Source organism: Kitasatospora sp. NPDC001225, assembly GCF_053597855.1.
The window spans coordinates 1-57,671 of sequence record NZ_JBSFJC010000001.1; the positions used below are offsets into that span (position 1 = coordinate 1).

General features: G+C 72.3%; 47 protein-coding genes and 2 pseudogenes (1 of these 49 running past the window's edge). 24 read left to right on the top strand and 25 right to left on the bottom strand.

The features are described from left to right. Positions 1–261, top strand: a pseudogene (locus ACWDCZ_RS00005) (hypothetical protein); the annotation flags it as partial. A 308-nt stretch (positions 262–569) separates the two neighbouring features. Here ACWDCZ_RS00005 and gyrA read toward each other — a convergent pair. The 7 genes from gyrA to dnaA form a co-directional block, all read right to left on the bottom strand. Continuing rightward, complete coding sequence (gene gyrA / locus ACWDCZ_RS00010; protein WP_049654618.1) at positions 570–3,179, bottom strand: DNA gyrase subunit A; 2,610 nt, start codon at positions 3,177–3,179, stop codon at positions 570–572. A 56-nt stretch (positions 3,180–3,235) separates the two neighbouring features. After that, positions 3,236–5,260 carry a DNA topoisomerase (ATP-hydrolyzing) subunit B gene (gene gyrB, locus ACWDCZ_RS00015; RefSeq protein ID WP_369808323.1) on the bottom strand — a complete coding sequence of 675 codons (2,025 nt, stop codon included), beginning with the start codon at positions 5,258–5,260 and terminating at the stop codon, positions 3,236–3,238. 259 nt (positions 5,261–5,519) lie between these two features. Then, positions 5,520–6,059 carry a DUF721 domain-containing protein gene (locus ACWDCZ_RS00020; RefSeq protein WP_049654619.1) on the bottom strand — a complete coding sequence of 180 codons (540 nt, stop codon included), beginning with the start codon at positions 6,057–6,059 and terminating at the stop codon, positions 5,520–5,522. A gap of 193 nt (positions 6,060–6,252) precedes the next feature. Continuing rightward, a complete protein-coding gene (recF, locus tag ACWDCZ_RS00025; RefSeq protein WP_049654621.1) occupies positions 6,253–7,386 on the bottom strand; it encodes a DNA replication/repair protein RecF in 1,134 nt (377 codons plus the stop codon). A gap of 41 nt (positions 7,387–7,427) precedes the next feature. Next, on the bottom strand, positions 7,428–8,303 hold the full coding sequence (gnd, locus tag ACWDCZ_RS00030) for a phosphogluconate dehydrogenase (NAD(+)-dependent, decarboxylating) (RefSeq protein ID WP_049654622.1): 876 nt from the start codon (positions 8,301–8,303) through the stop codon (positions 7,428–7,430). Between the two features lie 170 nt (positions 8,304–8,473). After that, positions 8,474–9,604, bottom strand: coding sequence for a DNA polymerase III subunit beta (gene dnaN, locus ACWDCZ_RS00035; protein ID WP_074001900.1), 1,131 nt, complete (start codon positions 9,602–9,604; stop codon positions 8,474–8,476). 954 nt (positions 9,605–10,558) lie between these two features. Next, positions 10,559–12,415 carry a chromosomal replication initiator protein DnaA gene (gene dnaA / locus ACWDCZ_RS00040; protein WP_074001899.1) on the bottom strand — a complete coding sequence of 619 codons (1,857 nt, stop codon included), beginning with the start codon at positions 12,413–12,415 and terminating at the stop codon, positions 10,559–10,561. 353 nt (positions 12,416–12,768) lie between these two features. Here dnaA and rpmH point away from each other — a divergent pair, with 353 nt between their 5' ends. The 9 genes from rpmH to ACWDCZ_RS00085 all read left to right on the top strand — a co-directional run bounded on the left by rpmH (position 12,769) and on the right by ACWDCZ_RS00085 (position 19,484). Beyond that, positions 12,769–12,906, top strand: coding sequence for a 50S ribosomal protein L34 (gene rpmH, locus ACWDCZ_RS00045; protein WP_030305394.1), 138 nt, complete (start codon positions 12,769–12,771; stop codon positions 12,904–12,906). Between the two features lie 18 nt (positions 12,907–12,924). Continuing rightward, positions 12,925–13,353 carry a ribonuclease P protein component gene (rnpA, locus tag ACWDCZ_RS00050; RefSeq protein WP_049655849.1) on the top strand — a complete coding sequence of 143 codons (429 nt, stop codon included), beginning with the start codon at positions 12,925–12,927 and terminating at the stop codon, positions 13,351–13,353. Then, positions 13,350–13,721, top strand: a complete 372-nt coding sequence (yidD, locus tag ACWDCZ_RS00055; protein WP_049655851.1) for a membrane protein insertion efficiency factor YidD — start codon at positions 13,350–13,352, stop codon at positions 13,719–13,721. Before rnpA ends, yidD begins: the two co-directional genes overlap by 4 nt. Continuing rightward, positions 13,718–14,890: a membrane protein insertase YidC gene (yidC, locus tag ACWDCZ_RS00060; protein WP_449814796.1), complete on the top strand. Its 1,173-nt coding sequence runs from the start codon at positions 13,718–13,720 to the stop codon at positions 14,888–14,890. The genes yidD and yidC overlap by 4 nt, the downstream gene beginning before the upstream one ends. Before the next feature lie 82 nt (positions 14,891–14,972). Beyond that, positions 14,973–15,503, top strand: a complete 531-nt coding sequence (locus ACWDCZ_RS00065; protein WP_049655854.1) for a Jag family protein — start codon at positions 14,973–14,975, stop codon at positions 15,501–15,503. Positions 15,504–15,662: 159 nt separating this feature from the next. Further along, positions 15,663–16,481, top strand: a complete 819-nt coding sequence (gene rsmG, locus ACWDCZ_RS00070) for a 16S rRNA (guanine(527)-N(7))-methyltransferase RsmG (protein WP_449814797.1) — start codon at positions 15,663–15,665, stop codon at positions 16,479–16,481. A 247-nt stretch (positions 16,482–16,728) separates the two neighbouring features. Beyond that, on the top strand, positions 16,729–17,700 hold the full coding sequence (locus ACWDCZ_RS00075; protein WP_234348544.1) for a ParA family protein: 972 nt from the start codon (positions 16,729–16,731) through the stop codon (positions 17,698–17,700). Further along, on the top strand, positions 17,697–18,737 hold the full coding sequence (locus ACWDCZ_RS00080; RefSeq protein WP_117488745.1) for a ParB/RepB/Spo0J family partition protein: 1,041 nt from the start codon (positions 17,697–17,699) through the stop codon (positions 18,735–18,737). Before ACWDCZ_RS00075 ends, ACWDCZ_RS00080 begins: the two co-directional genes overlap by 4 nt. 132 nt (positions 18,738–18,869) lie before the next feature. Then, a complete protein-coding gene (locus ACWDCZ_RS00085) occupies positions 18,870–19,484 on the top strand; it encodes a GNAT family N-acetyltransferase (protein WP_049655856.1) in 615 nt (204 codons plus the stop codon). Between the two features lie 114 nt (positions 19,485–19,598). Here the strand turns inward: ACWDCZ_RS00085 and trxA are convergent, their stop codons facing one another. The 7 genes from trxA to ACWDCZ_RS00120 form a co-directional block, all read right to left on the bottom strand. After that, positions 19,599–19,925: a thioredoxin gene (gene trxA / locus ACWDCZ_RS00090; RefSeq protein ID WP_049655857.1), complete on the bottom strand. Its 327-nt coding sequence runs from the start codon at positions 19,923–19,925 to the stop codon at positions 19,599–19,601. A 128-nt stretch (positions 19,926–20,053) separates the two neighbouring features. Next, positions 20,054–21,019, bottom strand: coding sequence for a thioredoxin-disulfide reductase (gene trxB / locus ACWDCZ_RS00095; RefSeq protein WP_449814798.1), 966 nt, complete (start codon positions 21,017–21,019; stop codon positions 20,054–20,056). A gap of 173 nt (positions 21,020–21,192) precedes the next feature. Beyond that, positions 21,193–22,182, bottom strand: a complete 990-nt coding sequence (locus tag ACWDCZ_RS00100; protein WP_449814799.1) for a hypothetical protein — start codon at positions 22,180–22,182, stop codon at positions 21,193–21,195. Next, complete coding sequence (gene sigM / locus ACWDCZ_RS00105; RefSeq protein WP_449814800.1) at positions 22,179–22,907, bottom strand: RNA polymerase sigma factor SigM; 729 nt, start codon at positions 22,905–22,907, stop codon at positions 22,179–22,181. The genes ACWDCZ_RS00100 and sigM overlap by 4 nt, the downstream gene beginning before the upstream one ends. Before the next feature lie 50 nt (positions 22,908–22,957). Continuing rightward, positions 22,958–24,979 carry a protein kinase family protein gene (locus ACWDCZ_RS00110; protein WP_117488738.1) on the bottom strand — a complete coding sequence of 674 codons (2,022 nt, stop codon included), beginning with the start codon at positions 24,977–24,979 and terminating at the stop codon, positions 22,958–22,960. Between the two features lie 303 nt (positions 24,980–25,282). Then, positions 25,283–27,745, bottom strand: coding sequence for a murein biosynthesis integral membrane protein MurJ (gene murJ, locus ACWDCZ_RS00115; protein WP_449814801.1), 2,463 nt, complete (start codon positions 27,743–27,745; stop codon positions 25,283–25,285). A gap of 58 nt (positions 27,746–27,803) precedes the next feature. Next, positions 27,804–30,335: a DUF6049 family protein gene (locus tag ACWDCZ_RS00120; RefSeq protein WP_449814802.1), complete on the bottom strand. Its 2,532-nt coding sequence runs from the start codon at positions 30,333–30,335 to the stop codon at positions 27,804–27,806. A 367-nt stretch (positions 30,336–30,702) separates the two neighbouring features. Between ACWDCZ_RS00120 and ACWDCZ_RS00125 the strand changes: the two genes are divergently transcribed. Beyond that, on the top strand, positions 30,703–32,127 hold the full coding sequence (locus ACWDCZ_RS00125; protein WP_449814843.1) for a CCA tRNA nucleotidyltransferase: 1,425 nt from the start codon (positions 30,703–30,705) through the stop codon (positions 32,125–32,127). A gap of 99 nt (positions 32,128–32,226) precedes the next feature. Here ACWDCZ_RS00125 and ACWDCZ_RS00130 read toward each other — a convergent pair whose 3' ends face one another. The 5 genes from ACWDCZ_RS00130 to ACWDCZ_RS00150 form a co-directional block, all read right to left on the bottom strand. Continuing rightward, a complete protein-coding gene (locus ACWDCZ_RS00130; RefSeq protein ID WP_143204515.1) occupies positions 32,227–33,243 on the bottom strand; it encodes an LppU/SCO3897 family protein in 1,017 nt (338 codons plus the stop codon). A 32-nt stretch (positions 33,244–33,275) separates the two neighbouring features. Next, positions 33,276–33,962 carry an LppU/SCO3897 family protein gene (locus ACWDCZ_RS00135; protein ID WP_449814803.1) on the bottom strand — a complete coding sequence of 229 codons (687 nt, stop codon included), beginning with the start codon at positions 33,960–33,962 and terminating at the stop codon, positions 33,276–33,278. Positions 33,963–34,070: 108 nt separating this feature from the next. Next, a complete protein-coding gene (locus tag ACWDCZ_RS00140; protein WP_049651121.1) occupies positions 34,071–35,330 on the bottom strand; it encodes an MFS transporter in 1,260 nt (419 codons plus the stop codon). Between the two features lie 252 nt (positions 35,331–35,582). Beyond that, positions 35,583–36,665, bottom strand: coding sequence for an inositol-3-phosphate synthase (locus tag ACWDCZ_RS00145; RefSeq protein ID WP_049651119.1), 1,083 nt, complete (start codon positions 36,663–36,665; stop codon positions 35,583–35,585). A 126-nt stretch (positions 36,666–36,791) separates the two neighbouring features. Then, the gene (locus tag ACWDCZ_RS00150) at positions 36,792–37,490 is read right to left on the bottom strand and encodes a PadR family transcriptional regulator (protein ID WP_449814804.1); all 699 of its coding nucleotides are present in this window, start codon (positions 37,488–37,490) and stop codon (positions 36,792–36,794) included. Positions 37,491–38,008: 518 nt separating this feature from the next. On the opposite strand from ACWDCZ_RS00150, the gene ACWDCZ_RS00155 reads away from it, so the two are divergent. Together ACWDCZ_RS00155 and ACWDCZ_RS00160 are read left to right on the top strand one after the other, a co-directional pair. Further along, positions 38,009–40,495, top strand: a complete 2,487-nt coding sequence (locus ACWDCZ_RS00155; RefSeq protein WP_449814805.1) for a transglycosylase domain-containing protein — start codon at positions 38,009–38,011, stop codon at positions 40,493–40,495. 169 nt (positions 40,496–40,664) lie between these two features. Then, positions 40,665–42,242: a glycosyltransferase family 87 protein gene (locus tag ACWDCZ_RS00160; protein WP_049651115.1), complete on the top strand. Its 1,578-nt coding sequence runs from the start codon at positions 40,665–40,667 to the stop codon at positions 42,240–42,242. 40 nt (positions 42,243–42,282) lie between these two features. Here ACWDCZ_RS00160 and ACWDCZ_RS00165 read toward each other — a convergent pair whose 3' ends face one another. From ACWDCZ_RS00165 to ACWDCZ_RS00175, 3 genes are all read right to left on the bottom strand, one after another. Further along, on the bottom strand, positions 42,283–43,317 hold the full coding sequence (locus ACWDCZ_RS00165) for an alanine racemase (protein ID WP_049651114.1): 1,035 nt from the start codon (positions 43,315–43,317) through the stop codon (positions 42,283–42,285). 13 nt (positions 43,318–43,330) lie between these two features. Next, a complete protein-coding gene (locus ACWDCZ_RS00170; protein WP_074001890.1) occupies positions 43,331–44,449 on the bottom strand; it encodes a lipid II:glycine glycyltransferase FemX in 1,119 nt (372 codons plus the stop codon). Positions 44,450–44,673: 224 nt separating this feature from the next. Continuing rightward, complete coding sequence (locus tag ACWDCZ_RS00175) at positions 44,674–44,973, bottom strand: hypothetical protein (RefSeq protein ID WP_074001889.1); 300 nt, start codon at positions 44,971–44,973, stop codon at positions 44,674–44,676. Positions 44,974–45,294: 321 nt separating this feature from the next. Between ACWDCZ_RS00175 and rpsF the strand changes: the two genes are divergently transcribed. From rpsF to rplI, 4 genes are all read left to right on the top strand, one after another. Continuing rightward, complete coding sequence (rpsF, locus tag ACWDCZ_RS00180; RefSeq protein WP_049651111.1) at positions 45,295–45,585, top strand: 30S ribosomal protein S6; 291 nt, start codon at positions 45,295–45,297, stop codon at positions 45,583–45,585. Positions 45,586–45,681: 96 nt separating this feature from the next. Then, a complete protein-coding gene (locus ACWDCZ_RS00185) occupies positions 45,682–46,299 on the top strand; it encodes a single-stranded DNA-binding protein (protein WP_049651110.1) in 618 nt (205 codons plus the stop codon). Positions 46,300–46,378: 79 nt separating this feature from the next. Next, positions 46,379–46,615 carry a 30S ribosomal protein S18 gene (gene rpsR, locus ACWDCZ_RS00190; protein ID WP_030059640.1) on the top strand — a complete coding sequence of 79 codons (237 nt, stop codon included), beginning with the start codon at positions 46,379–46,381 and terminating at the stop codon, positions 46,613–46,615. A gap of 17 nt (positions 46,616–46,632) precedes the next feature. Continuing rightward, positions 46,633–47,079, top strand: a complete 447-nt coding sequence (gene rplI, locus ACWDCZ_RS00195; RefSeq protein ID WP_049651109.1) for a 50S ribosomal protein L9 — start codon at positions 46,633–46,635, stop codon at positions 47,077–47,079. Positions 47,080–47,162: 83 nt separating this feature from the next. Here the strand turns inward: rplI and ACWDCZ_RS00200 are convergent, their stop codons facing one another. Then, positions 47,163–48,509: an MATE family efflux transporter gene (locus ACWDCZ_RS00200; RefSeq protein WP_449814806.1), complete on the bottom strand. Its 1,347-nt coding sequence runs from the start codon at positions 48,507–48,509 to the stop codon at positions 47,163–47,165. Between the two features lie 451 nt (positions 48,510–48,960). Between ACWDCZ_RS00200 and dnaB the strand changes: the two genes are divergently transcribed. After that, positions 48,961–50,565, top strand: a complete 1,605-nt coding sequence (gene dnaB / locus ACWDCZ_RS00205; protein ID WP_079271991.1) for a replicative DNA helicase — start codon at positions 48,961–48,963, stop codon at positions 50,563–50,565. Between the two features lie 22 nt (positions 50,566–50,587). On the opposite strand, the gene manA is transcribed toward dnaB, so the two are convergent. Then, entirely contained in the window at positions 50,588–51,766 is a 1,179-nt protein-coding gene (manA, locus tag ACWDCZ_RS00210; protein ID WP_449814807.1) for a mannose-6-phosphate isomerase, class I, read from the bottom strand. 336 nt (positions 51,767–52,102) lie between these two features. Here manA and ACWDCZ_RS00215 point away from each other — a divergent pair, with 336 nt between their 5' ends. After that, a complete protein-coding gene (locus tag ACWDCZ_RS00215) occupies positions 52,103–52,870 on the top strand; it encodes a polyprenol monophosphomannose synthase (RefSeq protein WP_074001887.1) in 768 nt (255 codons plus the stop codon). A 96-nt stretch (positions 52,871–52,966) separates the two neighbouring features. On the opposite strand, the gene ACWDCZ_RS00220 is transcribed toward ACWDCZ_RS00215, so the two are convergent. Continuing rightward, positions 52,967–53,374, bottom strand: coding sequence for a winged helix-turn-helix transcriptional regulator (locus ACWDCZ_RS00220; protein ID WP_449814808.1), 408 nt, complete (start codon positions 53,372–53,374; stop codon positions 52,967–52,969). Positions 53,375–53,481: 107 nt separating this feature from the next. On the opposite strand from ACWDCZ_RS00220, the gene ACWDCZ_RS00225 reads away from it, so the two are divergent. The 5 genes and pseudogenes from ACWDCZ_RS00225 to ACWDCZ_RS00245 all read left to right on the top strand — a co-directional run. Then, positions 53,482–54,129 (top strand): FMN-dependent NADH-azoreductase, encoded by a 648-nt coding sequence (locus tag ACWDCZ_RS00225; RefSeq protein ID WP_049651105.1) that lies wholly within the window; start codon positions 53,482–53,484, stop codon positions 54,127–54,129. Between the two features lie 109 nt (positions 54,130–54,238). Beyond that, on the top strand, positions 54,239–55,198 hold the full coding sequence (locus tag ACWDCZ_RS00230) for an MBL fold metallo-hydrolase (protein WP_049651104.1): 960 nt from the start codon (positions 54,239–54,241) through the stop codon (positions 55,196–55,198). Positions 55,199–55,214: 16 nt separating this feature from the next. Next, a pseudogene (locus ACWDCZ_RS00235) lies at positions 55,215–56,156 on the top strand (NTP transferase domain-containing protein). Positions 56,157–56,176: 20 nt separating this feature from the next. After that, entirely contained in the window at positions 56,177–57,361 is a 1,185-nt protein-coding gene (locus ACWDCZ_RS00240) for a molybdopterin molybdotransferase MoeA (RefSeq protein ID WP_449814809.1), read from the top strand. Between the two features lie 55 nt (positions 57,362–57,416). Beyond that, on the top strand, positions 57,417–57,671 hold the start of the coding sequence (locus tag ACWDCZ_RS00245) for a potassium channel family protein (RefSeq protein WP_449814810.1). 807 nt of this gene lie beyond the right edge of the window; 255 of the gene's 1,062 nt are visible here — the first part of the coding sequence; the start codon lies at positions 57,417–57,419; its stop codon lies beyond the right edge, outside the window.

The following is a 57,671-nucleotide window of genomic DNA, read 5'->3' on the forward strand; positions in this document are numbered from 1 at the left end:
CTAGTCGCGACGGGCGGCCGCCACGTCCGCCACGGCGGTGGCCATCGGCACCTGGATGCCCAGGACGTTCCGCGTGGTGTGGGCGGCGCCGCCCCGGTGGGGGTGCCGCCGGCCGGGGTCGCCCCGACCGGGGTCCCGCCCGCCGGGGTGTGGCCCGGGCTCCGGGTGCCCCGGGCCGGGGTCGGCTGCCCCTTGGCGTACGTGGTCGGCTGCGAGAAGCCGGCCTGGCCGCTCGGCGGCGCGGGCGTCTGCCCCCCGTAGGTCGCACCGCTCTGGCCCGCTCCACCGGCCGGCGGCATCAGCGAGGTGGACGCGGCCGAGTGCTCGGTCGGCGGCTGCGGAACGCCGTACGCACCCCCGCCCTGCGCGCCCGGACGGCCGCCGGAGGTTCCTCCCGCAGCACCCGTGGCTCCACTCACCTGGTCCTCCCGCACTTCCCACCAGGACGGCGGCGCCGCCCTGCTTCGTCACTCGTCATCCAGCGCCCGGCGGGATTGCCCGGAACTGGTCGGCGTCCGGTGCCGCCGCATCCATACTCTGGACGCGGCGGCACCGGTCTGCGGTTCGGTTCAGGCCTCGACGTCTCCGTCGACCGCCGTCTCCGCTCCCTCGGCCGTCTCGGTGGACTCGGTACCCGCCACCTCGTCCTCCGCCGTCTCCTCGTCCTCGGCCTCCGCGTTGCGGGCCATGCCCACGACCGCGTCGCGCTTTCCGAGGTTGATCAGTTGGACGCCCATGGTGTCACGTCCGGTTTCACGAACCTCGGAAACCCTCGTGCGGATCACCCCACCCGAGAGGGTGATCGCCATGATCTCGTCGGATTCGTCGACCACGAGCGCGCCGACCAGCGAGCCCCGGCCCTCGACGATCTTCGCCGCCTTGGTGCCGTAGCCGCCGCGCCCCTGGACACGGTACTCGTCCACCCCGGTGCGCTTGGCGTAGCCGCCGTCCGTGGCGGTGAAGACGTAGGTGCCCGGACGGACGACGTTCATCGAGAGCAGTTCGTCGTCCTCGCGGAAGGCCATGCCCTTGACGCCGGAGGTGGCGCGGCCGGTCGGGCGCAGGGCGTCGTCGGTCGCGGTGAAGCGGATCGACTGGGCCTTCTTGGAGACCAGCAGCAGGTCGTCCTCGGCGGAGACCAGCTCGGCGCCGATCAGCTCGTCGTCCTGGCCCTCCTCGTCCTGGCGCAGGTTGATCGCGATCAGGCCGCCGGAGCGCGGCGAGTCGTAGTCCTTGAGCGCGGACTTCTTCACCAGGCCGGCCCGGGTGGCGAGGACCAGGTACGGCTTGTCCTCGTACGTCCGCACAGCCATCACCTGGGCGATGTGCTCGTCCGGCTGGAAGGCCAGCAGGTTGGCGACGTGCTGGCCGCGGGCGTCGCGCCCGGCGTCCGGCAGCTCGTAGCCCTTGGCGCGGTAGACCCGGCCCTTGTTGGTGAAGAACAGGATCCAGTTGTGGGTCGTCGTCACGAAGAAGTGGTCGACGATGTCGTCCTGCTTCAGCTGGGCACCGCGCACGCCCTTGCCGCCGCGCTTCTGCGAGCGGTAGAGGTCGGAGCGGGTCCGCTTGACGTAGCCGCCACGGGTGATCGTGACGACGATGTCCTCCTCGGCGATGAGGTCCTCGATGGAGAGGTCGCCGTCGGAGGGGATGAGGGTGGAGCGCCGCTCGTCGCCGTACTTGTCGACGATCGCGGTGAGCTCCTCGGAGATGATCTCCCGCTGGCGGACCGGCGAGGCCAGGATCGCGTTGTACTCGTCGATCTTGCGCTGGAGCTCGTCGTGCTCGTCCATGATCCGCTGGCGCTCGAGGGCGGCCAGTCGGCGCAGCTGCATCTCCAGGATCGCGTTGGCCTGGAGCTCGTCGATGTCGAGCAGGCCCATCAGGCCGGTGCGGGCGGCGTCGGCGCTGGCCGAGGCCCGGATCAGCGCGATGACCTCGTCGATCAGGTCCAGGGCCTTCAGCAGGGCGCGCAGGATGTGCGCGCGCTCCTCGGCCTTGCGCAGCCGGAAGGTGGTGCGCCGGACGATGACCTCGACCTGGTGGTTGACCCAGTGCCGGATGAAGGCGTCGAGCGACAGCGTGCGCGGCACGCCGTCGACCAGGGCCAGCATGTTGGCGCCGAAGTTGGTCTGCAGCTCGGTGTGCTTGTACAGGTTGTTCAGCACGACCTTGGCGACCGCGTCGCGCTTGAGCACGACCACCAGGCGGGTGCCGGTGCGGGACGAGGACTCGTCCCGGACGTCGGCGATGCCGGCGATCTTGCCGTCCTTGACCAGGTCGGCGATCTTCAGCGCGAGGTTGTCCGGGTTGACCTGGTACGGCAGCTCGGTGATCACCAGGCACTGGCGGCCCTGGATCTCCTCGACCTCGACGACGGCCCGCATGGTGACCGAGCCGCGGCCGGTGCGGTAGTAGTCGTCGATGCCGCGGCGGCCGACGATCAGCGCGCCGGTCGGGAAGTCGGGGCCCTTGATCCGCTCGACCAGGGCGTCCAGCAGCTCCTCGGCGGAGGCCTCCGGGTTCTCCAGGTACCAGAGCGCGCCGGAGGCGACCTCGCGGAGGTTGTGCGGCGGGATGTTGGTGGCCATGCCGACCGCGATGCCGGTGGCACCGTTGACCAGCAGGTTGGGGATGCGCGCGGGCAGGACGGTCGGCTCCTGCGAGCGGCCGTCGTAGTTGGGCGCGAAGTCGACGGTCTCCTCGTCGATGTCGCGCATCATCTCCATGGCCAGCGGCATCAGCTTGCACTCGGTGTAGCGCATGGCCGCCGCCGGGTCGTTGCCCGGGGAGCCGAAGTTGCCGTTGCCGTCCACCAGCGGCATCCGCAGCGACCACGGCTGGGCCAGGCGGACCACGGTGTCGTAGATCGAGGTGTCACCGTGCGGGTGGTAGTTGCCCATGACGTCGCCGACGACGCGGGCGCACTTGTAGTAGCCCTTCTCGGGCCGGTACCCGCCGTCGTACATCGCGTAGAGCACGCGGCGGTGCACCGGCTTGAGGCCGTCGCGGACCTCGGGGAGCGCCCGGCTGACGATCACGCTCATCGCGTAGTCGAGGTAGGAGCGCTGCATCTCGGTCTCGAGCTCGACCGGCTCGATCCGCATGGTCACCTGGGCGGTGCCCTCGGCTGCGGGGGTCTCGGGCTGTTCGCCTTCGGGACGGTTGTCGTCGACCACTGGTGGTCAGTTTCCTTTCACGCGGACTGGAACGTGCGGGGCCTGCGGTGCAGGCGTCACACGTCCAGGAAGCGAACGTCCTTGGCGTTGCGCTGGATGAAGGAGCGGCGCGCCTCGACGTCCTCGCCCATCAGCACGGAGAACAGCTCGTCGGCACGGGCGGCGTCCTCCAGGGTGACCTGGAGCAGCAGGCGGTGCTCGGCGTCCATGGTGGTGACCCGGAGCTCCTCGGCGTTCATCTCGCCGAGACCCTTGAAGCGCTGGATCGCGTCGTCCTTGGGCAGCCGGCGCCCGGCCTCCACCCCGGCCGCGATCAGCGCGTCGCGCTCGCGGTCGGAGTAGGCGTACTCGAAGTCGTCCTTGCCCCACTTGATCTTGTACAGCGGCGGCATGGCGAGGTAGACGTACCCGGACTCGACCAGCGGCCGCATGAAGCGGAACAGCAGGGTGAGCAGCAGGGTGCGGATGTGCTGTCCGTCGACGTCGGCGTCGGCCATCAGGACGATCTTGTGGTACCGCAGCTTGGACTCGTCGTAGTCCTCCTGGATGCCGCAGCCGAAGGCCGAGATGAGCGCCTGGACCTCGGTGTTCTGGAGGACCTTGTCGATCCGGGCCTTCTCGACGTTCAGGATCTTGCCGCGGATCGGCAGGATGGCCTGGGTGCGCGGGTCGCGGCCCTGCTTGGCCGAGCCGCCGGCGGAGTCACCCTCGACGATGAAGATCTCGCACTCGGACGGGTCCTTGGACTGGCAGTCCGAGAGCTTGCCCGGCAGCGAGGCGGACTCCAGCAGGCCCTTGCGGCGGGTCAGGTCGCGGGCCTTGCGGGCGGCGACGCGCGCGGTGGCGGCCTGGATGGACTTGCGGATGATGTCCGCGGCCTCGTTGGGGTTGCGGTCCAGCCAGTCGTTGAGGTGCTCGTGGACGACCTTCTGGACGAAGGTCTTGGCCTCGGTGTTGCCGAGCTTGTCCTTGGTCTGGCCCTCGAACTGGGGCTCGCCGAGCTTGACCGAGATGATCGCGGTCAGACCCTCGCGGATGTCCTCGCCGGAGAGGTTGTCGTCCTTCTCGCGGAGCAGCTTCTTGTCCCGCGCGTAGCGGTTGACCAGGCCGGTCAGCGCGGCGCGGAAGCCCTCCTCGTGGGTGCCGCCGCCGTGGGTGTGGATGGTGTTGGCGAAGCTGTAGACCCCCTCGGTGTAGGAGGAGTTCCACTGCATCGCGATCTCCACCGAGATCGCCTTGTCCTTGTCCTCCGCCTCGAAGTCGATCACCGAGGGGTGGACGACCTCGCCCTTGCGGGAGTTGAGGTGGGCGACGAAGTCGGCGATGCCGCCGTCGTACTTGTACGTGACGGTGAGCGGCTTGCCCTCCTCGTCCGCGTGCTCGGGGCGCTCGTCGGTCAGCGAGATCGACAGGCCCTTGTTGAGGAAGGCCATCTCCTGGAAGCGCCGGGAGAGCGTCTCGAAGGAGTAGACGGTGGTCTCGAAGATGTCGCCGTCGGCCCAGAAGGTCACCGTGGTGCCGGTGCGGTCGGTCTCCGCGCCCTTGACCAGGGGGGCGGTCGGCGCGCCCATCTTGTAGTCCTGGGTCCAGATGTGGCCGTCCCGGTGGATCTCCACCGAGAGCCGGGTGGACAGCGCGTTCACCACGGAGACGCCCACGCCGTGCAGACCGCCGGAGACGGCGTAGCCGCCGCCGCCGAACTTGCCGCCGGCGTGCAGGACGGTGAGCACGACCTCGACGGCGGGCTTGTCCTGGCCGGGGACGATGTCCACCGGGATGCCGCGGCCGTTGTCGACGCAGCGGATGGCGCCGTCGGCCATGATCGTGACGTCGATGGTGTCGGCGTGCCCGGCCATCGCCTCGTCGACGGAGTTGTCCACGACCTCCTGCACCAGGTGGTGCAGGCCGCGCTCGCCCGTCGAACCGATGTACATGCCGGGGCGCTTGCGGACGGCGTCGAGGCCTTCCAGCACCTGGATGTTGCTACCGGTGTAGGAAGCCTGCTCGGACTGGTCTGGGGTCTGGCTGGGGTTGCCGGAATCGGCCACGAAGCGCCCTCTCTGGCACAGCACGGGTCGCATGCCCACCCCGTACGGGCGGGCGTGCGACCACAGCGTTTCGACTCGGTTGCCACTAGCAACAGTGTTTGGCTTTCAGTCTACCGGTACGACTGACAGAGATGGGCGTTTGGCAGCCCTTGAGGGCAGATATGCCGCCCTGAATCCCCTCGGGACATGTCCCGATACTCGCCCGGGGGGCCCAGGGCGCCTGGAAGGGCTGTCAGGGGTTCCGGAAGATCGCCATCCGATCCGCGCCCCCGCCGGCCGTCCGAGGTCCCGGTCAGCCCCAGGTGTCGCCCGGCCCCTTGCTCCCGGGCGCGCGCAGCCGGCCGTAGCCGCGGGCGGGCGCCGCGGGGCCGAGCACCTTGATGGTCCGGACCGTCCCGTGGCCCAGTTCGTGGTTCAGACGGGCCACCAACTGCCGTGCCAGCCAGCGTAGTTGGGTGGCCCAGGCGGTGGAGTCGCACTGCACGGTGAGCACCGCGGCGGCCTCGTCGTAGGAGGAGGGGTGGCAGTGCGCGGCGATGTCCGGGCCGACGATCTGCGGCCAGCGGCCCATCACCCCGCCGACGGCGGCCGAGGACTCCCAGCCGCGCTCGGTCAGCAGCCGGTTGAGCGCCGCGCCCAGCGGGACCGGGTCGCGGCCGTCCGAGCGGGCGCCGCTGCGCAGGCCGTGCCGCTTCGCCTCGCGCTTCTCCCGGACCTGCTCGCCGCGCTGACGGGCCTGGGCCCGGGCCGCGCGCAGCGCGGAGCGGGCGAGGTCGGCACCGGTCGGCGCCGGGGCACCGGGCTCGGGGGAGTGCTCCGCCGGCTCGCTCACGGCGATCTCCTTTCCCCAGCCTGTGGACAACGGTCGCGGTCGCGCGCCCGCCGAGCCGTCCAGCCTACGGGAGCCGCCGGGCCCCTCGGGCCGGGGCGGGGGCGCGCGGTGCGCGGAAGCGGTCGCGGTCCGGTGACGGCGGTGTGGTGGTGCGGGTGGAGGGGTGTGCAGCGGTGCGGACGCGGGGGCGCGGTCAGGCGTCGACCCGGCGCACCGCGCCGTCGGAGACCGCGAACCGGGCGCCGGCCAGCGCCTTCGGCACGTCCTCGGCGACCGCCGCGGTCACCAGCACCTGCTCGCCGCCGGCCACCAGCTCGGCCAGCCGGTCCCGGCGGGCGGCGTCCAGCTCGGCGAACACGTCGTCCAGGATCAGCACCGGCTCGCCGCCGTCGGCGCGCAGCAGCTCGTACGAGGCCAGCCGCAGCGCCAGCGCGAACGACCAGGACTCGCCGTGGCTGGCGTAGCCCTTGGCGGGCAGCGGGCCAAGCTTGAGCCCCAGCTCGTCGCGGTGCGGGCCGACCAGGGTGACACCCCGCTCGACCTCCTGCTTGCGGACCGCCTGCAGCGCGTTCAGCAGCTGCTCCTCGGCCTGCTCGCGACTGGTCGGCAGCTCGCCCTCGAAGGAGCTGCGGTACTCCAGGGCGGTCTCGCCGCCGCCGGGGGCCAGCTGCCCGTACGCGGCCGCCACCAGGGGCTGCAGGGCGGCCACCAGCTGGATCCGGAAGGCCGTCAACTCGGCGCCCGCGCGGGCCAGATGGCCGTCCCAGACCTCCAGGGTGGACAGGTCCGCGCCCTTGCCGCCGCCGGCCCGGCGGGCCATCGCGGCGGTCTTCAGCAGGGCGTTGCGCTGCTTGAGCACCCGCTCGTAGTCCTGCCGCACCCCGGCCAGCCGGGGTGCCCGGGCGGTCAGCAGCTCGTCCAGGAAGCGCCGCCGCTCACCCGGGTCGCCCTTGACCAGGCTGAGGTCCTCGGGGGCGAACAGCACGGTGCGCAGCAGGCCCAGGACGTCCCGCGGGCGGACGTTGTCGGAGCGGTTGATCCGGGCCCGGTTGGCCTTGCCCGGGGTGAGCTCCAGCTCGATCAGGGTGGACCGGCCGCGGTCCACCACCGAGGTGCGGACCACCGCCCGCTCGGCGCCCAGCCGGATCAGCGGGGCGTCGGTGGCGACCCGGTGGCTGCCCAGGGTGGCCACGTAGCCGATCGCCTCGACCAGGTTGGTCTTGCCCTGGCCGTTGGGCCCCACGAAGGCGGTCACGCCCGGGTCGAGGGGAACCTCGGCCCGGGCGTACGACCGGAAGTCGGCGAGCGACAGGTGCGCGACGTGCATGGCTGTGGACTGCGCCCGCCTTCTTGGGGAGGACCTGCTGGTTACTTGGACTCGACCGCGTGGCCGCCGAACTGGTTGCGCAGCGCGGCGATCATCTTCATCTGCGGCGAGTCCTCCTGGCGGGAGGCGAAGCGGGCGAACAGCGAGGCGGTGATCGCCGGCAGCGGCACGGCGTGGTCGATCGCGGCCTCGACGGTCCAGCGGCCCTCGCCGGAGTCGGCGGCCCAGCCGCGCAGCTTGTCCAGGTGCTCGTCCTCGTCCAGGGCGCGGACGGCCAGGTCCAGCAGCCAGGAGCGGATGACGGTGCCCTCCTGCCAGCTGCGGAAGACGTCGCGCACGTCGGTGACCTCGGGGGCGGCCTCCAGCAGCTCCCAGCCCTCGGCGAAGGCCTGCATCATCGCGTACTCGATGCCGTTGTGGACCATCTTGGCGAAGTGGCCGGCGCCCACCGCGCCCGCGTGCACCGAGCCGAACTCGCCCTCGGGCTTGAGGGCGTCGAAGACCGGCTGGGCCTTCGCGACGTGCTCGGCGTCGCCGCCGTACATCAGCGCGTAGCCGTTCTCCAGGCCCCAGACGCCGCCGGAGACGCCGCAGTCCACGAAGCCGATGCCCTTGGCGGCCAGCGCCTCGGCGTGCTTGACGTCGTCGGTCCAGCGGGAGTTGCCGCCGTCGACCACCACGTCGCCGGGGGAGAGCAGCTCGGCGAGCTCGTCGACGGTCGCCTGGGTGGCGGCGCCCGCCGGGACCATGACCCAGACCACGCGCGGGCCCTGGAGCTTGCTGACGAGCTCCTGGAGGCTCTCGACGTCGGAGATGTCAGGGTTGCGGTCGTAGCCGATGACGGTGTGGCCGGCGCGGCGGATCCGCTCGCGCATGTTGCCGCCCATCTTGCCGAGACCGATGAGGCCGAGCTCCATGACCAAGTCCTTACCTGTGGTGACGTGCCTGCCGGCGGCGCCGTTGCCGCACTCCTTGAGCCTACGCGCTGGAGCGGCCCCGCCCGGCTGCGGTCGGGGCCGGCCGGGGGAGACGGCCACAGGCTGTGCACAGCGGGTGTGCACAGCCTGTGGCCGAAGGACGGGCGGGATCAGCCGGAGAGGCGGACCGGCATGATCAGGTACTGGTAGGCCTTGTCCTCCTCGGCGTCCACCGAGACCTTGCCGCTGAGCAGCGCGGGCTTGGTCGGGGTGGTGAAGCTGAGCTGGGCGAAGGGGGAGTCGATGGCCTTGAGGCCCTCCTCCAGGTAGCCCGGGTTGAACGCGATCGAGATGGCGTCGCCCTCCAGGGAGGCCTCGATCCGCTCGGTGGCCTGGGCGTCGTCGCCCGAACCGGCCTCCAGCGTCAGCACGCCCTCCTCGAAGTTGAGGCGGACCGGGGTGTTGCGCTCGGCGACCAGCGAGACGCGCTTGAGCGCCTCCAGGAAGGGCTGGGTCTGGATCGCGGCGATCGCGTTGAACTCGGTCGGGAAGAGGCTGCGGAACTTGGGGAACTCGCCCTCCAGCAGCCGGGTGGTCGTCCGGCGGCCGGCGCCCTCGAAGCCGATCAGGCCCTCGCCCGCGCCGCCCGAGGAGAGCGCGATGGAGACGTTGTCGCCGCTGCCCAGGGACTTGGCGATGTCCTGGAGGGTCTTGGCGGGGACCAGCGCGACGGCAGAGATGTCCGACTGCTCGGGCTTCCACAGCAGCTCGCGGACGGCGAAGCGGTAGCGGTCGGTGGCGGCCAGGGTGATCCGGTCGCCCTCGATCTCGACCCGGACACCGGTGAGCACCGGGAGGGTGTCGTCCCGGCCGGCGGCGACCGCGGCCTGGCTGACGGCCGAGGCGAAGACGTCCCCGGAGACGGTGCCGGTGGCGGTCGGCATCTGGGGCAGCGCCGGGTACTCGTCCACCGGGAGGGTGGGGAGGGTGAACCGGGAGCTGCCGCAGACCACGCTGACCCGCTGGCCGTCGGTGGAGATCTCCACCGGCCGGTTGGGGAGGTTGCGGGAGATGTCGTTCAGCAGCCGGCCGGAGACCAGGACGGTGCCGGCCTCCTCGACGTCCGCCTCCAGCTCGACCCGGGCCGAGACCTCGTAGTCGAAGCCGGACAGCGCCAGGCTGCCCTCCTGCGCGGTCAGCAGCAGGCCGGCCAGCACCGGCACCGGCGGCCGTGCCGGGAGGCTGCGGGCAGCCCAGGCCACCGCCTCCGCGAGGACGTCACGCTCCACCCGGAACTTCACCGGTAACCGCCTCCTGGATCGAGCGCTCCCGCTCGCACTCTGGTTCGTCTGATCTTGATCGTCGGTTCGGCTGTCCACCGAGCTCGGTCACTCCGCTTCCAGTCGCAAGGACAGTCTGACGTACTCCGCCGACAGACGGGGCAGACGGGCGGAAGCGACCCGAACTGTTGTCGGGGCCCGGTTGTCCACAGATTCGGGGCCCACCCACTTTGAAAGCAAGTCCGGGGTCTAAATGTGTAGTGGTAGTAGTAGGGCCTGTGGAAACCGTGGATAACCCTGTTTCCGCAGGTCAGAGCCCGAATTTTGTCCACAGCGGGTGTGGACGGCGGCTGTGGACGGGCAGGCCGCGCTGTGGACAGCCGAGCGTTACCCACAGGGCACGCAGGGTATCCACAGGTTATCCCCAGGGCTGTCCCCAGATCCGGGCCCGGTTATCCACGGGCGCCGGTCAACTTTACGTGACGCCTTTCACACCAGGGTATGAACGCCAGCCCACGGTTGTCGAACTGTGGACGCCGCTGTGGACAACCTGGGGATAACCGGTCCTCCCCTGGGGACAACCGGTGGATAACCCGGACGGCCCACTGTGGACCCGTCAATTGTCCACACCCTGTGGATAACCGTTGTGCACAAGTCCACAGGCACCTGACCTGCGCGGAAGAGCGTAGCGGCGACGGGCCTGTGGACGAATTCTGGATAACTCCGCACTCCCCACCCTGTGGACGGCGGCGGAGGGGCCTGTCCTGTGGACAACGGCCTTGCGCGCCCCCGGGTTTCGAATCACCGGTCAGTTGTTCGGCGCGGGCTGTGGACTGGCGGACCGTTCGTCGAGGGCATCCCTGCCCAGCCGGCGCGCGACGCACACCTGGGGACACGAGAAAGGGCGTCAGGATTCGCTCCTGACGCCCTTGGGGGCCCGACTTCGGACCCGGGGCCCCGCCGTGCCTGCTCCGGCTAGCTCTTGATGCGGTTGGTGAGTTCGGTGACCTGGTTGTAGATCGAGCGCCGCTCGGCCATCAGCGAGCGGATCTTGCGGTCCGCGTGCATCACCGTGGTGTGGTCGCGGCCGCCGAACTGCGCGCCGATCTTCGGCAGTGAGAGGTCGGTGAGCTCGCGGCAGAGGTACATCGCGATCTGCCGGGCCGTCACCAGCACCCGGCTGCGCGAGGACCCGCAGAGGTCGTCCACGCCCAGGCCGAAGTAGGCGGCGGTCTGCTGCATGATGACCTGCGCGGTGATCTCCGGGCCGGCGTCCTCGTCCCCGCCCGGGATCAGGTCCTTGAGGACGATCCCGGCCAACTCCAGGTCCACCGGGGCCCGGTTGAGGTTGGCGAAGGCGGTCACCCGGATCAGCGCGCCCTCCAACTCCCGGATGTTGCGGGTGATCCGGGAGGCGATGAACTCCAACACGTCGGCGGGAGCGTTGAGTTGCTCCTGGATCGCCTTCTTGCGCAGGATCGCGATCCGGGTCTCCAGCTCCGGCGGGGTGACGTCGGTGATCAGACCCCACTCGAAGCGGTTGCGCAGCCGGTCCTCCAGCGTGGTCAGCAGCTTGGGCGGCCGGTCCGAGGAGAGGACAATCTGCTTGTTCGCGTTGTGCAGGGTGTTGAAGGTGTGGAAGAACTCCTCCTGCGTGGACTCCTTGCTCGCGAGGAACTGGATGTCGTCCACGAGCAGGATGTCCATGTCCCGGTAGCGGCGGCGGAAGGTGTCCGCCTTGCCGTCCCGGATCGAGTTGATGAACTCGTTGGTGAACTCCTCCGAGGACACGTAGCGCACCCGGGTGCCCGGGAAGAGACTGCGCGAGTAGTGCCCGATGGCGTGCAGCAGGTGGGTCTTGCCCAGCCCGGACTCGCCGTAGATGAAGAGCGGGTTGTACGCCTTGGCCGGGGCCTCGGCGACCGCCACCGCCGCCGCGTGCGCGAAGCGGTTGCTGGCGCCGATGACGAAGGTGTCGAACAGGTACTTGGGGTTCAGCCGGGCGGCCGGCTCGTCCTTGCGGGAGCCGCCGGCCGGGGGAGCGCCGGGCGGGGCGGGCACGCCGGGGACGCCGGGACGCTCGGCGGAGCGCTCCGGGGCGGCCTTCTCGGCCGGGCGGCCGCCGGTGGGGCGGGAGCCGCCGGCCCGACGGCCGGCGCCGGTGCGGGGCTGCTCGTTCGGGCCGGGGCCGTAGGCGCCGCCGAAGAGGTCGCCCTGGGTGGTCGCGGGCGGGCCGGGGACGGGCCGCGGCGCCGGACGGGACGCGGGCTCCTCCGCGTCGCGGTAGCCGGGCGGCTGCTCCTGGTAGCCCTGCCAGCCGGGCCCGCCGCCGGGGCCGCCGTACGGGGCCTGGCGCTGCTCGTAGCCGCCGGTGTCGTAGCGGGGGCGCTCGTAGTCCTGCTCGTACCCCTGGCCCTGCTCGTACGGCTGCGGCTGCTCGTAGGGCTGGCCGTGCTCGTACGGCTGCTGGTAGCCCTGGCCGCCGTAGCCGGGGGTGTCGTCCTCGGCCGGGCCCGGGTAGGGCTCGGCGGGGGCCTGGGGGGCGGGTGCGGGGGTGGTCGGCACCGCGTTGGCGTCGACCATCACGGCGATCCGGACCGGGCGGCTGAGCTCACGGCTGAGGGCCTCGGTCAGCTGCGGCAGCAGCCGGCCCTCCAGCACCTGCTTGGCCCGCTCGTTCGGGGTCGCCAGCAGGGCGGTGTCGTGCATCATCCACATCGGCTGGGTGCGCTGCACCCACTGTTTGTCCATCTCCCCGACATCGGGGTCGGCGACCAGCCGCTCGACGACCCTGGCCCAGACCGGGACGAGGTCGCTGTTGACATCAGCCACTGGTGCACGCTTTCCAAGAACAAACCAGACAAGTTCTGCAACGGTAGTCAGCGAACAGGGACGGATCAAGTCGTTGTCCACAGGCTGTGGGTAAGACGGGCGAGAGACGGCTGGTTTGACCCCCGTGCCCCGTCCCGCGTACCGTAACCAGGTCGAGTTGTCGATGGCCGCTGCCGCATGTCCGCGGGTCCACCCGCTCCATAAGGCGCGCAGCACGGGCGCCGTGGATTGCCTCAAACCCCAGCCGAACTGGGGCGATGGGCCGGATTTCCGAATCAGGGGAGATCACGCGGACGCACGGTGACGGCCAAGCGATTCCCCGTCATCCTACGATTCACCTCAGGAGCCCCCGAGTGAGCAAGCGCACCTTCCAGCCGAACAACCGTCGTCGCGCGAAGACCCACGGCTTCCGGCTGCGTATGCGTACCCGCGCCGGCCGCGCCATCCTGGCCGCCCGCCGTGGCAAGGGCCGCAGCAGCCTGTCCGCCTGATCCGCGCCAGAGTCTGTTGTGCTGCCCTCCGAGAATCGGCTGCGGCGGCGCCAGGACTTCGCGACCGCGGTGAAACGCGGTCGCCGGGCCGGCCGGCCCCTTCTGGTCGTCCATCTCAGCAGAGACGGTGACCCGCAGGGGCAGACCGACCGGACCAGCGACTCCCGCCCGCACGTCGCCGAGGGGACTCCTTCGGCGCGTGCGGGTTTCGTCGTGAGCAAGGCCGTTGGCCCGGCGGTCGTTCGCAACCTGGTCAAGCGCCGGTTGCGCCATCTCGTTCGTGATCGTCTCTCCAGGCTGCCCGCCGGTAGCCTGATAGTGGTGCGTGCGCTGCCCCAGGCCGCGACCGCCTCGTACCAGGACCTCGAACGTGACCTGGACGCGGCACTGAAGCGGTTGCTGAGGACGGAGCCCGCCGCCACGGCGCCGACGGGAGCAGGTCGATGAAGTACCTGCTGATGGGTCTGATCAGGGTCTACCAGTGGACCATCAGCCCACTGCTCGGTCCGGTCTGCCGTTACTACCCCTCCTGCTCGCACTACGGCTACGAGGCCGTGAAGGTGCACGGAGCGGTCAAGGGCGGTGGGCTGACCGTGTGGCGCATCCTGCGCTGCAATCCGTGGACGCCCGGTGGGGTCGATCATGTCCCGCCGCGCAAGCATCCGGTGTGGCACCGGCGGTTGCGAGACTGGCTGAAGAGCCGGTCCGCCACCGGAGACCCGGTGACCGCCACCCCCGCCGGTCCGGACCCCGAGGGCCCGGCGACCATTGGCCCCGTGCGGCCAATCCACCTGTCCAAGGAGCCTGACCGGTGACCTTCTCCTTCCTGAATCCCCTGTACACAGCGGTGTCCTGGATCATCGTCCAGTTCCACTCGCTGTACAGCCACATCTTCAACCCGGACGGTGGCTGGGCCTGGGGTCTCGCCATCGCCTCGATGGTGGTCGTCATCCGGATCTGCCTGATCCCGCTCTTCGTGAAGCAGATCAAGGCGACCCGGGCCATGCAGGCGATCCAGCCGAAGATGAAGGCCATCCAGGAGCGCTACAAGAACGACCGGCAGCGCCAGTCCGAAGAGATGATGAAGCTGTACAAGGAGGCGGGTACCAACCCGTTCTCCAGCTGCCTTCCCATCATCGTGCAGGCGCCGTTCTTCACCGCGCTCTACGGGGTGCTCGCCAAGGTCGCCAAGGGCCAGGACATCGGCGTCATCCACGGTGACCTGCTGGTGAGCGCCGGCAAGGCGCACATCTTCGGTGCCCCGCTCTCCGCGACCTTCGTGGGCAGCCCCGAGACCAGCGTCAAGATCGTCACCGCCGTGATGATCATCCTGATGTCGCTGTCGCAGTTCGTCACCCAGCGCCAGCTGATGACCAAGAACGTCGACCTCTCGGTGAAGACGCCGTTCATGCAGCAGCAGAAGATGCTGATGTACGTCTTCCCGATCATGTTCGCCGTGATGGGCATCAACTTCCCGGTCGGTGTCCTGGTCTACTGGCTGACCACCAACGTCTGGTCGATGGGCCAGCAGCTGGTCGTGATCCACAACAACCCGACCCCGGGCAGCAAGGCCTTCGAGGAGCGTCAGGCCCGTCTGAAGAAGGCCGGCCGGCTGCGTCCGGACGGTACGGAGATCAAGGGCGCGCTCTGGGGCATGCTGCCCCCGTCCAAGGCGGCCGTCAGCGAGGCGGCCAGCGCCGCCGCGGTGGTCGAGGAGTCGGTGCAGGTGCGCCGCCAGCAGCCCCGTCGGCAGAGCAAGGCCCAGCGCCAGCAGGCCGGTGTCGGACAGCCGACCGGCGAGCCGGACAAGGACAGCCAGGCGGAGGAAGCCGCCGACACGGCTCCGTCCGACAGCGTGCCGTCCGACTCCGGTGCCAAGTCGGCGGCCGCCAAGCAGGCCGCGGCGAAGCCCGCCGGTACCAAGCAGGGCACCCGGCAGCAGCCGAAGCGCGGTGGCGGCCAGCGGCCGAAGAAGAAGTCCTGACCGGTCCCGAGCCCGTTGTGACCGCCGCGAAGAGCTTCGTCCCCGGCCCGACAGACGGGCCCATCTCCGAAGGAGTCCATCAGTGACGGAAGGCACCACCTCCGCCGTCGAGGCCGAGGCCGCCGCCAGCGCCGACGAGAGCCTCATCTCCCGCCTGGAGCAGGAGGGCGACATCGCGGCGGACTACCTGGAGGGTCTGCTCGACATCGCGGACCTCGACGGTGACATCGACATGGACGTCGAGGGCGACCGCGCCCTGGTCTCCATCGTCAGCGACGGCAACGACCGTGCGCTGCAGCGCCTGGTCGGCCAGGACGGCGAGGTGCTGGAGGCCCTCCAGGAGCTGACCCGGTTGGCTGTCCACCGGGAGACCGGCGAGCGCAGCCGCCTCATGCTGGACATTGCCGGCTTCCGGGCCCGCAAGCGCGAGGAGCTGGCGGTGCTCGGCGCCCAGGCCGCCGAGCAGGCCAAGAGCAGTGGCGAGCAGGTCAAGCTGCGGCCGATGACTCCCTTCGAGCGCAAGGTCGTCCACGACGCGGTCGCCGCGGCCGGCCTGCGCAGCGAGTCCGAGGGCGAAGAGCCCCAGCGGTTCGTGGTCGTGCTGCCGGTCTGAGGCCGACAGGTCGACGACCGGCCGCCGCGGCGGCCGGAGAGCTTCACCGGACGCGACCCCGTCCGCCTCGTGCGGGCGGGGTCGTCGTCCCTTCTGGGATGTTTCACGTGAAACAGTGCGTTGAGCGGGTCGGTGGATCCGGGGATCGGAGAGGTCGAGATGGACACGGAGAACGCGGCTGCCGGCCGGCCGGGGGCGGACGTGGACCCGGTCGCTGAGGGGCCGGCCACCGAGCTGGAGCACCCTGGCGAGGCACCGGCTGCCGCCCGGGAGGTCTTCGGGGAGCGCTACGACGCCGCGGTCCGCTACACCGAGCTGCTGGCCACCGCGGGCGTGCAGCGCGGGCTGATCGGGCCCCGCGAGGTGCCCCGGCTCTGGGACCGCCACGTGCTGAACTGCGCGGTGCTGGCCGAGCTGCTGCCCTCCGGCATCACCCTGTGCGACGTCGGCTCCGGGGCCGGCCTGCCGGGCATCCCGGTGGCGCTGGCCCGTCCGGACGTCTCGGTGACGCTGCTGGAGCCGCTGCTGCGCCGGACCACCTTCCTGGAGGAGGTCGTCCGGGAGCTGGGGCTGGACAACGTCACGGTGCTGCGCGGCCGCGCCGAGGAGATGGTCGGCAAGCTCGCGGTGGACGTGGTGACCGCCCGGGCGGTGGCGCCGCTGGAGCGGCTGGCCGGCTGGGGCATGCCGCTGCTGCGCCCGCACGGGCAGATGCTGGCGCTCAAGGGGGACAGCGCGGAGCAGGAGCTGGCCGACTCGCGGGCCGGACTGGCCAAGCTGGGTGCGGTCGAGTGGAGCGTCATCGCCGTCGGCGAGGGCACCCTGGAGACCTCGACCCGGGTGGTCCAGGTGAAGGCGGGGGAGAGCCCCGGCGGGGTGAAGGCGGCCACCCGGCGCGCCAAGGCGGCCCGGGCGGGCCGCACCGCGAGCGTCCGGAACGGCGAGCGCGGCCGGGGCGGACGGCGCCGCGGACGCTGATCGGGCGTGACGTCGGGCACCTGACGACCACGGGCGGACGGGCCTCCTGCGAGGGGGGAACGTCCGCCCGTCGTCGTTCAGGTGTCGGTGGGGTCGACGGCTGGACACCGGAGTGTCGCAACGTCAGATTTCCGGCATAGCGGGCATGGTGTTTCCCGTGAAACGTCGCTCCTTGCTCTCGGGCATCCTCCGCCGTGACCGGGCGGCGACTGTTGCCGCTCCGGTTTCACGTGAAACACTGACCCCCATGCAGGACTCGGAGACCGTCGACCAGATCGATGACACGCCCATCGCGCGGGCCGCCCAGGCCGCGGTCCGGGCGATCGGCCGAGCGGGTGAGGGACTGCCCCGGCCGGCCGCCACCCGGGTGATCGTGGTCGCCAACCAGAAGGGTGGGGTGGGCAAGACCACCACCACCGTGAACATGGCCGCCTCCCTCGCCATGCACGGCCTGCGCGTCCTGGTCGTCGACCTCGACCCGCAGGGCAACGCCTCCACGGCGCTCGGCATCGACCACCACGCCGAGGTGCCGTCCATCTACGACGTCCTGGTGGAGGGCAAGCCGCTGGCCGACGTGGTGCAGCCGGTGCACGACGTCGAGGGGCTGTTCTGCGTCCCCGCCACCATCGACCTGGCCGGCGCCGAGATCGAGCTGGTCTCCCTGGTGGCCCGGGAGAGCCGGCTCCAGCGCGCCATCACCGCCTACGAGCAGCCGCTCGACTACATCCTGATCGACTGTCCGCCCTCGCTGGGCCTGTTGACGGTCAACGCCATGGTCGCCGGCCAGGAGGTGATGATCCCGATCCAGTGCGAGTACTACGCGTTGGAGGGCCTCGGCCAGCTGCTGCGCAACGTCGAGCTGGTGCGCGCGCACCTCAACCCCGCACTGCACGTGTCGACCATCCTGCTCACCATGTACGACGCCCGGACGAGGCTGGCCGCCCAGGTCGCCGAGGAGGTCCGGACCCACTTCCACCAAGAGGTGCTGAGCACGGCGATCCCGCGGTCGGTGCGCATCTCGGAGGCGCCCAGTTACGGGCAGACGGTGCTCACCTACGACCCGGGGTCGACCGGGGCGCTCTCCTACCTGGAGGCCGCTCGCGAGCTCGCGCAGCGTGCGGTGGGCCCGGGCGGCTCGCTGGTGGGTCAGCAGCGGGACGGCCAGCAGGGGCACGGCGCCCCGGTGGCACAGCACGGTACGACGGAGGGTCATCAGTGAGTGCTCGCAGGGTTGGTCTGGGTCGAGGGCTGGAGGCGCTGATCCGCCCCGCCGCGCCGGTGGACGGCGGGGTGGAGGCGAAGACTGCGGCAGCCGTGCCCGCACCGGCCCCGGTGACGCCGCTGCCGAGTGTCCGCGGCACGGTGGCGGCCAGGGCGGCCGCCGAGAAGCGGGCCGAGCAGGCGCAGCCGGCCGGCGCCTACTTCGCCGAGCTGCCGCTGGACGCGATCACCCCCAATCCGCGCCAGCCGCGTGAGGTCTTCGACGAGGACAAGCTGGCCGAGCTGGTCACCTCCATCAAGGAGGTCGGTCTGCTCCAGCCGATCGTGGTCCGCCAGGTCGGCGTGGACAGCTTCGAGCTGATCATGGGCGAGCGCCGCTGGCGCGCCTCCCGGGAGGCCGGGCTGGAGCGGATCCCGGCGATCGTCCGGGCCACCGAGGACGACAAGCTGCTGCTGGACGCCCTCCTGGAGAACCTGCACCGCGCCGAGCTGAACCCGGTGGAGGAGGCCGCCGCCTACGACCAGCTGCTGCGGGACTTCTCCTGCACCCACGAGGAGCTGGCCGATCGGATCGGCCGCTCGCGGACGCACGTCTCCAACACCCTGCGGCTGATGAAGCTCCCGCCCTCCGTCCAGACCCGGCTGGTGGCCGGGACGCTGATGGCCGGGCACGCCCGGGCGCTGCTCGGCCTGTCGGACCCGGAGCAGCAGGAGCGGCTGGCCGCGCGGGTGATCGCCGAGGGCCTCACGGTGCGCAACGTCGAGGAGCTCGTCGTGCTGATGCGTTCGGAGGAGCCGGAGCAGCCCAGGCGCCTGGCGCCGAAGGCGGGCAAGCTGAACTCCCCGGCCTTCAACGACCTGGCGAGCCGGCTGTCCGACCGCTTCGACACCCGGGTCAAGGTCGAGGTGTCGCAGCGCGGCGGCAGGCTGGGCAAGGGCAAGGTGGTGCTGGAGTTCGGCTCGGTCGAGGACCTGAACCGGATCCTGGACAGCATGGCCCCGGGGGAGGACGGTCTGCGGCTGTCGCAGGGCTGAGCCGGCCCGGCTGGCCGAGGGCGACGACCCGATGGGTGCGTGTTCCACGTGAGCGCTGTTTCACGTGAAACATGCACCCATCGGCGTTCGTGGGGGAATGCTCGACCGTGAGAGGGAGGAGGAGGTGCGGCCATGGGACGGCGGATCGTTCCGCTGACGCTGGACAACCTCGGGGACCTGCCGGCCGGCTGCCGCTCCTGCGTGTTCTGGGAGCTGGACCCGGTCAGTGCGAAGGAAGCGGTGGAGTCGGGCAAGCCGGAGCTGGAGAAGGAGGGGTGGATCTCCACGGTGCTGCTGGAGTGGGGCTCCTGCGGCCGGATCGTCTACGTGGACGACCGGCCCGCCGGGTTCGTGCTGTACGCGCCGCCCGCCTACGTCCCCCGCTCGCAGTCCTTCCCGACCAGTCCGGTCTCGCCCGACGCCGTCCAGCTGATGGTCAGCCGGGTGCTGCCGGGCTACCAGCGCCAGGGGATCGGCCGGGTGCTGGTGCAGACCGTGGCCAAGGACCTGATCGGGCGCGGGGTGCGGGCGATCGAGGCCTTCGGCTCCTCCGGGCGGGCGCCGACCAGTTGCGTGCTGCCGGCCGACCATCTGCTCGCGGTCGGCTTCAGGACCGTCCGCCCGCACTCGCGCTACCCGCGGCTGCGGCTGGAGGCGCGGACCACGCTCTCCTGGCGGGGCGACGTGGAGGGGGCGCTGGAGCGGCTGCTGGGCGGCGGGCGCAAGGAGCCGGTGCTGCCCTTCTAGGGCCCGGGGACGCCCTTCAAGGGGCCGGAGACGCCCTTCGAGGGGCCGGGAACGACGGAGGCGGGGCTCCCCCCGAGGGGAGCCCCGCCTCCGCGCGGTCGACGACCGGAAGACCTAGATGAAGTCGGCCAGCTCGCGCAGCAGCGCGGCCTTCGGACGGGCACCGGTGATGGACTTCACCGGCTCGCCGCCCTGGTAGACGATCAGGGTCGGGATCGAGATGACGCCGTACTTGGCGGCGGTCGCCTGGTTGGCGTCCACGTCGAGCTTGGCGATGGTCAGCTTGTCGCCGTGCTCGGCCGCGATGTCCTCCAGGACCGGGGCGACCTGGCGGCACGGGCCGCACCAGGTGGCCCAGAAGTCGACCAGTACGGGCTTCTCGCTCTCGAGGACGTCCTTCTCGAACGTCGCGTCGGTGACTGTGGTGGTGGCGCCGGCCACGGGAACTCCTCGGGGTTCGGACGGAGGGGGCTGCTGCCAGGAGAACAACGGGTGGGCCCGTTCTGTTTCTGCCCGGCCGGGGCGGGGGTGTTTCACGTGGAACACCCCCGCGGGTGGAACGGGAAGGCTCAGACCGCGACGGCGGCGGCCTTGGTCTCCAGGTCGTCCAGCGCGGCCAGGTAGCGCTCGGCGTCCAGGGCGGAGGAGCAGCCGGTGCCGGCGGCGGTGATGGCCTGGCGGTAGGTGTGGTCGACGACGTCACCGGCACCGAACACGCCGTCGACGTTGGTCCGGGTCGAGGGGGCGTCGACCTTGAGGTAGCCCTCGGCGTCGAGGTCCAGCTGGCCCTTGAAGAGCTCGGTGCGCGGGTCGTGGCCGATCGCGATGAACAGGCCGGTGACGGCCAGCTCGCGGGTCTCGCCGGTGGTGGTGTCGCGCAGGGTGACGCCGGTCAGCTTCGGGTCGCCGTGGATGGCCTCGACCGCGCTGTCCCACTCGAAGCGGATCTTCGGGTCGGCGAAGGCGCGCTCCTGCATCGCCTTGGAGGCGCGCAGGGAGTCCCGGCGGTGGATGATCGTGACGCTCTTGGCGAAGCGGGAGAGGAAGGTCGCCTCCTCCAGCGCGGTGTCGCCGCCGCCGACCACCGCGATGTCCTGGTCGCGGAAGAAGAAGCCGTCGCAGGTCGCGCACCAGGAGACGCCGCGGCCGGAGAGCTTGTCCTCGTTCGGCAGGCCGAGCTTGCGGTGCTGGGAGCCGGTGGTGACGATCACGGCGCGCGCCTTGTGCACGTTGCCCTCGGAGTCGGTGACGGTCTTGACGTCACCGGTGAGGTCGACCGCGACGATGTCGTCGGGGATCAGCTCGGCGCCGAACTTCTCGGCCTGGGCGCGCATGTTGTCCATCAGCTCGGGGCCCATGACGCCGTCCCGGAAGCCCGGGAAGTTCTCGACCTCGGTGGTGTTCATGAGCGCGCCACCGGCGGTGACGGCCCCCTCGAAGACCAGCGGCTTGAGGGAGGCACGGGCCGTGTAGAGCGCGGCCGTGTACCCGGCCGGGCCGGAACCGATGATGATCACGTTACGGACGTCGCTCACTGCTTCTCCTGGTTCGCATCGCGACCCGCGTTTGCTGCGGGGAGGGCGGTCCTGCTCCGCCGCCCGGGACAACGACTGACCAGTGTCTCGCATTCCCAGGCGGATCAGTACCAGCCGCCCGAAGTCCGGAAGCGGCGTGGCGGAGTTGGCGTGGATCGCATGGAAACCGCCGGTCAGTGGCTGGGAACGGCCTGGTGCAGGACGGTCGGGCCGCAGTCGGGGGAGCGCAGGTAGACGTCGACGAAACCGGGCCGGCCGGGCAGCGGGTAGACCAGGACGTCCACCGGGGCGCCCTGGAAGGTGCCCCGGTCGGTGGCCAGCGGGGTGCCGGAGGCCGGGGCCGGGCAGCCCGGCGCGGTGGGGGAGCCGGTGGGGGAGGACGGGTCGGACTCCGGCCGGCCGCCGGCGGCGGGCAGGGCGCCCTCGGACATGGCGGGCCCGGTGGCCCGCAGCCCCGGGACGTTCTCCGAGCGGGCCAGCAACCGCTGGACCTGGGTGGCGAGTTCGTCCTCGCGGTAGTCGGTGCCGGCGGCCGTGTGCGGGGCCCGGGCGTCGTGGCTGTCGGCGGTGGCGGTCGGGGCGCCGCCCGCGCTGGCCGTCACCGTGCCGGACCGGTCGTCGGGCTGCAGCAGCAGCGCCCCGCCGAGCCCGAGGGCGGCCAGGGCGGCGGCCGTGCCGATCAGCAGGGCGAACCGCCGCCGCCGGGGGCGGCCGGGGCCGGCGGCCGGGCCGGACCGGCCGGCGGGACGCCCCGCGGGCCTGGAGAGCGGGGCGGAGGACGGCGTGAGGGGCGCCGTGGCGGTGCGTACGGGTCGGGCCGGGGCCTCGGGTCGACGGTCGGCCGCGGGGGCCCCCTGCGGCCGCTCGACGGCCTCGCCGGCGCTCCCGACGGCTTCGGTGGCTTCGGCGACGGCCTCGGCGAGTGCCGCGTCCAGCCGGGCGGCGACGTCGGCCGGCATCGGCGGGGTCTCGACGTCGCCGAGCAGGGCCCGGACCTCGGCGAGCGCGTCGACGGTCTCCCGGCACTCGGCGCAGCCGTCCAGGTGCCGCCGCAGCGCCTCGACGGTGGAAGGGGAGTCGACCAGGCCCTCGGCGAGGTCGGCCAGCTGCTCGACCGGGGGGTGGTCGTCGGCGGGGTCGGGGAAGGAGGGATGGGCGTTCATCGGGTGCTCACGTCTCCTTCCAGCATCGTCCGACCGGTGCTCTGCCCCGTCCCTGTGCCGGTGCTCGGCCCCGTCCCTGTGACGGAGCCGGGGCGCTTCGGGTTCCCGGGGGCGTCCCGGCGCGGCGGGGCCGAGCCGGGGGCGGGCGGTGTTTCACGTGAAACATCGGGCTCGCGCAGGTGCCGGACCAGGGGGAGGAGCCGGGCCCGGCCGCGTGCGCAGCGGCTCTTCACCGTGCCCACCGGGACGCCCAGCAGCTCGGCGGCCTCGGCCACCGGGTAGCCCTGCATGTCGACCAGCACCAGGGCGGCCCGCTGTTCGGCGGGCAGTTCGGCGAGCGCCGCGGTCAGCTCCCGGTGCAGCTCGGCCCGGACCACCGGGGAGTCGGCCGGCTCGGCGGAGCCGACCAGGGTGTCCAGCCGCTGCGGGTCCTCGTCGAGCGGGGTGGTGCGCCGGGTGGCGCTGCGCCGGGCGCGGTCCAGGCAGGCGTTGACCACGATCCGGTGCAGCCAGGTGGTGACCGCCGAGCGGCCCTGGAAGCCGGCGGCGGCGCGGAAGGCGGACACCAGGGCGTCCTGGAGGGCGTCGGCGGCCTCCTCGCGGTCGCCCAGGGTGCGCAGGGCGACCGCCCAGAGCCGGTCGCGGTGGCGGTCCACCAGCAGGCCGAAGGCCGCCGGGTCGCCGGCGACGTGCCGGGCGAGCAGCGCCGCGTCGTCGTCCGCCACCGTCACCCCCTCTGCCGTCGTGCCGTCGTGCCGGGGCCGTCCGCCCCGGGTCAGCCGGAGACCTTGACCTCGGCGACGTGGCCCCGGTACTTGCCGTCGGCATCCTTCGCCAGACCGGTCAGCCAGATCAAGAGGTACCGCGTGGTGGTCGGGGAGTCGAGGGTGTACTCGACATTGGTCCCGGTCTTCTTGCCCACGACGGTGAAGGCGTCCGGCTTGGCCTGCAGCGGGTTGCCGGCGGCGGCCGCGGTGGGCACCCGCAGCTCCGCGGACTGCTCGCCGCCGGAGAACAGGACGCTCACCGAGGAGACCGGCTGCGGTGAGCCGAGGTCGATCAGCAGACCGGTGCCGGACTTGAGCGCGGGCGGCTTGGGCCCGAGCTGGTCGACGTACCAGCCGGTGGTCCAGGAGGTGTTCGCGTCGTTGTCGATCGCCTTCCCGATGCTCTCGGTGCCCTCGGGCCCGTCGCCCAGCGGGTTGTACGACTGCGCCTCCTTGATGGCGATCGACACCGGGTTGTGGGTGCTCGCCTGGGGGCTCGGCGCGGTGCTGCTGGCCGAGGTCAGCGGGGACGCGGTGGCCGCCCCGGTGTGGCGCAGGCTGTCGACGAACTGCCAGGAGGCGACGCCGATCGCGCCCAGCGCGACCGTCCACGCGGTGGCCTTGACCACCCGGCGCAGCCGCCGCCGGGTGCGGGTGCGCCGGGAGGGGGCCGGGCGGGAGGAGGCCGGCAGCGGGGAGACGGTGGTGTCGGCGACCCGGGTCGGGTTGGGCGCGGTGGGCAGCGCGTGGGTGTTGTGCCGGGGCGGGGCCGGGAAGGCGGGCAGCTCCGGCGCGGGCTGGCGGATCTTGGGCAGCTTGGCGATCGCCCGGACCAGTTCCTCCGGGGTGGTGATCGGCTGGGCGTGGTGCGGCGGCTGGTCGAACAGGGCCCGCGCGGCGAGCTCGGACAGGCCCTTGTGGACCCCGGCGCGGACCTGGTCCGGCGCGGCGTTCTGGAGGCCCTTGGGCAGGCCTTGGAGGTCGTAGCGGTCCTCCGGGTACGGCCAGCGGTGGGTGAGCGCGGCGAACAGCAGTGCGCCGATCGCGCGGGTGTCGGCCCGCTGGGCGTCCTCGGCGTCCTCGGCGGGCAGCCCGCGCAGGGCGGCGTCCACCGCGATGCCGTTGATCCGGTACTGGCCGCTGTCGGTGCGCAGCACGCAGCGCGGGGTGAGCCGCAGGTGGGCCTGGCCGCGCCGGTGGGCGGCCGCGACGGCGTCGGCGACCTGGCGGACCATCTGGTACGCCTCGTGCGGCTCCATCGGGCCGTTGGCGAGCAGCCTGGCCAGGTCGGAGGAGTGCGGCAGCCACTCCCGCACGACGTAGACCAGCTCGCCCTCGTGGACGGCGTCCAGCACCTGGACGAAGCGCGGGTCGCCGAGCAGCGCGGCGGACTTGGCCGCGGCCAGCACCTTGCGGGCCCGCTGGTGGCCGGAGGCCATCAGGTGGACGCCGACCGCCCGGCGCAGCTTCTCGTCGACGGCGCGCCAGCTGCTGAAGGTCTCGGTCTGGGAGATGCACTCCTCCAGCCGGTACCGGTGGCCGATCATGTCCCCGCTGCGGCGCTGCGGGGCGGGGAGGGTGCGCGGGAGGGTGGCGGTGTCGCGCGGGTCGACCGTGGGCTGCGGGTCGGTTGGGCGGCGCGCGGGGCGGGTGGGCTCGGGGGCGGGCTTCTTCCGGGGGGACCCGGCGGCCAGTTCGGCGCGCAGCTCCTGGACCGAGAGCGGGGCGGTGATCTCCGAGGTCTCCTCGCCGGCGGCGGGCTCCGGGCCCGCGGCCGGCACGTCGTCGCGGTCCCGCTCCTCGCCCCGGCCCTTCTCCCCGTCCTGGTCGGTGTTCTCGTCCGCGTCGGGGCGCCCGGGGGCGGCGGCAGCGGTGGGGGCGGCGGGGGCGCCCTCGCGGGCGTCCGCGGAGGTGCTCTCGCCGGCGTCGTCCGAGCCCGCGAGCTCGTCGATCGCCGCGGCCAGCGCGGCCTCGTCCGTCGCCGCGTCAGCTGCTGACGTGTCGACGACCGCCTTGGTGCCATCAGCCACCGTGGTCCTGCCTCCCCTTGTGTCGCCGCGGCTTGAGAGAGTCGCTGGAGCCCTAGGGTCGGCGGCCCTGTGCTCCAGGACAATTGTGCCCACTCTTCTCCACCGGGTACGACCGCTGAGACGTCCGCTCGGTTGCATACGGGTGGAGAGATGTGGTGCAGATCCGACACCTGGTCGCCATCCGGCGGTCGGGCGGACCCGAACCAACCGGTGGCCCAGCACTCGGCCGGACGAGCGGAGGAGCCTTCTGCTCCGGTTGACGCCCGGTCAGGGCGCCCGCTCGTCCGGCCGGTGGTCGGGCGGTCAGCGGCCCAGTCGGCCGCGGACCATGCCCAGCATGGAGTTCAGCTCCTCGATCCGCAGGCGCTTCGCGATGAGCACGAAGACCGCCAGCTGGAGGCCGCCGGCCACGACCAGGGCCGCCACGCTGCCCGGCCAGCCGCCGAGCACCTGCTGGACGCCCAGGCTGGTGCCGAGGCCGACCAGGGCGGCCGGGACGCAGGCGGCGGCCAGCCGGCTGTACGTCCGGCCGATCCGCTTGGTGTCCAGCCCGCCGATCCGCTTCTTCAGCTTCGGCATCGCGACCATCACCCCGATGGCGTAGGCCAGGCCGTAGCCGAAGGCGAGGCCGGTCACCGTCCACTCGGAGGGCAGCACCAGCCAGCACAGCAGCGCGAAGCCGGCCTGGCAGGCGGCGACCCAGACGGTGTTGTAGAACGGCGTCCGGGTGTCCTCGTAGGCGTAGAAGCCGCGCAGCATCACGTACTGGGCGGAGTACGGGATCAGGCCCAGCGCGAACGCGGAGAGCATCAGACCGACGTTGGTGGCGTCGTTCAGGACGGTGTCGTTGCCGCCGATCGCGTAGATCGCCCGGCCGACCACCGGGCCGAGCGACAGGAACAGGAAGGCCGCCGGGACGACCGCCACCGCGGTGGTGCGCAGACCGTAGGAGATGTCGTCGCGCACGGCACCGGCGTCCTCGTCGGCCGCCGCCCGGGAGAGCCGGGGGAGCACCGCGCTCATGATCGAGACGGTGATCACGGCCTGCGGGAGCTGCCAGATCAGCAGCGCGTTGGAGAACGCGGCCAGGCCGACGCCGTTGTGGCCGGCCGCCGCCGCGGCGGCGCCCGCCTTGGTGGACAGCTGGGTGATCACCAGGTAGCCGGCCTGGTTGGCGAGCACGAAGAAGAACGTCCACTTGGCCAGCCGGGCGGCCTTGCCCAGGCCGTGGCCGCGCCAGTCGAAGCGGGGCCGGAAGCGGAACCCGGCGGCCCGCAGGTACGGGATCATCGCCAGCGACTGGACGCCCAGACCGATCAGGGTGCCGAGGCCGAGCAGCCGCACGCCCTCGGGGGAGATGCCCTCCGGGGTGACCTGGGTGGTGCCGAACCCGCCGTAGACCCAGATGTAGGCGGAGAAGGTGAAGATCACCACGATGTTGTTCAGGACCGGCGTCCACATCATCGCGCCGAAGCGGCCGCGGGCGTTGAGGATCTGGCCCATCACCACGTGGATGCCCATGAAGAAGATGGTCGGCAGGCAGTAGCGGGCCATCGCCACCGTGGTCTCGGCGCGCTCCGGGTTGGCCATCATCGGCTGGGCGATCAGCCGCACCAGCACGGGTGCCCCGAGCACCGCCAGGAAGACCACGCCGCCGAGCCCGACCATCACCAGGGTGAGCAGCCGGTTGGCGTACGCGGTGCCGCCGTCCTCGTCGTTCTTCATGCTGCGCACCAGCTGCGGCACGAAGACCGCGTTCAGCGCGCCGCCGCCGATCAGGATGTACAGCAGGGTCGGCAGGGTGTTCGCGGCGTTGTACGAGTCACCCATGATGCCGACGCCGATGGCCGCGGTGATCACCATGGTCCGGACGAAGCCGGTGCCGCGGGAGACCAGGGTGCCGGCCGCCATGATCGCGCTGGAGTTCAGCAGGCTGGAGACCTTGCCGCCGCCGGCCGCCTTGCCGGGCTCGGCGGCGGGGGCGGGCGTCTGCTCGGCGGCCCGCTCCTCGGCGACGATGTCCGCCAGCGGCTCGACCGCCGGGGGCACCGCGACGGCGGCCACCTGCATGGTGGCCTCCGCCTCGGAGAGCGGCGGGTCGAACTCGATCGGCGGCACGAAGTGCTGCTGCCCGCCCGGAGCGGCGCCGTACGGGGGCTGCCCCGGGTGGCCGCCCATCGGCGGGTACGGCGCGGGGCCGGGCGGCGGGCCGGGCTGGGGGGCCGGGGCGGGCTGCGGGACCGGCGGCTGGACCGCGGCCTGCGCCTCGCGGCCGCCGAACAGGCCGTCCACCCCGACGTACTCGGTGGTCTCGGTGTCCCAGGCGGAGTGCGCCGGGCCGGGCTGCCACTGCTGCCGGGGCTGCTCGACGCCGCCCCAGTGGCCGCCGGCGGCCTGCGCCGGGGCCGGCTCCTGCGGCCAGGCGGGCTGCACCGGGGTGTCCCAGCCGGGCTGCACCGGCGGTACCGGGGCCCCGAAGTGCTCCGGGGCCTGGTACGGGGTCGGCGGCACCGGCGTCGGGTAGCCGACGCCCTGCGGCGGCAGCTGCGGCGGCACGTCGTACGCGGCGGCCGGCGGCTGGGGCGCGGCGGGCCGACCGGCCCGCAGACCGTACGGGTCCTGGCCGTCCTGGGGGTTCCCGTACGCGTCCACCGCGTACGGGTCCTGGGCGTAGGTGTCGGCCACGTACCAGTCGCCGGACGGCGACTCGGCGCCCGGCCGGCTCTCACCGCGGCCCGACGGCCGCTCCTCGCTGCGCCCGGTCATGTCACCTCTTCGCTGTCGTGGGGGGAGGCCGGCCCGGCAAGGCAGGGGGTCGGCGGTATCAAGGACCAACCTTCTCATCACCGGCGGCCCGATCCCGGCCATCCGGGCTGCTGCCACGCGGTGTCTGCGCGGGACCGTCACCAGGGGTGTCGTCCGTCCCGCCGGTCCCGTCCGCCGCCGGGGCCCCCTCCGCGGTGTCCTCCGCCGGGGCCCGCGGGGCGGGCTCCGCCGCCGCGGCGCCGCCCGCGGCCGGGGCGTCCCCGAGCGGGGCGTCGCCGACCGGCTGGTCGCCGTCCTCGTGCGGCTGCCCGCCGAGGCGCTTGCGCTGGCGCACGAAGCGCAGCGCGGCCAGCAGCAGCAGGACGCCGGCGCCCGCGAAGACGTACAGTACGCCGTTGGTCACCGAGGTGACCTCCACCGTGAACTTCTGCGCCTCGCCGTACGGCCGGGAGTCGGGGCCGGTGGTCCACAGCTGGGCGGTCATCGCGACCGGCCCGTTGTTGTGCGCCTCGGCGTTGAAGCGCAGCGTCACGCTCTGCGAGGCCGGGAGGACCAGCTCCTCCTCCTTGCTCACCCGCAGCCTGTTCGGCTGGGCCGAGGTGAGCACCAGCTTCAGGTTGGTGACCGTCTGGGTCAGGTCGTTGCGGACGCTGACCTGGAGCAGGCCGGACTCGCCGGCCAGGGTGACCACGTTCTTCCTCGGCACCTGGACGGCCTTGGTCAGCTCCTTCAGGTACCCCGTGACGCCGGCCCGGTAGGTGCTCCCGGCCGGCGGCTGGCTGCGCCACTCGGTGGACAGCGAGCGGACCATCGCGGCGCTGAACGGGCCGCGCACCCGCTGCGGCAGGGTGAGCACCCGCATCAGGGTGTCCAGGTCGTGCTGGATGTCGTCGGTGCGGCTCAGGTCGGCCGCCGGCAGCTCCGAGGCGCGGATCTGGGTCGGGTAGTCGGTGGGCGCCGGGACGGCGGTGTTGGCCTTCGGGTCGGCCGCGGACTGGGCCACCGCGTCCAGCTTGACCGAGGAGATCCACTTGCCGTCCGCCGTCTGGAGGGCGTTCGCCAGCGCCTTGGCGCCGGCGGTGCTCAGCTCGCGGGGCGGCAGGACGAGCAGCCCGCGCTGGTTCTGCGGCTGCTCGTGGGTGATCGCGAAGGTCTCGGCGAGGAAGCGCTGGGTGGCGTCGGTCTGCGCCTGCGGGCTGCTCAGGTCCTTGTCGAAGAGTGCGGAGACGGTCTCGTCGGCCACCACGGCGCTCTGCCCGCCGCCGATCGGGCGGACCGCGGTCGGGGTGTAGGTGAGCGAGTCCGGCTCCGGCATGCTCGCGCCGTCGACCAGCACCAGCCCGTTGCCGGACTGCTGGGCGAGGGCGGCGATCTGCTGGTCGAGGTAGCCCCGGTACGGCCAGGCGACGTCCGAGCGGGTGTCCACGGAGAGCCGGCCCTCGACGGTCAGCCGGCCGGCGGTGGACGCCTTGCTCAGTGCGGTGGTCATCCCGGCCAGGTCGGAGCCGTTGTGGGCGATCGAGGCGAGGTCCGGGTCGGCGTACGGCAGCGAGACCACCTGGCTGCCCGGCTTGGCGACGGCGGCCCGCAGCTTGTCCAGCCAGGCGACGGCGGCGGCCGAGGCGGGGACCTGGACGGTGTTGTCGTCCTTGGCGGACTTGCCCGCGGCCTCGGTGCCCGGCTTCTGCACCCGGTAGGGCTTGGTCATCGCGAGCGCGGCGTCCAGCAGGTCCGGGTCGATCACCCAGGTCAGGCCGTTCAGCTTCGCGCCGGTGTCGACCAGCTCGTACAGCCGGCCGCCCGGGGCGAACTCGCCGGCCAGGCTGTCGTCGCGCAGCACCGGGGTCGGCTGGTCGCTGTTGTCGGCGGTGGTCTGGGCGGCCAGCACCGGCGCGTGCACCAGCGGCCAGATCGTGGCGACCTTCGTCGGCTGCGCCTCGGCGCCGCCCGGGTTGTACGGCAGGAAGGTCCGGGCGATGCCCAGGGCGCGGTCGCGCGGGTTGTCGCCGGTCCCGCCCCAGGCGTCCACCGCGAGCTCGTACGCGCCGCTCGCGGAGAAGCCGAGGTCGCTCACCGCGACGCTCAGGGTGTACGGCTGGCTCTGCCCCGGGTTCAGCTCCGGCAGGGCGTACTGCGGGCTGTCCAGCTCCACGCCGTCCTTGCTGTCCGGCGTGGAGCGGTCGGCCACGTTGGCCAGGTCGCTGCGCCGGTCCAGCGGTTTGCCGGAGTACGGCTTGCGGACGGCCGCGTGGGCGCCCTTGATCGCCGACTTGCCGGCGTTGGTGACCTGGCCGGTGATCGTCACGATCCCGCCCGGGGCGGCCACCTGCGGGTTCAGCGTGTCGATGGTCATCACCACCGGGTACTCGGCCGTGGCGGTGGAGTCGCCGGCCGGCCGGACGTTGCCGCCGGCGGGCAGCGCACCGGCCGGGGAGGCCGTGAAGAGGGTCAGGGCGGCCGCGCAGGCGGCGGCCAGGCGCTGGCCCGCACGGCGCGCCCGGCGGGCCGGATGGCGCCCCCCGGCGGGGCGCTCGGCCCGTCCAGGCTGTCGGTGCGCCCCCAGGCCCGAGTGCCGTGCCGGCTCACTCACTCGCTTCGCCCTCGCCGTTCTCGATCGTTCGCTGCTGATGCTGTCCGTCCGGCGCGGTCCGCCCGACGGTCTTCGCTTGACTCTGGTGGAGCTCTTCGCCCGACGCCGTCGCCGCACCGCTGCCACGGGGATCCCGCGGACGGCGGCGGCGCGCGGCACCGCATCCCCTGTCCGGTGCCCGAGACTCGTCCACCGGCATGGTAACGATGCAGCCCGCGGCGCAGTGTTGCGGGCTGTGGGGTGAGACGCCCAGAACGCGCGGGCGGTTGACCTGTCGGGGCACGTACCCTTGTGAGCCGTGTCCACTGCCAATGAGCCCACCGCGCGCACCGACCGTTCCAGCACCGACGTCCAGGTCGTCCCAGGGCTGAGCGAGGCCCAGACGCTCGGCCTCCAAGAGCTGCTGCGGGTGTCGCCGGTCGCCGACGAGATCGCCCGCCGGTTCCAGGCGGCCGGTCACCGGCTGGCGCTGGTCGGCGGGTCCGTCCGGGACGCGCTGCTCGGCCGGCTCGGCAACGACCTGGACTTCACCACCGACGCCCGTCCGCAGCAGGTGCTCAAGCTGGTCAAGGGCTGGGCGGACGCGGTCTGGGACGTCGGCATCGCCTTCGGCACGGTCGGCGCCCGCAAGGACACCCCCGAGGGCTCCTTCCTGATCGAGATCACCACCTACCGCTCCGAGGCGTACGACCGCACCTCGCGCAAGCCCGAGGTCAGCTACGGCGACACCATCGGGGAGGACCTGGTCCGCCGGGACTTCACGGTCAACGCGATGGCCGTCGACCTGCCCGGCCGCGGCTTCGTCGACCCGCACCACGGCCTGGAGGACCTGGAGGCCCGGGTGCTGCGCACCCCCGCCACCCCCGAGGAGTCCTTCTCCGACGACCCGCTGCGGATGATGCGGGCCGCCCGCTTCGCCGCCCAGCTGGACTTCGACCCGGCGCCCGAGGTGGTCGCCGCGATGACCGCGATGGCCGAGCGGCTCACCATCGTCTCCGCCGAGCGGATCCAGGCCGAGCTGAACAAGCTGCTGCTGGCCAAGCACCCGGTGAAGGGCCTGCGGCTGCTGGTCGACACCGGCCTGGCCGGGTACGTGCTGCCGGAGCTGCCCGCGCTGCGGCTGGAGCGGGACGAGCACCACCGGCACAAGGACGTCTACGAGCACTCGCTGACCGTCCTGGAGCAGGCCATCGACCTGGAGCAGGACGGCCCGGACCTCACCCTGCGGCTGGCCGCGCTGCTGCACGACATCGGCAAGCCGCGCACCCGCCGCTTCGAGTCGGACGGCCGGGTCTCCTTCCACCACCACGAGATGGTCGGCGCCAAGATGACCCGCAAGCGGATGCGCGAGCTCAAGTACTCCAAGGAGCTCACCGAGGACGTCTCGCGCCTGGTCGAGCTGCACCTGCGCTTCCACGGCTACGGCGGCGGCGAGTGGACCGACTCCGCGGTGCGCCGCTACATCACCGACGCCGGGCCGCTGCTGGAGCGCCTGCACAAGCTGACCCGCTCCGACTGCACCACCCGCAACAAGAAGAAGGCGGCCGCGCTCTCCCGCACCTACGACGGCCTGGAGACCCGGATCGGCGAGCTGAAGGAGCAGGAGCAGCTGGACGCCGTCCGCCCGGCGCTGGACGGCAACCAGATCATGGAGCTGCTCGGCCTCAAGCCCGGCCCGCAGGTCGGCAAGGCGTACAAGCACATGCTCGAACTCCGGCTGGAGCACGGCCCGATGGAGCACGACGAGGCGGTCGGGGCGCTGCGGGCCTGGTGGGCCGAGCAGCAGGGCTGAGCCCGGCTCCGGACGGCGCGACGGCGCCACGGGAGCTCCGGGTACGACGAGAGGGGTGGCCCCGGCCGAGCGCCGGGGCCACCCCTCCTCCGTACCGGGCTACTTGATCTGCTTCATGCAGAGCACGTAGTCCAGGGCCGGGAAGCTCGGGTGCTTGCTGGTGTACCAGCTGTCCGACTTCGGCTGCTTCTCGCAGGACTTCTCGTCGGAGGTGGCGAGGTACTTGTAGACGACCTTGTACTGCGCCTTGGCGTCGGTGCAGGGCACCACGGTGATCTTCGGGTGGGTGTCGTTGGTCTGGTTGGTGCCGTTCGCGTTGTACAGGCAGTCGCCGACCCCGGCCGCGTCCACCTTGCTGTCCGAGTCGGTCGGGGTGCTGACCGGCGGGAGGGTGAGCGTCGGCGCCGGCAGCGTGTAGGTCGGCGAGGGGATGACCGGCGGCGGCGTGGGCGAGAGGGTCAGCCGGGTCGGGGTCGGCGTCGGGTCGGCGGCCGGGTCGGTCTTCCCGGGGCCGAGCACGCCGGTGGCGGCCAGGGTCACCGCGGCCACCAGCGAGACCGGCACCAGCAGCATCGCGATGTGCGGCCGGCTGGTCAGCGGGACGCCCGGGTTCAGCTGCGGGCCGTGGCTGCCCGGGACGGGCGGCTGCAGCCGCTTGAACTTGTTGTGCGGGCCGAGGTTCAGCAGCAGCGTGATCGGGGTCAGCAGCCAGGACACCAGGCTCCACCAGCCCTGGACCAGCGTCCGGGCCGACATGTCGCGCACCGTCGCCGTTCCGCAGGTGCGGCAGAACGGGCCGGTCATCCGCAGCATCCGGTAGGCGATGATCAGGCCCTGGTGGCCGCGGACGGTGGCGTTGACCGCGGGGTAGCCGCCGCAGAACCGGCAGGTGGTCCCGTCCATCGGGGGCGGCGGCGGGTACCCGTAGCCGTAACCGCCGGGCGGGGGCTGGACGCCGTACGGCTGCTCGGGCGGCGGCGGCGCGCTCGGGTAGCCGTACCCGGGCGGCGGCGGCGGGGGCGGCGGCGGGGCGCCGTAGGAACCGCCGGAGGCGTACGGGTTGCCGTCGCCCGGTGGCGGGCCGTACGGCATCTGGGGCGGAGGCGGAACGGACAAGGGGTCCCCCGGGAAAGGAAGGGCGGAAGAGTTCAGGACTTCTTCACCGGCGGGACGCCGGTGGTGGCGGGCGCCAGCGGGCCGAGGCAGAGCACGTACCGCTTCTTGTTCCAGCGGCGGCCGCTCTTGCCCGAGACGGCGCTCGTGGTCTGCGGCGTCTGCTGGCAGCGGGTCACGTCCGTGGTGCCCTCGAACTTCGACAGCACTCGGTAATTCGCTTTGGTGTCAGTGCACTTGACGATCTCGACGTCTCGGGAGCCGCTGGCGTGCACACAGTCGCCGGCCTTGGCGCTGCTGACGCTCGGCCCGGCCACGAAGTAGCCCACCGCCAGCGCCAGGCAGCCGCCGACCACCCCGACGATCCGCAGCTTGGAGCGGATGCCGCGCTTGGCGGCCGGCGCGGGCTGCACCGGCGGCGCGGGCTGCGGGTAGCCGTACGGTCCGGAGGGCGGCTGCTGCCCGTACGGCCCGGGGGCCGGCTGCCCGTACGGCTGCTGTCCGTACGGCTGCTGCCCGTACGGCGGTTGGCCGTTCGGCTGCTGCCCGTAGGCGGGCGGCGGGCCGAAGCCGGGCGGGGGCGGCGGCGCGGGCTGTCCGTAGGCCGGCGGCGGCCCGTACGGCGCGGCCGGCGGGGGGACGGGTGCCCCGTACGGCGGTGCTGCGGGCGGGCCCACCGGGGCCGACGAGGGCGGCCCGTACGGATTGGGCGGTGTGCTCATCAGTTCGTCCCCCGAGACAGAGTTCTGTCGCTACGACAGGTTCGAGTACCTTAGCGAGTCGGTCGGACGCCGTCGGCCCCGAGCCCCGCGGGTTTCCAGGAGGCCTGGTCAGCGGGGGAGGGGACTCCGGCGGGCGGAGCGCAGGTAGAGGACCGCCGTCAGCGCGTATACCCCGGCGACCCCGAGCACCACCGCGACCGAGCGGCCGGACAGCGGCAGCACCAGCGCGGTGACCAGGGCGGCGGCCACGAAGGCGACGTTGAACAGCACGTCGTAGATGGCGAAGACCCGGCCGCGGTACTCGTCCTCGACCGACTCCTGGACCGCCGTGTCGGCGCAGATCTTGGTGCCCTGGGTGACCACCCCGAGCAGCAGGGCGGCGAGCAGGCAGGGCACCAGGGTGAAGCTCAGGCCCAGCGCCGGGACGAAGACCACCGGGGCGACCAGGCAGGCCGTCATCCACCCGGCCAGGCCCAGCCGACGAGTGCACCAGGGGCTGACCAGCGCGGCGACGAAGAACCCGGCGGCGGACAGGCCGACCGCCTGGCCGAGGGTGACCAGCCCAGCCGCGCTGTCGGTCGGGTCGTTGAAGGTGTACCGGGCGAGCATCACCACCACCACGATCAGCACGCCGTAGCAGAACCGGGCCGCGGTGACGGCGGCCAGCGCGTGCACGGCGGGCCGGCAGTCCCGGACCAGGTGGCGCACCGCGGCGCCGAGTTCGACGGCGGCCCGGACCAGCGCCTGGCCGAGCCCCGGGCGGTCCCGGTGCTGCTCCGGGCCGAGCAGGTCGCGGTCCATCCGCCGGGCGGCCAGCGCGGCCGACAGGTAGAGCAGTGCGGCGACCGTGACCAGGGCGGCGTCGGCCTTCGGCCCGGGGGCCATCAGCTGGTGCAGCGCGAAGCCGATGCCCCCGCCGGAGGCGGCGGCGACCGTCCCGAGGGTGGGGGAGAGGGCGTTGGCGGTGACCAGCTGGTCCTGCTCCACCACCCGGGGCAGGGCGGCGGACAGGCCGGCCAGGATGAACCGGTTGAGCGCGGTGACCAGCAGGGCCGAGGCGAAGAACAGCCAGGTCGGGGCCTGTGCCAGCAGCAGCGCGCCGGTGCCCAGGCCCAGTCCGAAGCGGGCCAGGTTGCCGAAGTAGAGCACCTGGCGGCGGCGCCAGCGGTCCAGCAGCACACCGGCGAACGGGCCGATCACCGAGAACGGCAGCAGCATCACGGCCAGCACCGAGGCGATGTCGGCGGGGGAGGACTGCTTCTCGGGGGAGAAGACCACGTACGCGGCGAGCGAGACCTGGAAGACGCCGTCCGAGAGCTGGGAGAGCACCCGGGCGGTCAGCAGCCGCCGGAAGTCGCGGCCCTTCATCAGGTCGAGGAGCGTGGCGCGGTGCGCGGACTGGTGGGTGCTGCCGTTCTCGGTGATCGCCACCCGCCCAGAGTGCCATGGAACCGGCCGCTGTTTCACGTGAAACATTGGCCGCGAGAACGTGAAGGGCCCGCGATCCGGAGACCACGGGCCCTTCCTGCGAGCTGGCGGCGCTCAGCGCTCAGCGCTGAACAGTCGCGAACTTCGCTGCGCTCAGCGCTCAGCGCTCAACAGTCGCGAACCTCGCTGCGCTCAGCGCTCGACCTCGCCGCGGATGAACTTCTCGACGTTCTCGCGGGCCTCGTCGTCGAAGTACTGCACCGGCGGGGACTTCATGAAGTACGAGGAGGCCGACAGGATCGGGCCGCCGATGCCGCGGTCCTTGGCGATCTTCGCGGCGCGCACGGCGTCGATGATGACACCGGCGGAGTTCGGGGAGTCCCAGACCTCGAGCTTGTACTCCAGGTTCAGCGGGACGTCGCCGAACGCGCGACCCTCGAGGCGGACGTACGCCCACTTGCGGTCGTCCAGCCACGCCACGTAGTCCGAGGGACCGATGTGGACGTTCTTGGCGCCCAGCTCGCGGTCGCGGATCTGTGAGGTGACGGCCTGGGTCTTGGAGATCTTCTTGGACTCCAGGCGCTCGCGCTCGAGCATGTTCTTGAAGTCCATGTTGCCGCCGACGTTCAGCTGCATGGTGCGCTCGAGGATGACACCGCGGTCCTCGAACAGCTTGGCCATCACGCGGTGCGTGATGGTCGCGCCGACCTGGGACTTGATGTCGTCACCGACGATCGGCACGCCGGCCTCGGTGAACTTGTCCGCCCACTCCTTGGTGCCCGCGATGAACACCGGCAGGGCGTTCACGAAGGCGACCTTGGCGTCGATGGCGCACTGGGCGTAGAACTTGGCCGCGTCCTCGGAACCGACGGGCAGGTAGCAGACGAGGACGTCGACCTGCTGGTCCTTGAGGACCTGGACGACGTCGACCGGCGCCTCGTCCGACTCCTCGATGGTCTCCAGGTAGTACTTGCCCAGGCCGTCGAGGGTGTGGCCGCGCTGGACGGTCACGCCGGTCGGCGGCACGTCGCAGATCTTGATGGTGTTGTTCTCGCTGTTGCCGATGGCGTCGGCCAGGTCGAAGCCGACCTTCTTGGCGTCGACGTCGAAGGCGGCGACGAACTCCACGTCGCGGACGTGGTACTCACCGAACTGGACGTGCATCAGCCCGGGGACCTTGCCGGCCGGGTCGGCGTCCTTGTAGTACTCGACACCCTGCACCAGCGACGCGGCGCAGTTGCCCACGCCCACGATGGCTACGCGAACCGAACCCATTCCGGTTGCTCCCTGTGATCTCATGAGGCCCGCCGGGGTAGGCGGAACTCGTCCTGCTTCTTCGATGACTGCGTGCACGGGCGCGAGGCGCCCATTCCTGCCGCGCGGCACAGGGCTGGCGCGGTGTCAGCGCTCCTGGGCGGAGCGCCCCGGGCGGTCGTACGGTGGCCCGGACGGGTCCGGGGACCCGGTCTCCTGGCCACGGCCGTCCGAAGTCTTGCGGGGTCCGGCGGCGCTGCCGCCGGCGTCGGGGCCGGTCTTTCCGGTGCGGTTGGACCGCTCGGTCTCGATCAGCTCGTTGAGCCAGCGGACCTCGCGCTCCACCGACTCCAGTCCGTGCCGCTGGAGTTCGACGGTGTAGTCGTCGAACCGCTCGCGGGCGCGGGCCAGCGAGTTGCGCATCCGCTCCAGCCGCTCCTCCAGCCGGCTGCGGCGCCCCTCCAGGACGCGCATCCGCACGGCCCGGTCGGTCTGGCCGAAGAAGGCGAAGTGCACGCCGAAGTGCTCGTCCTCCCAGGCGTCCGGGCCGGAGTCGGCGAGCAGCTCCTCGAAGCGCTGCTTCCCTTCGCCGGAGAGCCGGTAGACGATCTTGGACCGCTTGCCGTTGAGCGCGGTGGCCGGGACGTACTCGACGTCGGGGTTGTCCTCGACCAGGAAGCCCTGGGCGACCAGGCTCTTCAGGCAGGGGTAGAGCGTCCCGTAGGAGAGCGCCCGGAACGTCCCGAGCAGGATGTTCAGCCGCTTGCGCAGCTCGTAGCCGTGCATCGGGGCGTCGTGGAGCAGCCCGAGGACGGCGAACTCCAGCACTCCTGAGCGCCTGCCCACTGTCGCCGCCCTCCTCCCGCTCGGTGTCCGATCGGCCGCTGCATCCGGCGGTATACCGCTTCGATGTATCGGCTCGATATATCGAGAACAGTAAACCCGACCCCCGGAACGGGCAAGAGGGGCGCGCGTGAATGTGATCACAAGCCGACGCGCGGCTGGTGTTGGCAACGGGCTTGTAATGATCTGTTGCCGTTTTGCGGGCATTGGCAACTGATGTCCGATTAGTTGTATATCCGTGCTGCGTACGCTGTCGCGTGTGCACGAGGACCACCTCCGGGATCAGGGCGGTTGGCGGGCATCGGACGTGAACCCTGCCTTCAGGCTGGAAACGCCTGGCGAGGAGTGGCTGGAAGATGAGCGAGCGACGGCGAAGGACGCCCAACCCGGGCGGTGAGGGGCAGCAGCCCCCGGGAGGCGGTGGCCGTCAGGGCGAGGGGCCGGGACCCGACGAGCTGCGCTCGGACGGCGCCGGTCGGCGACGCCCCTCGGGGGTCAGGGAGACCGCACAGCAGCCCCGGATGACCCGTGCGGAGATGCGCAAGGCCGCCCAGAAGAAGGGCGCCAAGGGGGGTGGCCGGCGCGGTGACGCCGCGGCCGCCTCCGCCGCCGCGGCCGCCGGCCCCGGCAAGAAGCGCTTCATCGACTACCCGCGGTTCGGCAAGACCGGCGTCCGGCGCTGGCTGCCGTCCTGGAAGCAGTGGCTGAGCGCCTTCGTACTGGTCTTCGGCTGCTTCGTGGGCCTGGTGTTCTACCTGTACCAGACCACCGAGGTCCCCAAGCTGAACGATCTGGTGAAGGACCAGAACACGATCTACTACTGGGCCGACAACACGGAGATGACCCGCAAGGGCCAGACCAACCGTCAGATCGTCGAGCTCAAGGACATCAGTCCGCACCTCCAGGACGCCGTCATCGCCGCGGAGAACAAGAGCTTCAAGACCGACAGCGGCATCGACCCCAAGGGCATGCTCCGCGCGGTCTGGAACATGGCGAAGGGCGGTGAGACCCAGGGCGCCTCGACGATCACCCAGCAGTACGTGAAGAACGCCTACCTGAGCCAGGAGCAGACCCTCAGCCGCAAGGTGAGGGAGTTCTTCATCACGCTGAAGATCAACCAGGAGAAGGAGAAGCCGGAGATCCTCACCGGCTACCTGAACACCAGCTGGTTCGGCCGCGGTGCGAACGGTGCCCAGGCGGCCGCCCAGGCGTACTACGGGGTGGACGCCAAGGACCTCAACGTCTGTCAGAGCGCCATGCTGGCCGGTCTGCTCAAGGGTGCGGCGTACTACGACCCCACCAACCCGGCCAACAAGGACCGGGCCCAGGGCCGGTGGAACTGGATCCTGGACCAGATGGTGGACACCAAGGCCATCACCCCGGAGGAGCGCGCCAAGTGCACCGCGTTCCCGGACCCGATCACGCAGAAGCCCAACTCCAACATGAACGGTGAGATCAGCTACCTGGTCGACACCGCCAACAAGTACGTGATGGCCACCGACAAGACGATCACCCAGCAGATGATCGACCGGGGCGGCCTGAAGATCTACACCACCTTCGAGAAGGACAAGGTCGACGCGCTGAAGAGCGCCGTCGACGCCGTCAAGGCGGAGAACCTCAACCCGCAGAAGCGGCCGGACAACGACACCAACATCCAGTTCGGCTCCGCCAGCATCCGCCCCGGCGACGGCGCGATCGTCGCCCTCTACGGCGGCGACGGCGTGGAGAACGGCCACTTCGACAACAACGCCGACGCCACCGGCGTCCAGGTCGGCTCGACCTTCAAGCCCTTCGTGCTGGCCACCGCGATGCAGACCGGCGTGCAGACCGCGAAGGACGACAAGGGCAAGCCGAAGCGGATCAACGCCGACAGCCGCTACCTGGCCGACGACATGTCCGAGATCCGCAAGGCGGACGGCTCGCTGGTGATCGGCGACGACGGCAAGCCCTACCGGCAGAAGAACGAGGACGCCGGCAAGCGCGGCTACGTCTCGCTGCGGATGGCCATGCAGTACTCGTACAACGTGCCCTTCGTCCAGCTGAACCAGGACGTCGGCGGCCAGAACGTGGCCGACATCGCGGTGCAGATGGGCATCAAGAAGGAGAGCCTCGCCGACCCGAAGACGGCGACCTTCCCGCTCGGCACCTCCACCATCAGCCCGATCCGGATGGCCACCGCCTACGGCACCCTGGCGGCCAGCGGCAAGGAGGCCGAGCCGTACTCGGTCACCAAGGTCGAGGTGAGCGGCGTGGAGCGGCCGGGCTTCGGCAAGAAGGAGCCCAAGGTCGCGCTGGAGCCGGCCGTCGCCGACAACGTCACCGACACGCTGGTGAACGTGGCGGTGAACGGTACCGGTAAGAAGACGAAGGACCTGGGCCGCCCGGTGGCCGGCAAGACCGGTACCACCGACCAGAACAAGTCGGCCTGGTGGGTCGGTTACACCCCGCAGCTGGCGACCAGCGTCGCGATGTGGCGCGAGGACCCGACCAAGCACGAGCGGCAGTCGCTCAACGGCACCGGCGGCAAGGAGTCCATCCACGGTGGTGACATCCCGACCGATGTCTTCACCCGGTACATGAAGGCCGCACTGGCCAACGAGAAGAAGATGGACTTCCCGACCCCGCAGCCGGTCGGCACCGAGGTCGACTCCTCCGGCGCGCCGTCCACGGCCAGCGCGACGACGACCCCGACCACGACCGACAGCCCGACGGCCCCGCCGGCCGCCCAGACGCAGGCGCCGCAGCCGCCCGTGCAGCCGCAGCCCACCCAGACCTGCGTGCCCGGTGTGGACTGCCCCGGCGACCAGCCGACCCCCTCGCACACCAGGCCGAACCCGGGCAACAGCTGTCTGCCGGTGATCGGCTGCCCGACGCAGCCGCCGGGACCGACGGACACCACGCCGCCGGGCGGCGGCAACGGTGGCGGTGGCGGACGCCCGACCGGCGGCGGCAAGCCGACGCCGAGCAGCACGGGCGGTCTCCAGGGCGGCGGGGCGGCCGGGCAGTAGCCCCGGCCGGGCGGAACCCGGAACCCGGAACCACGGCGGTGGCGGTCCTCCTCGGAGGGCCGCCACCGCCGTTTCCGTCGCGGCCGCCGCGCCCGCCGGCGGCGCAGAGGTACAGACCGTTGCGGGGTCCTCCTCGTCCCGGCGGGACGGGTGCGGCAGGATGTCCGGCATGACGTCGAGCGATCGTGACGAAACCGCCGGGCCGGACGGGTCCGGCGCCGCCGCAGGGCCCCTCCCGGCAGCCGTCGCCACGGCCGCGCCGCCGGCCAACACCGTGGTCGTGCCGGCCGACGAGGACCCGGTGGCGGCGGCCGGCAGCGAGGTGTTCGGCGGGCCCCCGGGCCGCCGGGCGCTGCTCGGCGTCTCCTGGTGGGTCCCGGCGCGCTTCCTGGCGCTCGCGGTGATCGTGGTGTCGGTGCTCGGGATGGTGCAGAAACTGCCCTGCTACGAGCAGGCCTGGTTCCAGCCGGGCTCGCCGCAGTACATCCACGCCTGCTACAGCGACATCCCGCACCTGTTCTCCGGACGCGGCTTCGCGGCCGGGCTGCACCCGTACGTGGACCGCGTCCCGGGCTCCTCGGGGGACCTCCAGTACCTGGAGTACCCGGTGCTGACCGGCCTGTTCATGCAGGTCGCGGCCTGGCTGACGCCCGGCGGCGGGGACCAGCAGAGCCAGGAGCAGTGGTTCTGGGCGATCAACGCCGGGATGCTGATGGCCTGCGCGGTGGTCGCCGCGGTGGCGCTCTCCCGCACCCACCGGCGCCGTCCGTGGGACGCGCTGCTGTTCGCGCTCGCCCCCGTCCTGCTGCTCAACGGCACCGTCAACTGGGACCTGCTCGCGGTCGCCCTGGCCGCCGTGGCGATGGCCTGGTGGAGCGGTGCCCGACCGGGCTGGGCCGGTGTCTTCATCGGCCTGGCCACCGCGGCCAAGCTCTACCCGCTGCTGCTGATCGGCCCGCTGCTGGTGCTCTGCTGGCGGGCCGGCCGGTGGCGCGAGTTCCGGGTGATGCTGGGCGGCGCGGTCGGCTCCTGGCTGGTGGTCAACCTGCCGATCATGCTGGCCAACTGGCGGGGCTGGTCGACCTTCTACGTGTTCAGCAAGCACCGCGGCGAGGACTACGGCTCGTTCTGGCTGATCCTGATGCAGCGCCGGGGCGCCGGGCTGGCCGACCTCGACGTCTACATCGGCGTGCTGATGGTGCTGGGCTGCCTGGCCATAGCGTGGCTCGGCTTCTCGGCCCCGCGCCGGCCGCGCTTCGCCCAGCTGGCCTTCCTGGTGGTCGCGCTGTTCGTGCTGGTCAACAAGGTGTACTCGCCGCAGTACGCGCTCTGGCTGCTGCCGCTCGCGGTGCTGGCCCGGCCGCGCTGGCGGGACTTCCTGGTCTGGCAGGCCTGCGAGGTGCTCTACACCCTGGGCATCTGGTCCCACCTGGGCCTGGTCACCGGCTCCAAGCAGCACGGGATCGGCGAGGGCTGGTACCACTTCGCGATCGGGCTGCACCTGCTGGGCACGCTGTACCTGGTCGCCCTGGTGGTCCGCGACGTCCTCCACCCGGACCGCGACCCGGTCCGCTGGGACGGCAGCGACGACCCCTCCGGCGGGGTGCTGGACCACGCCCCGGACGTGTCCGTGCTGGGCACCGCCCGCCGGCTGCGCGAGGAGGAGAGCTACGCCGGGTACGCGCCGGCCGGCCCCGAGCAGTGGCTCAACGAGCCCGAGCTGCCGGAGCCGGCCGAAAAGGCCTAGCCGGTCGGAAAGGCCTGGCGGGTCGGAAAGGCCTGGCGGGTCAGCGGTCCACCACGCGGTCGAAGTGCGTGGTGGTGTGCCGGACCTGGAGACCGAGCTCCTCGCCGATCGCCGGGGGCTTGGTCTCCCCGTCCAGGAAGAGCAGCGAGACCTGCATGTGCGGCGGCTCGGCGAACCACAGCTGCTTGCCGGCCCAGTGGAACGGCGACTTGGTCTTGTTGACGGTCGCCAGGCCGGCCCGGGCGATGCCCTTGGCCCGCGCCCCCATGCTCTGGAGGTACTTGGGCGCCTCCAGGCCGATGCCGTGCGCGGTGCCGCCGGCGACCACCAGGATGTGGCCGTCGGAGGGCGCCGGGTGCTGGCGGTAGCCGTAGCGGTCGCCCTTCTGCAGCGGGGTGACGTCCAGGACGGTGGCCCGGACCTCCAGTGCGGCGTGGTCGCCGAGCCAGAGCCGGGTGCCGATCCGGGCGCGGAAGACCGTCTCCGGGTAGCGCTGGGCCAGCTGGTCCATGCCGGCCGCGCCGAGGTGGCTGACGAACACGGTGTGCACCGGGATGCCGGCCGCCCGGGCGGTGTCCACCCAGTACGCGACCTCCTCGATCGGGCTGGAGCCGTCCGGCCGGTCCATCGGCAGGTGCAGCGCCAGGCCCTCGAAGGCGACGCCCTCCAGCTCGTTGGCGACGGTGCGCAGGTCGGCCGCGCTCACGCCGTGCCGGCGCATGGTGGTCATGCATTCCAGCACCACCCGGGCACCGTGCAGCGAGCGCAGCGCCTCCACGCTGGCCACCGTCCGGATCACCCGGGCGTGCGGCAGTGGGAGCACCTCCTCGCCGACCCGGTACGGGGTGAGCACCAGCAGCTCGCCGCCGTACCACTCGGCGGCGTCGGCCGCCTCGTACGCGGTACCGACGGCGAGCACCCCGGTGCCCAGCAGCGTCGCCTCCTCGGCCAGCCGGTGGTTGCCCAGGCCGTAGCCGTTCCCCTTGGCGACGGGCACCAGGCCGGGGAACTCGGCGAGGACGGAGCGCTGGTGGGTGCGCCAGCGTTCGGTCTCGAGGTAGAGCGACAGCGTCATCGGGTCAGCCTCCTCAGCGGCGGGACATGTAGAGGTCGAGGGCCTTGTGCAGCAGCTTGTTGAGCGGGAAGTCCCACTCGCCGAGGTACTCGGCCGCCTGGCCGCCGGTGCCGACCTTGAACTGGATCAGGCCGAACAGGTGGTCGTTCTCGTCCAGGGTGTCACTGATGCCGCGCAGGTCGTACACCCCGCCGCCGAGGGCGTAGGAGTCGCGCATCATCCGCCACTGGATGGCGTTGGACGGCTTGACCTCGCGCTTGTGGTTGGCCGAGGCGCCGTAGGAGTACCAGACGTGCTCGCCGACCACCAGCATCGTGGTGGCGGCCAGCGGCTCGCCCTCGTGGTAGGCGATGTAGAGCCGCATGCGGTTCGGGTCCTCGGCCACCAGGGCCTTCCACATCCGCTGGAAGTAGGCCAGCGGGCGCGGGGTGAACTTGTCGCGCTCGGCGGTGACCAGGTAGAGCTGGTGGAAGATCGGCAGGTCGTCGTAGCCGCCCTGGTAGACCTCGACGCCGCTCTTCTCGGCCTTCTTGATGTTGCGGCGCCAGAGCTGGTTGAAGTTCTTGTGGATGTCGTCCAGCGAGCGGTTGGCCAGCGGCACCTGGAAGACGTAGCGGGGCTGGACGTCGCCGAAGCCGGCGCCGCCGTCCTCGCCCTGCAGCCAGCCGGCCTTGCGCAGCCGGTCGGCCACCTCGAAGGCGCGGGCCTCGTACCAGTCGGCCTCGACGTCGCGCAGGCGCTTGGCCTGCTTGCCGGCGATGGCCTCCTTGATGGTGGGGGCGTTCCAGCGGCGGATGACGATCGGCGGGCCCATCTTCACCGAGAACGCGCCCTGCGACTTGAGGTGCGCCAGCATCGGGGAGAGCCAGCGGTCGAGGTCGCGGTCGAACCAGTCGATGACCGGTCCCTCGGGCAGGTAGGCGAGGTAGCGCTTGAGCTTGGGCAGCTGGCGGTAGAGGACCAGGCCGGCGCCGACGAGCTGGTCGGTCTCGTCGAACCAGCCGATCGACTCGGAGCGCCACTCGGCCTTCACGTCGCCCCACGACGGCACCTGCATGTGGCTGGCCGAGGCGCGGCTCCTGATGAAGGCGAGGTGCTCCTCGCGGGTGATCGTCCTCAGGCGCAGGCTCATGTGCTCGGTGCTCCTCGTCGTCGGGCTGCGGTGGCCCAGGTTCTCGGGCTGACCTTATCGTCCGGGGTCCGGGCGCCCGTCGCTGCGGGCACGGCGGCGCCCCCGTCGGGTACCTGTCTCCTCTGCAGATACGCGACGGGGGCGGCGAGGGTTCCGGGCGGGGCCTGTGGGCTCGGTCCCAGCGGTGCGGTCCGGGGGCGTGCGAGGGGGCGCGGGGGCCCGGTTCAGCCCCAGAGACCGCCGCGGGCGATGCCGAGGTAGAAGCCGATCGCGGCGGCGCCGAGTGTGATCATCAGGACGAAGCGCTCGGCGGTGGTGACCGAGACGAACATGCCCCACAGGCCCGTGACGATGCCGAACAGGCCGGTCCACGAGGTCAGCAGGTGCAGGTTGTGGAAGAACGAGGTGGTGAAGGCGATCACGCCCAGCACGGCGGTGACGCCCACCAGGGCGTTCTCGCGGGGGTGCGGGTGGCCGTCGGTGTTCAGGGTGAGGGCGGGCATGCGGTGGACGGACTGTGCCATGGGTCCCACCTCCTGGCGTGGAGACGAACGGGCAGGAATCCCGTTCCGTCCAGATTGCGGCGCTTGGGCCGCTCTCACAACCCCTATGCGTTTTGTTCGGCCGTCCGGGTGCAGGTAGGCTGTGCCGTCTGCACTGGTGTAGTTGTGCCCCCTCTGCACCCTCTACCGGGTGGGATCCGCCTCCGGGCGGAGCGGGGGCCGATTGTCCGACCCGGCCGCTACGGTGGGCCGGAGTCGTCACTGCTCCGGTGCCGACGCTACGCACAACCCTCCTGCCACGGAGAGACCGTGGCCGCTGAGTCCAAAGGAGGTGGGTTACTCATGCGTCACTACGAGCTGATGGTCATCCTCGACCCCTCGGTCGAGGAGCGCGCTGTCTCCCCCCTGATCGAGAACTTCCTCACCGTCGTCCGCAACGCGGGTGGCAAGGTGGAGAAGGTCGACACCTGGGGTCGCCGCCGTCTGGCTTACGAGATCAACAAGCAGTCCGAGGGCATCTACTCGGTCATCGACCTCAAGGCCACGCCTGAGGTCGTCAAGGAGCTCGACCGCCAGCTGGGCCTGAGCGAGTCGGTTCTGCGGACCAAGGTCCTGCGCCCGGACACCCACTGAGCCACCTCTGAGGCCTTCGGGTCTCGGGTAGCTCGCGTCCGCTGTTTCACGTGAAACAGCGGTGAACGGACATCTTCCCGAGAGGTCATCACCACCATGGCAGGCGAGACCGTCATCACCCTCGTCGGCAATCTCGTCGACGACCCCGAGCTGCGCTTCACCCCGTCGGGTGCGGCGGTCGCGAAGTTCCGCATCGCGTCCACCCCCCGCACCTTCGACCGTCAGACGAACGAGTGGAAGGACGGCGAGAGCCTCTTCCTCACGTGCAACGTCTGGCGGCAGCCGGCGGAGAACGTGGCCGAGTCGCTGCAGCGCGGCATGCGCGTCATCGTGCAGGGCCGACTGCGCCAGCGGTCTTACGAGACCAAGGAAGGCGAGAAGCGGACGGTCTTCGAGGTCGAGGTCGACGAGGTCGGTCCGAGCCTGCGCTCGGCGACCGCCAAGGTCACCCGGGCCAACCGGTCCGGCGCCCCCGGTGGCGGCTTCGGCGGCCAGCAGGGTGGCGGCCAGGGCGGCGGCGGCAGCTGGGGTGGAAACTCCGGCGGCGGCGGCCAGCAGGGCGGCGGCAGCTGGGGTGGAAACTCCGGCGGCGGCCAGTCCGGCCCCTCCGACGACCCCTGGGCCTCCAGCGCCCCGTCCGGTGGAAACCAGGGCGGCGGCTGGGGTGCCCCGGCCGGCGGCGGTGGCGGCTACTCGGAAGAGCCCCCGTTCTAAGAGCTGACAGATTTCGTGCGGCCCGGCCGTCGGCGTCCCCGGACGCCCGCCGGGCCGTGAACCCCAAATGGAGCACACAATGGCGAAGCCGCCTGCTCGCAAGCCGAAGAAGAAGGTTTGCGTCTTCTGCAAGGACAAGGTCAACTACGTTGACTACAAGGACACGAACCTGCTGCGGAAGTACATCTCCGACCGCGGCAAGATCCGTGCCCGTCGGGTGACCGGCAACTGCACCCAGCACCAGCGTGACGTCGCCACGGCCGTGAAGAACAGCCGTGAGATGGCGCTGCTGCCCTACACCAGCACCGCGCGCTAAGAGAGGGTGACCAAGTAATGAAGATCATCCTCACTCACGAGGTGCCGGGTCTCGGCTCCGCCGGCGAGGTCGTCGAGGTCAAGGACGGCTACGCCCGCAACTACCTGGTCCCGCGTGGCTTCGCCATCCGCTGGACCAAGGGTGGTCAGAAGGACGTCGACGCCATCCGTCGCGCCCGGAAGATCCACGAGATCCAGACCCTCGAGGCCGCCACCGCGGTCAAGGGTCAGCTCGAGGGCGTCCAGGTCAAGCTGGCCGTCCGCTCGGGCGACGCCGGCCGTCTGTTCGGCTCGGTGACCCAGGCCGACGTCGTCGAGGCCATCAAGGCCGCCGGCGGCCCGGCCGTGGACAAGCGCGCCGTCGCGATCGCCTCGCCGATCAAGACCGTGGGCTCCCACAAGGTCTCGGTCAAGCTGCACTCGGACGTCGTGGCCAACCTCGACGTCGCCGTCGTGGCTGCCTGAGCTCCGTAGAGCACAAGGCCTGAGGGCCGGACTCCTCCGGGAGTCCGGCCCTCGGTCTTTTCCGGCCCGGTTCTCTTCGGGTCTCAGCCGCGCACCGCTCCGGTGACCAGCCACTTGCCGCCGCGGGCGCGCCAGACCAGGAAGCCGGCCCGCAGCAGCATGAACAGGTTCATCGCCCACCAGAGCCCGGCCAGTCCGGTGCCGGTGGCCGGCACCGCCAGGGCCACGGGGACGAACACCGCCAGGGTGGCGAGCCCGGCCCAGGCCAGGTAGCGGCCGTCCCCGGCGCCCATCAGCACGCCGTCCAGCACGAAGACCGGGCCGGCCACCGGCTGGGTGAGCGCGAGCAGCAGCAGGGCGGTGTCCAGCTGGGCCCGGACGGCCGGATCGGGTGTGAAGAGCGGGACGTACAGCGGGCGGGCGACCACCACCAGCAGGCCGAGCACCAGCCCGGAAACGACGCCCCACTCGACCATCCGCCGGGTGGCGGCCCTGGCGCCGGGGACGTCCGAGGCGCCCAGGTAGCGGCCGATGATGGCCTGGCCGGCGATCGCGATCGCGTCCAGCGCGAAGGCCAGGAAGTTGAACAGCGCCATGGTGATCTGGTGGGCGGCGACCTGGTCGTCGCCGAGCCGGGCGGCGACCGCGGTGGCGGTCATCAGCACCGCGCGCAGGCTGATCGTCCGGACCAGCAGCGGGCCGCCGGCCCTGGCACTGGCCCGGATGCCCGCGGTGTCCGGCCGCAGCGAGGCCCCTTCCCGGCGGGCGCCGCGGACCACCACGACCAGGTAGGCGGCGGCCATCCCGGTCTGGGCGAGCACGGTGCCCCAGGCCGAGCCGGCCACCCCGAGCCCGGCGCCGTACACCAGGCCGGCGTTCAGGCCGATGTTGGCGGCGAAGCCCGCGACGGCCACCACCAGCGGCGTGCGGGTGTCCTGGAGGCCGCGCAGCACCCCGGTGGCGGCCAGCACCATGAGCATCGCCGGGATGCCCAGCGAGCTGATCCGCAGGTACGTCACCGCGTGCGGCGCGGCGGTCGCCGAGGCGCCCAGCGCGTCGGCCGCCCAGGGCGCCAGCACCAGGGTGAGGAGGACCACCGGGACGGCCAGGCCCAGGGCGAGCCAGATGCCGTCGATGCCCTGCTGCACGGCGCCCCGGCGGTCCCCGGCGCCGATCCGGCGGGCGACCGCCGCGGTGGTGGCGTAGGCGAGGAAGACGAACACGCCGGTCGCGGTGGAGAGCGCGGCGGAGGCGACGCCCACCCCGGCCAGCTGGGGGGTGCCGAGGTGGCCGACGATCGCCGAGTCGGCCATCAGGAAGAGCGGTTCGGCGACGAGCGCGCCGAAGGCCGGGACGGCCAGGGCGAGGATCTCCCGGTCGTGCCGGCGTCGCGAGGGCTTCGGGGCCGGGGTCGGGGGCGAGGCGGTCATGGGCTCCAGGCTACTCATCCACAGGTAATGGATGTAAGGGCCTAGTGACTATTACTCGAAATCTTGAGCGGCGCGGTTCGTCCGCTCTGCGCCCACAGCCGTTCGGAGGTGTGTGAAGAATTTCTCATGCACAGGACCGGGAAGAGGTAATCCCAGGTCAACAGGTTGACGGTGGATCGATTGTTCGGTTATCCACAGGGACGTCCACAGGGGTGTCCACAGCTTTGCGGCAGTTCTCCACAGGACGGGGCCGGTCATCCACACCCCCTGTGGATAACCGCCTTGGCGCAACGGCGTCCGGCGCCTTAGCGTGGGCCCTCCGCCCGACACTCCCGCCGCCCCGGCGTCCGTTTTGTCGGGACCGTGGCGTACAAAGAGGAGCGGCTCCGCTCCACCCAGCCACCGGCAAGCCCGCTCCACCTTCGCACCACTCGCTGATCGGGGAACACGCGTGACCGGCCCCCAGTACGACGACCACGACGCCCCGCCGCCGGAGGAGGACTGGCAGCCCGCCGAGGACCCCTTCCCGGCCGGCGCCTTCGACGACGCCCCCTTCCCGGACGGCCCGGGGGACCGGCTGCCGGTCTCGCGCGGCCGTGGCCAGGGCGGTCAGGGCGGTGGCCGTGACGGCCAGAAGGGCGGCTTCCAGAAGGGCGGCAAGGGCGACCGGAAGGACGGCGGCTGGCAGCGCCGGGACGAGGGCGGTGGCGACGGGGGCGGGGGCGTGGACGGCTTCGAGCGCGTCCCGCCGCAGGACCTGGACGCCGAGAAGTCCGTCCTCGGCGGCATGCTGCTCTCCAAGGACGCCATCGCCGACGTGGTCGAGGTGCTCAAGCCGGTCGACTACTACCGGCCCGCGCACGAGATGGTCCACGGCGCGATCCTCGACCTCTACGCCCGCGGCGAGCCGGCCGACCCGATCACCGTGGCCGGCGAGCTGACCAAGCGCGGCGAGCTCCAGCGCGTCGGCGGCGCCTCCTACCTGCACACCCTGGTCAACTCCGTCCCGACCGCGGCCAACGCCGAGTACTACGCCCAGATCGTGCACGAGCGCGCGGTGCTGCGCCGGCTGGTCGAGGCGGGCACCCGGATCGCCGGCATGGGCTACGCGGCCGAGGGCGACGTGGACGAGATCGTCAACGCCGCCCAGGCGGAGATCTACGCCGTCACCGAGCAGCGCACCAACGAGGACTACGCCCCGCTCTCCGACATCATGGAGGGCGCCCTCGACGAGATCGAGGCGATCGGCTCCCGCAACGGCGAGATGTCCGGCGTCCCCACCGGCTTCGCCGACTTCGACCAGCTCACCAACGGCCTCCACCCCGGCCAGATGATCGTCATCGCGGCCCGTCCCGCGATGGGCAAGTCCACCCTGGCGCTGGACTTCGCCCGGGCCTGCTCGATCCACCACAAGCTGCCGAGCGTGATCTTCTCGCTCGAAATGGGCCGCAACGAGATCGCCATGCGCCTGCTCTCCGCCGAGGCCCGGGTGGCGCTGCACCACATGCGCTCCGGGAACATGACGGACGACGACTGGACGCGGGTGGCCCGCCGGATGCCCGACGTCAGCGAGGCGCCGCTGTTCATCGACGACTCGCCGAACCTGTCGATGATGGAGATCCGCGCCAAGTGCCGCCGGCTGAAGCAGCGCAACGACATCAAGCTGGTCGTCATCGACTACCTCCAGCTGATGCAGTCCGGCGGCTCCCGGCGGGCCGAGAACCGCCAGCAGGAGGTCTCGGACATGTCCCGTAACCTCAAGCTGCTGGCCAAGGAGCTGGAAGTCCCGGTCATCGCGCTGTCCCAGCTGAACCGTGGTCCCGAGCAGCGCACCGACAAGCGGCCGATGGTCTCGGACCTCCGCGAGTCCGGCTCGATCGAGCAGGACGCCGACATGGTCATCCTGCTGCACCGCGAGGACGCCTACGAGAAGGAGTCCCCGCGCGCGGGCGAGGCCGACCTGATCGTCGCCAAGCACCGTAACGGTCCGACCGCGACGATCACGGTGGCCTTCCAGGGCCACTACTCGCGCTTCGTCGACATGACCCGGGACTGAGCCCGGGCCCCGACCGGAGCGGTCAGACGGTGACGGTGGCGCGGAAGAGCGTGCCGCCGGTGCCGGAGAGGCGGGTCGGGGTGCCGGTGGCGGGGAGGAAGGCGGCCTGGCCGCGGGCCAGGTCCAGGACGGTGCCGTCGGCGGCGGTCAGCCGGGTGGCGCCCTCGGTGCAGAGCAGGATCTGCGGGGTGCGGCCGTCGATCTCGCGCCCGGTGCCGTCCAGGACGAAGCGGGAGAGCCGGAACTCGTCGATCGGGACGGGGTAGAGCTCCTCGCCCGGGGTGCCCTCGACCGGGGCCGGCTCCAGCGGCTCGGGGGCGCCGGCCTCGAAGACCACGACCTTCAGCAGCTCCGGCACGTCGATGTGCTTGGGGGTGAGGCCGGCCCGCAGCACGTTGTCGGAGTTGGCCTGGAGCTCGACGCAGACGCCGGACAGGTAGCCGTGCGGGACCCCGGCGCCCAGGTAGAGCGCCTGGCCGGCCCGCAGCCGGACGTGGTTGAGCAGCATGCCGGCGACCACGCCGCGGTCGTCCGGGAAGTCCTCGGCGATCCGGGCGTACGGGGCGTACTCCCCGTCCGGGTCGGTCGCCGCCAGCACCTCGACGGTCCGCCGGACGGTCTCCGGGTCCAGCGCGAGGGCGGCGGTCAGGGCGCCGCGCAGCGCCTCGGAGTCGTCCTCGGCGGCCAGCCGCCCGATCACCGGGGCGAGCCCGGGGACCCCGAGCCCGGTCAGCAGCCGGGCCGCGTCGGTGGGCCGCCGGAAGCCGCACAGGCCGTCGAAGTCGCCCAGCGCGCAGACCATTTCGGGCTTGTGGTTGGCGTCCCGGTAGTTGCGCTCGGGGGCGTCCAGGGGGATCCCGAGGGCGTTCTCGGCGGCGAAGCCGGCCCGGGCCTGGTCGAGCGTGGGGTGGGCCTGGATGGACAGCGGGATGCCCGCGGCCAGGACCTTGAAGAGGAACGGCAGGGTCGGGCCGAACCTGGCCACGCTCGCGGCGCCCAGCTCGCCCTCGGGGTCGGCCGCGATCAGCTCGTCCAGCCGGCGCGGGCCCTCGCCGCGGTCGGCTCGGGACGGGGCGCCGGGGTGGGCGCCCATCCACAGCTCGGCCTGCGGTTCACCGGTCGGCCGCTGCCCGAGCAGCTCGGGCAGGGCGGTGAGCGACCCCCAGGCGTACGGGCGGACGGTGTTGACGAGCCTGTCCATGCGCGCGGTCCTACTCCTTCGCAGTCTGGGCGGCCCCGGATGTCCCGAGTCCGGATCGCCGGGGCGGGCCCGGCGGTGCGGGCGGTCCGGGCACGGGCAAGGGAAACGACCCTAGCCGAACGGTGTCACCCACGGGGAAACGGTGGCCACCGGGTGGGAGTGCCACGGCCGGACCTGCGGTTCCCGGCGCGGTAGTAGGATGCCAGGACGCAGTAGCCTCCGCCCTGCGCGCAGTTCGCCACCGAGGTCCTCCCGGCGGGCTGCCGGCGGAGCCGCGTTCCAGAGTGCGGGCGCCGGTGTTCCGAGACCCCCCGTCATCGGCCGAGAGGTTTGTACGTGACCGTGAACCAGCAGAGTTTTGCTGATCTCGGCAAGGTCCTGGTGATCATCCCGACCTACAACGAGGCGGAGAACGTCGAGCGGATCGTCGGCCGGGTCCGTGCCGCCGTCCCCGAGGCGCACGTCCTGGTCGCCGACGACAACAGCCCCGACGGCACCGGCGAGCTGGCCGACAAGCTGGCCGTCGAGGACGAGCACGTCCACGTCATGCACCGCAAGGGCAAGGAGGGCCTCGGGGCCGCCTACCTCGCGGGCTTCCGCTGGGGCATCGACAACGGCTACGACGTCCTGGTCGAGATGGACGCGGACGGCTCGCACCAGCCCGAGGAGCTGGACCGGCTGCTGGGCGCGCTGCGCGGCGCCGACCTGGTGCTGGGCTCGCGCTGGGTGCCGGGCGGCCGGGTGGTGAACTGGCCGAAGTCCCGGCTGCTGCTCTCGCGCGGCGGCTCGACCTACTCGCGGCTGATGCTGGGCGTGCCGATCCGGGACGTCACCGGCGGCTACCGGGCGTTCCGCAAGGAGACCCTGCTGGGCCTGGGCATGGACGAGGTCGCCTCGGCCGGGTACTGCTTCCAGGTCGACCTGGCCTGGCGCACGGTGAAGGCCGGGTTCAAGGTCGCCGAGGTGCCGATCACCTTCGTCGAGCGCGAGCTGGGGGCGTCCAAGATGAGCCGCGGCATCGTGGTCGAGGCGCTGTGGCGGGTGACCACCTGGGGTGTCACCGACCGGCTGGCCAAGCTGCGCGGGGCCACCGCGAAGCGCTGACCGACCGAACCGTTCCTGGCCGAAGGGCCCGTCCACCGAACCGGTGGACGGGCCCTTCCGCATGTCCGGGGGAGGTGCGCCGGGCGCCCGGGGGGCTCAGCAGCCGCTCCTGAGCACGCCCTCCGGCAGGTGGCGGTCGGCCCAGACCGCCAGTTCGGTGAGCGCGGGCTTGAGCGCGAAGCCGGCCTCGGTGAGCCGGTAGCTGACCCGCAGCGGCGGGCCGGCGTCGACCTCGCGGACGACCAGCCCGGCCTCGGCCAGCTCGGTCAGCCGGTCGGAGAGCATCCGCTCGCTGATGCCCGGGACGGCGCGGCGCAGCTCGGAGAAGTACGCGGGGCCGCCGTTGGTGAGGACGCCCAGCAGCATGCCGGTCCAGCGCTTGCCGAGCAGGGTGAACACCCGGGTGAGGGCCAGGTCGACGTTGCGGCACGGGCCGGGGCCCTCGGCGCCGCACGCGTCGGTGGCGATCGGGACTCCGTCGGTCACTGCCTCGTGCTCGGCCATGGGTCCAGCCTACTCGAACCCCTACTAGTGACTGTAGAAAAGTAAGCTGCTACCGTAATTGCAGTCGCAGCGAAATCAGCAGCTACTTATTATCTGGAGGCACTGCCATGCCCACGCTCCTGCACCTCGACTCCTCCGCGATCGCCGACGGCTCCGTCTCCCGCGAGGTCACCGCCGCCTTCCGCGCCGCCTGGCAGGCCGAGCACCCCGAGGGCACGGTGATCTACCGGGACCTCGCCGCCGACCCCCTCCCGCACCTCGACGTGCACGGCATCAGCGCCGGATTCGCCCCCGCCGAGGCCCACAGCGCCGAGCAGGCCGCCGCCTTCGCGCTGCGCGAGCAGGTGATGGCCGAGCTGGAGCAGGCCGACGCCGTGCTGATCGGCAGCCCGATGTACAACTTCACGATCCCGTCGACCCTCAAGACCTGGCTGGACCACGTGATCCTGGTCGGCCGCACCGCCGGCGAGACGCCCTCCGCCAAGGGCACCCCGGTCACCGTGGTCGCCTCCCGCGGCGGCTCGTACGCGCCCGGCGCCCCGCGCGAGCCGTTCGAGTTCGTCACCACCTACCTGGAGAAGGTGCTGACCGGCATGCTCGGGCTGGAGGTCGACTTCATCGTCCCGGAGTTCACCCTGGCGGCCGCCGTCCCGGCGATGGCCGACTTCGTCCCGAAGGCCGTCGAGTCCAAGGCCCAGGCCCTGGAGCAGGCCGCCCGCCGGGCCAAGGAAGCGGCCGCCCGAGCCGCGGTGTGACGTGCACCGGAGGCGCGCCCCACCGGGCGCGCCTTCCGCGCAATCGGCCGTCGGTGCTCCCATGCTGTAGGGCGCAGGGAATCCGACCGCCGACCAGAGGGAGCAGCCCGTGACGACGTCCCCGTCCGAGGAGAGCGCCGGCGCGGAGCGTGCCCAGGCCCGGCCGGCCGCGGGCGCGGTGCCGCCCGAGCCCGGGCAGCCGGCCCGGCCGCTGGAGGTCGCCGTCTTCACCGGCCCCGAGTCGGCCTTCTTCGCCACCTCGACACTGATCCTCGGCGAGCGGACCGCGATCCTGGTGGACGCCCAGCTGACCCGCAGCGCCGGGCGCGAGCTGGCCGAGTGGGTCGCCGGCAAGGGCAGACGCCTGCTCGCCGTCGTCGTCACCCACCAGCACCCGGACCACTACTTCGGCGCCGAGGAGGTGCTGCGGCTCTTCCCCGACGCGCAGCTGCTGGCCGCCCCAGCCGTGGTCGAGGGCATCCGGCGCACCGTCGCCGCCAAGGTCGCGCAGTGGAAGCCGGTGTACGGCGACGACATCCCGGACCACCCGCTGATCCCCGCCCCGCTGCTGCCGCAGCCGCTGATGCTGGACCGCCAGGTGATCCCCGTGCTGCTGCTCGGCCAGGCCGACTGCGGGGACTCCACGGTCGTCCACGTGCCGAGCATCCGCACCGTGATCGCCGGGGACTTCGTCCACAACGGCACCCACGTCTGGACCGCCGACACCACCCCGGCCCAGCGCACCACCTGGGGGCACAACCTCGGCCGGATCGCCGACCTCGGCGCGGACCGGGTGATCGCCGGCCACCGGGCCCCGGACCAGGGCGACGACGCCGCCCGGGTGCTGGCCTTCACCGGCGAGTACCTCCAGGACTTCGACCGGCTGCTGGCCGAGCACCCGGACGACCCGGAGGCGCTGGTCACGGCGATGAACGAGCGGTACGGGGAGCTGACCCTGCCGTCCTTCCTGCAGCTGGGCGCGGCGGCCAACACCGCCCGCGCGGCCGGGGCCGAGGCAGCGGGGGAGGACCGGGAGTCCGAGGAGGACGGCGGACCCGAGCAGGCGTAGGGCGGATACTGGCCGCATGACGCCGTACGACGTGATCGTCCCGGCGGGCGGGGCCGCCCGGCGCCTCGGCGGGGCCGACAAGCCCGGGCTGACGGTCGGCGGGACCACCCTGCTCGACCGGGTGCTCGCCGCCTGCGCGGGCGCCCGCACCACCGTCGTGGTCGGCCCGGTCCGGCCGACCGCGCGCGGTGGCGTCCACTGGACCAGGGAGCGGCCGCCCGGCGGCGGGCCGGTCGCCGCCGTCGCGGCCGGGCTCGACCTGGTCACCGCGGACACCGTGCTGCTGCTCGCCGCCGACCTGCCCTTCCTGGACCGGCGGACGGTGGACCGGCTGGTCGCCGCCCTCGACCGGGCCGGGGCGCACGGGGACGCCGCCGTGCTGGTCGACGCGGGCGGCCGCGACCAGCCGCTCGCCGCCGCCTACCGCACCGCCCCGCTGCGCGCCGCGCTGGCCGCCCTCGGCGATCCCGCCGACCAGCCGCTGCGCCGCCTGGTCGGCGGACTGCCCCGGCTGCGGGTGGCCGACACCGACAACGTCGCCTACGACTGCGACACCTGGGAGGACCTGGAGCAGGCCCGCGAGCGCGACCGGACCTGAGGCGCACCGCCCCGGCCACCGACGTGTGAGCGAAACGACGCGCCCCGCACACGGGGCGAACACTTCGGGAAACCACCGATCAGGCAGCATGGGCGCATGGAGCGCACGCTGGATGACTGGATCGCCGAGGTCAAGGCCGACCTGGGCATCGACCTGGACGTCGACGTCCACGGTCTGCTCGACACGGCCCGGGTGGTCGCGCACGGGGTGGCCCGGCCGGCCGCGCCGCTGACCGCCTTCCTGATCGGCTACGCGGCCGCCCAGCGGGGCGGCGGGGCGGCGGCCGTCGCCGAGGCGGCCCGGCGGACCGAGGCCCTCGCCGAGGGCTGGGGCCCCGCCGACCGGCCGGGCGAGTCGTGAGCGCGGTCGGACAGCCGACCGTGGCCGCACCGTCCACCGGTCCCGGCGTGCTGAGCTGGCCCGGCGCCCGGGAGACCGCGCGCCGGGCCGGGCTGCGCCCGCTGCCCGGGGTCCCCGTCCCGCTGGCCGAGGCGCTCGGCCGCACCCTCGCCGAGCCGCTCGGCGCGCTGACCGACCTGCCCGCCTTCGACACCTCCGCGATGGACGGCTGGGCGGTCGCCGGTCCCGGCCCGTGGCGGGTCGCCGGCCGGGTGCTGGCCGGACGGGCCGAGCCGGCGCCGCTGGCCGACGGCACCGCCGTGGAGATCGCCACCGGCGCCCAACTGCCGCCCGGCGCCACCGCCGTACTGCGCCGTGAGCACGGGTGGACGGACGCCGCGCTGCTGCACGACCGCGGCCCGCGGCCGCTGACCACCGGCCAGGACGTCCGCCCGCGCGGCCAGGAGTGCCGCCTGGGCGAGGAGTTGCTGCCGGCCGGCACCCCGGTCGGGCCGGCCGTGCTCGGCCTGGCCGCCGCCTGCGGCCACGACCGGCTGCCGGTCCGCCGCCGTCCGGAGGTCCGACTACTCGTCCTGGGGGACGAGTTGCTCACCTCCGGGGTGCCCGGGTCGGGCCTGGTCCGGGACGCGCTCGGGCCGCTGCTGCCGCCCTGGCTGCGGGCCGCCGGCGCCGGGACGCCCGAGGTCGGGTACGTCCGGGACGACTTCGGGCTGCTCCGGGACGCGCTGCGGCACTCCACCGCCGATCTGGTGGTCACCACCGGCGGAACGGCCGCCGGACCGGTCGACTTCCTGCACCGGGCGCTCGCCGAGGCCGGCGCCCGACTGCTGGTGGACGGCGTCGCCGTCCGGCCGGGGCACCCCATGCTGCTGGCCGAACTCCCCGGTGGCCGCCACCTGGTGGGCCTGCCGGGCAACCCGCTGGCCGCCGTCGCCGGGATGGTCACCCTCGTCCTGCCGCTGCTGCACGCCCGCAGCGGACGGACCGTCGGCCCGCCCGCCCTCGCCCCGGCCGCGGCCCCGCTGGCCGGGCACCGGACGGACACCCGGCTCCAGCCGGTCCGGCGGACCGCCGAGGGCGTCCTGCCGCTGGCCTTCGACGGCCCGGCGATGCTGCGCGGGCTGGCCAGGGCCGAGGCGCTCGCCGTGGTGCCGCCCGGCGGGGCGGCGGCGGGGGAGACGGTCGAACTGCTGGAGGTGCCGTGAACGAGGGAACCGTCAAGAGCCGCGCGTCCGGCGCGGGGGCGGCCGGGGTGGGCGCATGAGCCGGATCCGACGCAACCTCGCGCCCGGCACCGAGCCGTGGGCGGACGCCGGGATCGTGCTGCCCGCCCGACGGGCCGAGCCCGCCGTGCGGCAGGTCGGCTCCCGGCTGCTGCTGGCGCTCGCCGTCCTGGTCGCCACCACGTTCATCGTCTACTTCGACCGGGACGGCTACAACGACAACGCCGGCGGCGGGCTGAGCTTCCTGGACGCGGCGTACTACGCCACCGTGACGCTCTCCACCACCGGGTAC

Excerpts from the sequence above, each read along its gene's own strand:
- ACWDCZ_RS00085 (WP_049655856.1), top strand. The coding sequence starts at position 18,870 with ATGGGACGGCGGATCGTTCCGCTGACGCTGGACAACCTCGGGGACCTG.
- ACWDCZ_RS00140 (WP_049651121.1), bottom strand. The coding sequence starts at position 35,330 with ATGAAGGGCCGCGACTTCCGGCGGCTGCTGACCGCCCGGGTGCTCTCC.
- rpsF (WP_049651111.1), top strand. The coding sequence starts at position 45,295 with ATGCGTCACTACGAGCTGATGGTCATCCTCGACCCCTCGGTCGAGGAG.
- ACWDCZ_RS00160 (WP_049651115.1), top strand. The coding sequence starts at position 40,665 with ATGACGTCGAGCGATCGTGACGAAACCGCCGGGCCGGACGGGTCCGGC.
- recF (WP_049654621.1), bottom strand. The coding sequence starts at position 7,386 with ATGCACGTCGCGCACCTGTCGCTCGCCGACTTCCGGTCGTACGCCCGG.
- ACWDCZ_RS00100 (WP_449814799.1), bottom strand. The coding sequence starts at position 22,182 with ATGAACGCCCATCCCTCCTTCCCCGACCCCGCCGACGACCACCCCCCG.
- rpsR (WP_030059640.1), top strand. The coding sequence starts at position 46,379 with ATGGCGAAGCCGCCTGCTCGCAAGCCGAAGAAGAAGGTTTGCGTCTTC.
- ACWDCZ_RS00220 (WP_449814808.1), bottom strand. The coding sequence starts at position 53,374 with ATGGCCGAGCACGAGGCAGTGACCGACGGAGTCCCGATCGCCACCGAC.
- murJ (WP_449814801.1), bottom strand. The coding sequence starts at position 27,745 with ATGACCGGGCGCAGCGAGGAGCGGCCGTCGGGCCGCGGTGAGAGCCGG.
- yidD (WP_049655851.1), top strand. The coding sequence starts at position 13,350 with ATGAAGTACCTGCTGATGGGTCTGATCAGGGTCTACCAGTGGACCATC.
- ACWDCZ_RS00155 (WP_449814805.1), top strand. The coding sequence starts at position 38,009 with ATGACCCGTGCGGAGATGCGCAAGGCCGCCCAGAAGAAGGGCGCCAAG.
- gnd (WP_049654622.1), bottom strand. The coding sequence starts at position 8,303 with ATGGAGCTCGGCCTCATCGGTCTCGGCAAGATGGGCGGCAACATGCGC.
- rsmG (WP_449814797.1), top strand. The coding sequence starts at position 15,663 with ATGGACACGGAGAACGCGGCTGCCGGCCGGCCGGGGGCGGACGTGGAC.
- manA (WP_449814807.1), bottom strand. The coding sequence starts at position 51,766 with ATGGACAGGCTCGTCAACACCGTCCGCCCGTACGCCTGGGGGTCGCTC.
- ACWDCZ_RS00145 (WP_049651119.1), bottom strand. The coding sequence starts at position 36,665 with ATGGGTTCGGTTCGCGTAGCCATCGTGGGCGTGGGCAACTGCGCCGCG.
- ACWDCZ_RS00165 (WP_049651114.1), bottom strand. The coding sequence starts at position 43,317 with ATGACGCTGTCGCTCTACCTCGAGACCGAACGCTGGCGCACCCACCAG.
- ACWDCZ_RS00175 (WP_074001889.1), bottom strand. The coding sequence starts at position 44,973 with ATGGCACAGTCCGTCCACCGCATGCCCGCCCTCACCCTGAACACCGAC.
- ACWDCZ_RS00135 (WP_449814803.1), bottom strand. The coding sequence starts at position 33,962 with ATGAGCACACCGCCCAATCCGTACGGGCCGCCCTCGTCGGCCCCGGTG.
- ACWDCZ_RS00170 (WP_074001890.1), bottom strand. The coding sequence starts at position 44,449 with ATGAGCCTGCGCCTGAGGACGATCACCCGCGAGGAGCACCTCGCCTTC.
- ACWDCZ_RS00075 (WP_234348544.1), top strand. The coding sequence starts at position 16,729 with ATGCAGGACTCGGAGACCGTCGACCAGATCGATGACACGCCCATCGCG.
- rplI (WP_049651109.1), top strand. The coding sequence starts at position 46,633 with ATGAAGATCATCCTCACTCACGAGGTGCCGGGTCTCGGCTCCGCCGGC.
- ACWDCZ_RS00225 (WP_049651105.1), top strand. The coding sequence starts at position 53,482 with ATGCCCACGCTCCTGCACCTCGACTCCTCCGCGATCGCCGACGGCTCC.
- ACWDCZ_RS00185 (WP_049651110.1), top strand. The coding sequence starts at position 45,682 with ATGGCAGGCGAGACCGTCATCACCCTCGTCGGCAATCTCGTCGACGAC.
- ACWDCZ_RS00200 (WP_449814806.1), bottom strand. The coding sequence starts at position 48,509 with ATGACCGCCTCGCCCCCGACCCCGGCCCCGAAGCCCTCGCGACGCCGG.
- gyrB (WP_369808323.1), bottom strand. The coding sequence starts at position 5,260 with ATGCGACCCGTGCTGTGCCAGAGAGGGCGCTTCGTGGCCGATTCCGGC.